Genomic DNA, 57671 nt, shown 5'->3' with positions numbered 1-57671 from the left:
GAGCATCTTCACGCGTACGCCGGCCCGCTTGCCGAGGCCCACCATGTCGAGGGCTTCCGCGACGGGGCGCGCGCCGCTGGTGCACGCCGCCCACATCCGTACGGTCTCGGCGACCGTCAGCTCGGAGGGGAAGCCGCCTTCCTGGAGCATCACACCGATCCGGTGGCGTACGGCGCCCCGCTCGGCGTACGGATCGTGCCCGAGCACCCGCACCCGCCCCCCGGCGGGTGGGGCGAGCCCTTCGAGGAGTTCGACGGTGGAGGTCTTGCCGGCGCCGTTGGTCCCGAGCAGCGCGAACAGCTCGCCGCGGCCGACGGAGAACGAGACCCCCCGGACCGCCTCGAAACCGCCCCCGTACACGCGCCGCAGATCGGCCACGTCGATCACTTGGTCAGTCACTTGGTCAGTCATGAGAAGAGCGTCCCCCGGCCCCGGGCGCCGGAGCAGTGCGCGCTGTCACCGGCTCGCATGACAAATGTCAGAAGTCGATCAGCTGAAGGAGCCACAAGGAGCCACAAGGAGAGACAAGGAGACCCGGGGAGCCACAAGGAGAGACAAGGAGACCCGGGGAGACACACGAAGAAGGCCCCGGTCGCGATGACCGGGGCCTTCTTCTCTGGAGCGAACGACGAGGTTCGAACTCGCGACCTCAACCTTGGCAAGGTTGCGCTCTACCAACTGAGCTACGTTCGCATTGCCTCCGACCAGCTCTCACTGATCGGCGCGAGCACCAGCCTACCGCACTCGAAAGAGTGCTCGGTGAGCGATGCAGAGCGGGTGACAGGAATTGCACACTGCGCCTTCCCCCTGGAAGGGGGATGTTCTACTACTGAACTACACCCGCAAGACTCCGTGAGGTTCGGGCCTTTCGGCCTTGCCCCTCGGCGTGCTCCAGACTTTAGCCGACCGGCGGGGGTGCAGGTCAAGTCGGTTGCCGAGGGGCCCTCCTGGCAGGCCATCGGCCGAGGTCGGCCGGGGTGGGCCGGAACGTCAGTTGGCCGCCTCGAAGGCCTCGTAGACCTTCTTCGGGATGCGGCCGCGCGGCGGGACGTCCATCTGGTGCGAGCGGGCCCAGGCGCGGACGGCGGCGGGGTTCGCCGCCACTGTCGTGTGCCGGTAGGCCTTGCCGGACTTCGACTGCTTGCGGGCCGCGTCCAGGTACGGGGCAAGTACCTTGCGCAGTTTCTTGGCATTGGTTTGATTGAGGTCGATCTCATACGACTTGCCGTCAAGACCGAAGGCGATCGTCTCCGCCGCTTCCCCGCCGTCGATGTCGTCAAAGAGAGTGACTACGACACGCTGCGCCACGAATATCGGTCCCTTCGTGCGGCTCCACCGACGTTGACGTGCGGTGATGCCGACTGTCCGGCTGTTATGGGCACTGTTATGTGCAAAGGATCGGCCAATGCCTTTTCCTTTGTACAGTGCTCGGCATTGCATTGTGAAGCCCGACTAAATCCGCCCGCGTGTCCGGGTGCAATGGCGATGCGTGATCTTTTCCAGGATTTTTCGCGAAGGTGCCCCGTTCGATACCCGAGTATGAGCGGGAACGTGACCGTCCTCACGTAGGTTTCTACGAATCTACGCGAGTAGAATTTTTGTGCGGGTAGTCTGAAGGGACCGCTCAGCCAGCACCACACACCGGGAGTGCCAGTGGCACGCGTCGTAGTCGACGTCATGCTCAAGCCGGAGATCCTCGACCCCCAGGGCCAGGCGGTGCAGCGTGCACTGCCGCGCCTCGGATTCAAGGGGATCGCCGACGTACGTCAGGGAAAGCGCTTCGAACTCGAGGTGGACGGGCCCGTCGATGACGCGGCCCTCGCCCGTATCCACGAGATGGCGGAAACCTTCCTCGCCAACACCGTGATCGAAGACTTCTTCGTAAAGGTGGAGGAAGAGAAGTGACTGCTCGAATCGGAGTCGTCACTTTCCCCGGAACGCTCGACGACCGCGACACCCAGCGCGCCGTCCGCGTCGCCGGCGCCGAAGCAGTGCCGCTCTGGCACCGGGACAAGGACCTGAAGCAGGTCGACGCCGTGGTGCTTCCCGGCGGTTTCTCGTACGGCGACTATCTGCGGGCCGGGGCCATTTCACGGTTTTCGCCCGTCATGGAGTCGGTCATCGCGCAGGCGAAGGCGGGGATGCCGGTTCTCGGTATCTGTAACGGCTTCCAGGTGCTCACCGAGTCGCACCTGCTGCCGGGCGCGATGCTGAGGAACAACCACCTGCACTTCATCTGCCGCGAGCAGAAGCTGCGCGTGGAGACGGACCGGACCGCATGGACCGCCGACTACACGGCCGGCCAGGAGATCCGGATCCCGCTCAAGAACATCGACGGCCAGTACACGGCCGACGAGCGGACCCTGGACATGCTGGAGGCCGAGGGCCGCGTCGCCTTCCGGTATCTGGACGGCAACCCCAACGGCTCGCTCCGTGACATCGCCGGCATCACCAACGAGGCGGGCAATGTCGTCGGCCTCATGCCGCACCCCGAGCACGCCGTGGAGCCGCTGGTCGGGACCGGCCGCACCGACGGCCTCGGATTCTTCACCTCGATCCTGAAGAAGCTGGTCAACGCATGACTCTGGACACCGTCAAGCACGCAGCCGAGACTCCCGACGTCAAGCTGCCTTGGGCCGAACTGGGCCTGAAGGAAGACGAGTACGCGCGCGTACGCGAGATCCTGGGCCGCCGTCCCACCGGCGCCGAGCTCGCCATGTACTCCGTCATGTGGTCCGAGCACTGCTCGTACAAGAGCAGCAAGGTCCACCTGCGCCAGTTCGGCGAGAAGGCCCCCGAGGCTGATACACCGGGTGGGGGCGCGATGCTCGTCGGGATCGGTGAGAACGCGGGCGTCGTCGACGTCGGCAACGGCTACGCGGTCACCTTCAAGGTCGAGTCGCACAACCACCCCTCGTACGTCGAGCCCTACCAGGGCGCGGCCACCGGTGTCGGCGGCATCGTCCGCGACATCATCGCGATGGGCGCCCGCCCGGTCGCGGTCGTGGACCCGCTGCGGATGGGCGCCGCCGACCACCCCGACACGAAGCGTGTCCTGCCGGGTGTCGTCGCGGGTATCGGCGGCTACGGCAACTGCCTGGGCCTGCCGAACATCGGCGGCGAGCTCGTCTTCGACGCCTGCTACCAGGGAAACCCGCTGGTCAACGCCGGTGCCATCGGCGTCATGCGGCACGAGGACATCCACCTGGCGAAGGCCAGCGGTCCCGGCAACAAGGTCATTCTCTACGGGGCTCGCACCGGTGGCGACGGCATCGGCGGCGCCTCGATCCTGGCCTCCGAGACCTTCGACGACACCAAGCCGTCGAAGCGTCCCGCCGTGCAGGTCGGTGACCCCTTCCAGGAGAAGCTCCTCATCGAGTGCACCCTGGAGGCCTTCGCCGAGAAGCTCGTCGTCGGCATCCAGGACCTCGGTGCGGCCGGTCTCTCCTGCGCGACCTCCGAGCTCGCGTCCAACGGCTCCGGCGGCATGCGCGTCGAGCTGGATGACGTACCGCTGCGCGACTCCACGCTCACTCCCGAGGAGATCCTCATGAGTGAGTCGCAGGAGCGCATGTGCGCGGTCGTCGAGCCCGAGAAGGTCGAGCGCTTCCTCGCGATCTGCGAGAAGTGGGACGTCATCGCCACCGTCGTCGGTGAGGTGACCGACGGCGACCGGCTGGAGATCTTCTGGCACGGCGAGAAGATCGTCGACCTCGACCCGCGCACCGTCGCCCACGACGGCCCGGTCTACGAGCGCCCCTACGCGCGCCCGAAGTGGCAGGACGCCCTCCAGGCCGACGACGCCAACAAGCTTGTCCGGCCCGCGAGTTCGAAGGAACTGCGTGAGCAGGTCCTCGCGGTCATCGCGTCGCCGAACCAGGCCTCCAAGGCGTGGGTGACGGATCAGTACGACCGTTTCGTGCAGGGCAACACGGTGCTCGCGCAGCCCGAGGACTCCGGCATGGTCCGCATCGACGAGGAGACCGGCCTCGGTGTCGCCCTCGCCAACGACGGCAACGGCCGCTACTCGAAGCTCGACCCGTACGCCGGTGCGCAGCTCGCCCTGTCGGAGGCGTATCGCAACGTCGCCGCGACCGGCGCCAAGCCGCTCGCCGTCTCGGACTGCCTGAACTTCGGTTCGCCCGAGGACCCGGACGTCATGTGGCAGTTCGCCGAGACCACCCGTGGTCTCGCCGACGCCTGCCAGATCCTGGGCACCCCGGTGACCGGCGGCAACGTCTCGCTCTACAACCAGACGGGCGAGGCGGCGATCCACCCGACCCCGGTCGTCTCGGTGCTCGGCGTGATCGACGACGTCGCGCGGCGCACGCCGATCGGGTTCGCCGAAGAGGGCCAGCTGCTCTACCTGCTCGGTGACACCACCGAGGAGTTCGGCGGTTCGGCCTGGTCTCAGGTCGTCCACGACCACCTCGGCGGGCTTCCCCCGAAGGTCGACCTGGAGCGCGAGCGGCTGCTCGCCGAGATCCTCATCTCGGGCTCGCGCGACGGCATGATCGACGCGGCGCACGACCTCTCCGACGGTGGCCTCGCGCAGGCCGTCGCCGAGTCGTGCCTGCGCGGCGGGAAGGGCGCGCGCCTGGTCGTCCCGGACGGCCTGGACGCGTTCACCCTCCTGTTCAGCGAGTCGGCGGGCCGCGCGGTCGTGTCCGTCCCGCGCTCCGAGGAGCTGCGCTTCACCGACATGTGCGGGGCGCGGGGCCTGCCCGCGACGCGCATCGGTGTGGTCGACGGCGACGCGGTGGAGCTCCAGGGCGAGTTCACGCTCCCGCTGGCCGAGATCCGTGAGGCGCACGAGGGGACCCTGCCGGGGCTCTTCGCCTGATCCGCCTCCCGATCCAGCTTCGAAGCCCCCGTCCGGGCCTGCTGATCCGAGCGGGGGCTTCGTCACGCTCGCGGGTCGCGCGGAGGCCGCCCCGGTACCGTGACCTGCATGACTGAGGAGCTGGGGCTGCGCGCGCGCAAGAAGAAGCAGACCGCGTCGCGGATCTGGCGGGCCGCCGTGGACCTCTGCTCCGAGCGCGGCTTCGATCACGTCTCCGTGGCGGAGATCGCCGAGGCGGCCGACGTGTCGAAGATGACCGTCTTCAACTACTTCGGCACCAAGGAAGGCGCGATCGTCGGCCCGATGGAGGAGCACGTCGGAGATCCGGCCCGCGCGGTGCGCGAGCGGCAGCCCGGGGAGTCCGCGGTCGCCGCGATGCGCGGCCAGTTCCTGGGGCAGATCGCCGGACGCGACCCGTCGATCGGCCTCAGCGGTGACCCGCGCGCCCTCAAGGTGCGCCAGCTCATCAGTGAGACACCGACCCTCTCGCTGCGCATGGTCAGCTTCCACATGCGCAGCGTCCAGCTCCTCGCGGACGCCCTCGCCGAGGAGACGGACGACCTGCTCCTCGCGCGGGTGGCCGCCGCCCAGCTGATCGGCGCCCGGAACGCGCTCATCGTCGAGAACCACGAGCGCACCCTCGCCGGCGACCCCCTCGACAAGATCGCGAAGGACTGCGCCGAGTCCGCCGAGCGCGTCTTCGGCCAGGTGGAAAAGGGTCTTCGGGGCTACCCCGGGAAGAATTAGGCTCGCCCCATGCCACCGGCCAAGAAGCGCACGCGTTCGTACGACTCCGCCAAGATCCGCACCGCCGTCCTCGCCCAGTTCGGGAACGTACGGGAAGCGGTCGCCGCCCTGGAGCCCGAGCAGCTCGCCCTGCCGACCCGGCTCGGTGGCTGGACCGTCCGCGAGCTCGCCGCCCATCTCACGATGGCGCTCGGCGGCGCCACCCGCTTCCTCACCATGCCGGAGCCCCTGGCGCGCGAAGTGGCCCTGCTGGACTGGCCGTTCGCGACCGCCTCGGCCGCCGCTCAGGTCGACGAGGCCTCGCGGGCCTTCGCCGCGCAGGAGGATCTGACCGGTCTTTACGCGCGCACCCTCGCCGACTTCGAGGAGGCAATGCCCGAGGTCACGGCGGGCCGGCTCATGCCGACACGGTTCGGCGCGATGACCCTTGACGACTTCATGGTCACCCGTACCGTCGAGCTCATCGTCCACACCGACGACCTGAACGACGCGGTGCCGGGCCTGGACGTCCCGTACGACCGTCAGGCGCTTGCGGCCTGCACCCGGCTGCTCGCCGACGCCCTCGCCGTGAAGGCACCCGGCGGTGCCGTCGAGGTGAGGGTCCCGCCGTTCGCCGTGGTCCAGTGCGTCCAAGGGCCCCGGCACACCCGCGGAACCCCGCCGAACGTCGTCGAGACCGACCCGCTCACCTGGATTCGCCTCGCGACCGGGCGTACGGAGTGGAAGGCCGCCCTCGACGCGGCGAAGGTGGGGGCGAGCGGGGAGCGGGCGGATCTGGCGGGGCTGCTGCCGGTCATGAGCTAGCCGGGCGCTCCGGATGGCGCGAAGGGAACCGGATGGCGCGAAGGGAACCGGATCACCCACTTGTTCCGTCACACCGGCATGCAGAAGCAACGACTGACTCCGACCGTCATGGCCCTGGCCGCCGCGGGCATGCTCACCGCGTGCGGCACCGAGACCGGCTCAGGCAGCGGATCCGTCGGGTCTCAGCCGAGGCTGTCCGGCGTCCACTGGAGCGTCGAGAGCGTCACGGTGGACGGCAAGAAACAGCAGGCCCCGGGCGATGCGTACGTCAAGATCGGCGACAAGGGCAAGGCCGAGGGCAACTACGGCTGCAACGGCTTCACCGCGGACGTGAAGACGGACGGCGACACCGTCGGCTTCGCCAATGCCCTCTCCACGAAGCGGGGCTGCGAGAAGCAGGACTTCGAGAACGCCTTCAAGGCCGCCCTCGCCAAGGGGGAGCTGAAGGCCACCGTCGAGGGCGACAAGCTGACGCTCACCACCGACAAGGGAGACCGCGTGGCCCTCACCTCGAAGCCGGAGGCGGACGCCCCGCTCACGGGCACCAAGTGGAACGTGAACGCCATCGGCGACGGCAAGGTCGCGGCGTCCCTGCCGAAGGAAGTGGCCGGCAAGGCCCATCTGACCTTCGGCAAGGACGGCACGGTCCGCGGCAACCTCGGCTGCAACAGCGTGAGTGCCAAGGCCGAGGTGACGGACGGGCAGATCACGCTCGGCGCCCCCCGGACCACGCGGATGATGTGCCAGGGAGCCGCCGGGGACACCGAGAAGAAGCTCCTCAAGCTCTTCGACGGCAAGGTGAGTTACGAGCTGACCCACGATGGGCTCTCCCTCACCGCCGCCGACGGGACCGTCGTCAGCGCGAACGCCGTCGACCCGAAGGAGAAGTGACGGGGACGCGGCGTGCGCGGGACTTCAGCAGGAACGCGCCGCCGAGGGCGAGCATGAGGCCGCCGCCGACCGAGTAGGCGAGCGTGGTGTCCGCGTCGCCGCCGGTCTCCGCCAGTTCGGTGGAATCACCGGCGGGGCGGGCCGCGTTGTTGGTTTCCGCCGGGCTGTCCTCCACAGGCAGGGCGGTGGCGGTGGCCGCCTCCTTCGGCGCCGCCACGCCGTCCAGGCTCACCCGCACCGTCGCCGTCTCGGCCCCCGCCTTCACGACCTCGACCTCGACCTTCCGGGCCTCGTCCGTCAGCGTCGCGCCCGCCTTGAGCGCGTCCGCGTAGGCCGGGGCGCCGCTGTCGGAGCCGTCGACGTCCGGCGTCGGGTCGATGAGCGCCGACTTCGCGTAGTCCTCGGCCGGTACCCGGTAGGCGTGCACCCCCTGGATGCCGCCGTCGACGGTGCCGGACTCGTGCCGCAGCTCCACGACGAGACGGTCCTCGCCCAGCGGAATGTCGAGCGCGCGGACGCCGCCGCCCGCCCCGTACAGCGGACGCAGCGTGTACGTCGCCGACTTGCCGACCTTCGCGACCTCGCCGCCCGTCAGCCACTTGTTGTGCAGCAGCTCGGGCGAGGTGAGCCCGGCCTCCCAACCGCCGCCGCCCATCGGAGTCTTGTGGCTGGTGCCGTCCTCCTCGCAGCCCGCGCCGAGATCGCCGTCGGGGCAGCGAAGGCGCATGTGGTGGCTGTAGCCGAAGTTGTGGCCGAACTCGTGGACCAGGGCCGTCATCGACATCTTGCCGTCGGCGCCGACCGGCATCCAGGTGGTGCCGCCGCCTACGGTCCCGAGGGCGAGCCAGTCGCATCCGGCCTTCTCCGAGGGGAAGACGAGCGAGAGATGGTCATAGCTCTCCTCGGGAACTCCCTTCGCGGCCAGGGCCTTCCGCGTCAGGTCGTTGATCTTCCCGGTGTCGCACCCGGTGGCCGCGAGGTCGATGTCGACGGGCCCCGTGATGCCGTCCCCCTCGGCGGCCTTGAAGGTGGTCGCCCCTCCGGTGACCTCGTTGTAGTACGAGGTGAGGGAGCCTTCGGCGCCGAAGTAGTTGTTCTTCAGGGCGGTTTCCAGCGTGCCCGCGTCCGGTATCCGGCTGTCGGTGAAGTTCACCATGGCGACCTGGACGCGCCGCTCCGGCTCGTCGGCGGCGGGCGCGGGCGCCGCCGCGGCGGCGGTCAGGGCGGCGGCCACGGCGGCCGGTACGAGGCAGAGGCGCGGGGGCGGTTTCATGGGGACCTTCCGAGTGGGGGGACGCGCGGGCCGAAGATCAACTCGGGTGCGTGGCAGGCACGCTAGCGATCACTCGGGCCCCCGCGAACCCCCGGGAAGGCTTCTTGAGCCGCGCTTAAGGCTCAGTTCAGGCGGCGGCTCGTCCCGGACAGCGGTCTCAGGCGGCCGGGTAAGGCAGCAGCCCCTTGTCCGTCTTCTCCCAGGCCGCCTTCAGCTCGGCAAGGAGACGCGGCTCGCGCGCCGCCAGGTCGGCCTGCTCGCGCTGATCCGAAGCGAGGTCGAAGAGCTGGTCCTTGCCGCCCTTGCCCCGGTAGTACTTCCAGTCCCCGCGCCGCAGGGCCCGCTCCCCGCGCACGCGCCAGAACAGCTCCCGCTCCGCGAGCTCCTCGCCCTTCAGGAGGTAGGGCGCGAGGCTGGTCCCGTCCAGCGGGTACGCCCGGTCCGGCCTGGCCCCGCCGATCTCAAGGAGCGTGGCCGTCCAGTCCGGGGTGAAGACGGGCTCGTGGCTGACCTGCCCGCCGTCGAGCCGCGCGGGCCACCGCACGATGGTCGGCACCCGGATGCCGCCCTCCTGGAGCGAGGCCTTGTTGCCCGACAGGGGCCAGTTGTACGAGAAGCGCTCGCCGCCGTTGTCGGAGGCGAAGAAGACCAGGGTGTCCCGCTCCTGGCCGGACTTCTTCAGGGCTTTGAGGACCTCGCCGACCGACCGGTCCAGGTCCTGCACCATCTCCGTGTACTTCTCGACGGACCCGCCGTCCTGATGCCAGAGCGCGCCCTTCTCGCCCGCCTTGATCCTCCGTACGATCTCGGCGCTCTGTTCCTCGTCACCGTCGGCTATCCAGGGCCAGTGCGGCGTGGTGAAGTTCAGGTTGAGCAGCCAGGGCTTGTCCCCGTGGTCCCGCCGTACGTAGTCACTGGCCCGCTCGGTCAGGATGCGCGTGTAGTAGCGCAGGTCCTTGTACTCGGCGTCGCCCTCGTAGAGGTCGTACTCACCGCCGAGCCCCAGCTTCGAGTAGTACTCCAGGGCCCCGCCGAAGTTCCCGAAGAACTCGTCCCAGCCCGACCTGGTCGGCGAGTAGTCCGGCAGGTAGCCCGCGTGCCACTTGCCGATGAGCGCGGTCGCGTACCCGGCGTCCCGTAGCAGCGACGCCAGCGTGGGATGCGTCGGCTCCAGACCCACGGACTTGTCCGCGATCGGCTCCGCGAGCCCGCCCTCCGTACGGCCGGGAAAGCGCCCGGTGTAGAGGCTGAAGCGGGTCGGCGAGCAGGTCGCGGACCCGGCGTAGGCATCGGTGAACCGCACGCCCTGGCGTGCGAGGCGGTCCAGGTTCGGGGTCTTGATGTGCGGCGACCCGTAGGAGGACAGGTCGGCCCAGCCCAGGTCGTCGCCCAGGATGAACAGGATGTTCGGCCGCAGGCCGCTTGGGCGCGGGGCGGCACGGAAGGGCTGCTCGTCCGGCGTCCGGCCCTGGGCCTCGCCGGCTGACAGCCCGATAGCCGCCGCGGCGCCGGCTCCTACGGCGCCGCTGAAGGTACGCCGGGACAGTTTCTGCTCGTGCGAGGGCAATGTTTCTCCAGGGAAATAGGGGTAAATCCCCCGTTCCTGCCGCCGCGAAGGGGCGGTGCGACCGGGCAACGGAGATCAAGGAGAGGCCGGCGGGCCGCGACAGGAAAGGGGGTGCGCCCGGAACTCACCGGGGGCGAGGGGAAAGGCTGCCGAGTGACTCAGCGGAGCGGGTTCAGGCGCTGACGCAACAGATCGCGCTCGCGACACGGACCAGGTCGACGTGGCGGCGCTCCACAAGGGTGACCGACGGGTCACCGAGGGGCTGCGGGGGCATGGACCAGGAGCTTCACGGGCCCCGGACACTCCCGTCAACGCTCCGGCTCATCTGTTCACACGGGCTTCGTACTTCCCCTGCTGACAGGGAGCGCACCAGAGCCGCAATCACGCTCCGTACAGGCCCCGTATCCCCAATTCGGACCAGTGGTCGATCTCGCCTACACTCGATGTCGTGCCACGTGGTGACGGTCGACTCAATCATGATCTGCTCCCCGGCGAGAAAGGCCCCCAGGACGCTTGCGGCGTCTTCGGTGTCTGGGCTCCGGGTGAAGAGGTCGCCAAGCTCACTTACTTCGGGCTGTACGCCCTCCAGCATCGAGGCCAGGAATCCGCGGGAATCGCGGTCAGCAACGGCTCCCAGATCCTTGTCTTCAAGGACATGGGCCTTGTCTCCCAGGTCTTCGACGAAACGTCTCTCAGTTCGCTCCAGGGTCATATCGCGGTCGGTCACGCCCGCTACTCGACCACCGGAGCCTCCGTATGGGAGAACGCCCAGCCGACGTTCCGTGCCACCGCGCACGGCTCCATCGCGCTCGGGCACAACGGCAACCTCGTCAACACGGCCCAGCTCGCCGAGCTCGTGGCCGCCCTGCCCAAGGAGAACGGCCGCGCGACCCAGGTCGCGGCGACCAACGACACCGACCTGGTGACGGCTCTCCTCGCGGGCCAGGTGGACGACGACGGCAAGCCGCTGACCATCGAGGAAGCCGCCACCAAGGTCCTCCCGGACGTGCAGGGCGCCTTCTCCCTCGTCTTCATGAACGAGCACACGCTGTACGCGGCCCGTGACCCGCAGGGCATCCGCCCGCTGGTCCTCGGCCGCCTGGAGCGCGGCTGGGTCGTGGCGTCGGAGTCCGCTGCGCTCGACATCTGCGGCGCCAGCTTCGTCCGCGAGGTCGAGCCCGGCGAGTTCATCGCGATCGACGAGAACGGCCTGCGAACGTCCCGATTCGCGGAAGCGAAGCCCAAGGGCTGTGTCTTCGAGTACGTCTATCTGGCGCGCCCCGACACCGACATCGCCGGCCGGAACGTCTACCTCTCGCGTGTCGAGATGGGCCGGAAACTCGCCGAGGAAGCTCCCGTCGAGGCCGACCTCGTCATAGCGACCCCGGAGTCCGGAACGCCCGCCGCGATCGGTTACGCGGAAGCCTCCGGCATCCCCTTCGGCGCCGGACTGGTCAAGAACGCCTATGTGGGCCGGACCTTCATCCAGCCCTCGCAGACGATCCGCCAGCTCGGCATCCGTCTCAAGCTGAACCCCCTCAAGGAAGTCATCAAGGGCAAGCGTCTGGTCGTCGTCGACGACTCGATCGTGCGCGGCAACACCCAGCGCGCCCTGGTCAAGATGCTCCGCGAGGCCGGCGCCGCCGAGATCCACATCCGGATCTCCTCGCCGCCCGTGAAGTGGCCCTGCTTCTTCGGCATCGACTTCGCGACCCGCGCCGAGCTCATCGCCAACGGCATGACGATCGACGAGATCGCCACCTCCATGGGTGCCGACTCCCTCTCGTACATCTCCATCGACGGCATGATCGAGGCCACGACCATCGACAAGCCGAACCTGTGCCGCGCCTGCTTCGACGGCGTGTACCCGATGGACCTCCCCGACCCCGAGCTGCTCGGCAAGCAGCTCCTGGAGACGGAGCTGGCCGCCGGTCCGGCGTCCACGGCAGCGGCCGACGCGATCCGTCGCCCGTAAGCCCCGTAGTAACGACACGAAAGTTCTCACCCACATGTCTGCTGAGTCTTTTGAGCATGCTCCGCACGCGGGCACCGGTGCCAGCTACGCCTCCGCAGGCGTCGACATTGAAGCGGGCGACCGCGCCGTCGAGCTGATGAAGGAGTGGGTGAAGAAGACGAAGCGCCCCGAGGTCCTCGGCGGCATCGGCGGCTTCGCCGGACTCTTCGACGCCTCCGCCCTCAAGCGCTTCGAGCGCCCCCTGCTCGCCTCCGCCACCGACGGCGTCGGCACGAAGGTCGACCTGGCCCGCCAGCTCGGCGTGTACGACACCATCGGGCACGACCTGGTCGCCATGGTCATGGACGACATCGTGGTGTGCGGCGCCGAGCCGCTCTTCATGACCGACTACATCTGTGTCGGCAAGGTCCACCCCGAGCGTGTCGCGGCCATCGTGAAGGGCATCGCCGAGGGCTGTGTGCTCGCGGGCTGCGCCCTCATCGGCGGCGAGACCGCCGAGCACCCGGGCCTGCTCGGCCCCGACGACTTCGACGTCGCGGGCGCCGGCACGGGCGCGGTCGAGGCGGACCGCGTGCTCGGCCCCGATCGCATCCGTAAGGGTGACGCCGTCATCGCCATGGCGTCCTCCGGCCTTCACTCGAACGGGTACTCGCTCGTCCGGCATGTGGTCTTCGACCGCGCGGGCTGGACCCTGGACCGCCAGGTCGAGGAGTTCGGCCGCACGCTCGGCGAGGAGCTCCTGGAGCCCACCAAGATCTACTCCCTGGACTGCCTGGCGCTCACCCGCACCACGGACGTCCACGCCTTCAGCCACATCACGGGCGGCGGCCTCGCGGCGAACCTGGGCCGGGTCATCCCGGACGGTCTGCACGCGATCGTCGACCGCGAGACCTGGACGCCCGGCGCGGTCTTCGACCTCGTCGGCAAGGCCGGCCAGGTCGAGCGCCTGGAGCTGGAGAAGACGCTGAACATGGGCGTCGGCATGATGGCGATCGTCCCCGAGGAGTCCGCGGACGCGGCCCTCACCACCCTCGCGGACCGCGGCGTGGACGCCTGGATCGCCGGTGAGATCACCGAGCGCGGCGCGCACACCACGGGCGCCGAGTTCATCGGTGACTACGCGAAGTAGAAGCCCCCAAGGGCAGCACAAAACCCGGTCCGGTGTGGTGACCACCCCGGACCGGGTGAGGTGCAGTTGCTACGAGAACTGCGAATACTTCAGGTGCTGCGAATGCAACGAGGTCAAGCGCCGCGGCGCTGCGACGAAGGACCTGACTCGTCGGAAGAGTCCTCGTCCTCGTCGTCGTTATACAGATCCGCGTACTGGGCGTACGGGTCGTCTTCCTCGTCGTCGTCTTCGAACGGCTCGCCATTCGGCGGCTGTTGCGAAGTCGAAGCGCCCAGCTCATTGGCCAGACGCGAGAGGTCAGTCCCGCCGCTGCTGTACTTCAGCTGGCGGGCGACCTTCGTCTGCTTGGCCTTTGCCCGGCCGCGCCCCATGGCTCGACCCCCTCGGATATGGGGCTTGGTGACCCCAGAGTCTTGACACGCGTTCATGATCAGGAACGGGCTCTCCGTGGAGAGGCCGGTCCGTAGGGCTTCCACGGTACCTGCTCCTGCGGCCATACGGTACGTCGCCCGCAGGACGCGCCTCGGCGCACAACCCACGAGGAGCCCTGTCCTCGCTGGTCAACTGCGATTTTAACCTCTTCTTGCCGGGCGACCCGCCGACGGGGGTGAGTCTTGTCTCTCGCGCACGTCGGCGGGGCCCTTTCACGGCACCCGAAAGGTCAGCGGACGCGGGCCTCCGCCATCCGCTGCTCGGCGATCCTGTCGGCCGCCGCGGCCGGCGGAATGCCGTCTTCCTTCGCACGAGCGAATATGGCAAGAGTGGTGTCGAAGATCTTCGACGCCTTCGTCTTGCACCGGTCGAAGTCGAAGCCGTGCAGCTCGTCGGCGACCTGGATCACGCCGCCCGCGTTCACCACGTAGTCGGGCGCGTAGAGGATGCCGCGGTCGGCGAGGTCCTTCTCGACGCCGGGATGCGCGAGCTGGTTGTTGGCCGCGCCGCAGACCACCTTCGCGGTGAGCACCGGCACGGACTCGTCGTTCAGGGCGCCGCCGAGCGCGCAGGGGGCGTAGACGTCGAGGCCCTCGTACCGGATCAGCGCGTCGGTGTCGGCGACCGCGGTCACCGACGGGTGCTTGTGGGTGATCCGGTTCACGGACGCCTCGCGCACATCGGTGATCACGACCTCGGCGCCGTCCTCAAGGAGGTGCTCCACGAGGTGGTGGCCGACCTTGCCGACGCCCGCGACACCGACCGTGCGGCCGCGCAGCGACGGGTCGCCCCACAGGTGCTGGGCGCTCGCCCGCATGCCCTGGAAGACACCGAAGGCGGTGAGCACGGAGGAGTCGCCGGCGCCGCCGTTCTCGGGGGAGCGGCCGGTCGTCCAGCGGCACTCACGTGCGACGACGTCCATGTCCTTGACGTACGTGCCGACGTCGCAGGCCGTGACGTAGCGGCCGCCCAGGGAGGCCACGAAGCGGCCGTAGGCGAGGAGGAGCTCCTCGCTCTTGATCTGCTCCGGGTCGCCGATGATCACGGCCTTGCCGCCGCCGTGGTCGAGACCGGCCATGGCGTTCTTGTACGACATCCCGCGCGCGAGGTTCAGCGCGTCGGCGACGGCCGCTTCCTCGCTCGCGTACGGATAGAAGCGGGTGCCGCCGAGGGCCGGGCCCAGGGCGGTGGAGTGGATGGCGATGACGGCCTTGAGGCCGCTGGCACGGTCCTGGCAGAGCACTACTTGCTCATGGCCGCCCTGGTCCGAGTGGAACAGGGTGTGCAGGACGCCGTTGTCTGCTTCGGTCACTGTGGTGACTCCCGGTCAAGTGGCGGCGGTTGGGCGGGCGCCCGTGCGGGTGGCGGGGCCCGATGGGCATGAGACTAAAGCCTGGAAGAACCCGGTGGCCGCGCAGTGCCGAGGATCACCCTCTCCCGGCGCAGCGACCGGTACGGCGGAGTTCGGCCATGGCACGATTTGCAGTGTTTTCCAGCCGGTACGCGGGGGAGGGAGCAGCCGTGCCCAAGGTGTCTTCGTTGGTCGTCCCGTACGCGTCCTACTTGCGCGTCTATGAGCCCCTCGCCGCTTTCCCGGAGCCCGAGCGCGGCCACTGGTCCCGCTACGCGCGTCGCACCGACCGCCCCTCGTACCAGGACGAACTGAGGCGCTCCCTGGCCGACTTGCTGCCGACACCGCCGGTGCCCGTCCCGGTGCACGAGAGCAGCGACGCGTTCGTGGTCGAGTCCGACGGAGTGGTGTGCGTCTGCCCCTGGCGCACCCGGCTGCGCGGCTGGCAGGCACTGGGGGACCTGCCGGGCCAGTTGCCGGCCTCGGTGCTCGACGCGGTCCTGCCGCCGGTGGTGCGCCGCCAGACGGCCGCGGACTACGAGCGGTGGCTCGTCCGGAACCCTGACGCGCGCCCCTGGATCCGTACGTCGACGTGGCAGGTGCCGCTGAACTGGTTCGTGCTCGTCGCGGACGAGGAGCGGGAGTACGAGAAGGGGACGGCGGACTCGGCGCCCGTCCTGCGCTACCGCACGCCGATGGTGCAGGCCCGGCGCCGGGTGGCCCGCGGGCTCAGGACGCTGCGGGACACCCTCGACGACGGACCGCTCGTCGACGGACTCACGGACGTGGGCCGGTGGCTCGAGGAGTTCCATCCGCGCTCCCTGGTCGAGCTCGACTACGGCGGGCTCGTGCACGCCCTCACCGAGGAGCAGCTCGACGGGGACCACTCGGCGGCTGACGTGGCGGAGGGAATCGAGGCGCTGCGCAACGGCGACGGCGAGGGTGCCGGCGAGGCGTATGCGAGGCTCATGGAGCGATGGAGGGCGGTCCGGGACCGCCAGTTCTCGAACTGAACGTCGTCCGGGCGTCCGTGGGTGATCCCCGCGCGGCGTCTACATGGCGCTTACACGGGACGTAGGTCCCGATCCGGGCTTTTGTGTCAAGCGTGACGGACCGCACTTACGGGGCCCTTGCGCCCATCGCCCCCCCTCGTGCCAAAATAGGACAAGGAGTCCGGGGAGGGCTCCTTCCGTCCATGTGTGGGCGGAATGCTCAGCATTGCACGCTATGGGGGGTCTGTTGACTCCTGATCACTCTGTGACTGATCGTCACTGTGGCGTGACTGTCCGCTATGGCATGGTCCATCGGCTTCCGTCGCTGATAGACACCTGGGAGGGCAATTCCATCGGTTTGGCCGACGTGGCTGGACGGATGGTGTAGTTGTAGTGCCGAGGACAAGCCGTTCGTCCTATAACCGACTCGACTCGCGTCCGCCATTTCGGGCAACGCGGGTCAAGGTGCAGAATTTAGAGGAATGAACCGAGAAGGTTCGGTTCTCCGAGGAGGCCGCTCATGACCGCTCGCACCCCTGATGCCGAGCCGCTGCTGACCCCGGCTGAGGTTGCCACGATGTTCCGCGTCGACCCGAAGACGGTGACGCGCTGGGCCAAGGCTGGCAAGCTCACGTCGATTCGCACGCTCGGCGGGCATCGCCGTTACCGCGAGGCCGAGGTCCGCGCACTGCTCGCGGGTATCCCGCAGCAGCGCAGCGAGGCCTGATTTACCGCATTACCGCAGTACTAGGACGAAAAGTACGCCCGCTGCCGGGTCCCCCAACTCGGCCGCACCGTCCGACCCCTAGCTACACACGACGCGGGTCCCGCCCCAACGGGTCCCACGCCTGAGCCTCATGGGTGAGTCGTTTCGATCGCGCTGGACTCCGCCGGGTCCAGCGCGATCTTTTTTGTGCGCCCGGGAGGTGCTGGTGAGCGCCGCTGTGAGCGGGCTTGTTGGTCTCTGAGGGGTGCTGGGGCCGCGCTGTGGGAGACGCTTGGCGGAGGCTGTGCGGGTGGTGCAATTGCACATATTAAATTGACCGGTTGTAGGAGGGGTGTAAGTTCGGGGGTTTCAAAAACTACTTCGGTGACACCCGTCACATGCCGGGAACCTTGTTGCCCGCGACACCATTGGGCTAGAGGAGATCCCGGACGGTGCAGGGGAGTTGAGGGGTGCTGGTTCGAGCTGGTTCGGCACACCCGAGGGCCCTGCCCTCTCACCCTCCCACCACAGGGGTGGGTCGCGGGTCGGCTTTGGTCACGCGTTCGGGGGACTTTCGTCCTCGCCCGGCTCGCAGCCGCCCTCACAGCCGTTCTGGGCGGCGGAGGAGGTCTCCAGGGCCAGCCGTTCGAGGCGGTGGCAGATCGGGCAGTGCCGGGTCAGGTGGCGATAGCTCGTCGCCGCGGAGAGATGGGCCCGCAGGAGCGCGCGAGTCTCGTGCCGTGCGGACGCCGCTGAAGCCGTCATGCGCCACCTCCAGATGAGGAACCGGTCCCGCCCCTGTCCCCTGCTGCCTGGGTACCGGCGGAATGTGACGCAGTCAAGATGCCGGAACGCGAGAGGGGCCCCATCCGGCATCCGGATGGGGCCCCTCTTTTACTGCGGTCCTGACGGGATTTGAACCCGCGGCCTCCACCTTGACAGGGTGGCGAGCACTCCAAACTGCTCCACAGGACCTTGCTTTGCGGCGCTGATTGGTGCGTTGCGCTGCGAGACAGGACTCTACAGCAGCGCAGGCCCGGCGGTCGAACTCACCCAGGGTGCGCGGGCGGTCACGGTGCGGCCGCGTCGATCGCCTTCACGATCCGCTTGTCCGAGACGGGGTACGCCGTGCCGAGCGCGTGCGCGAAATAGCTGACCCGGAGCTCCTCCAGCATCCAGCGGATGTCCAGGACCTCCCGCGGTACGGGGCGGCCCTGCGGAAGTTGCTCAAGGAGCCAGGCGTACTCGTCCTGCATCTCGTGGACCTTCTCCATGCGCGAGGTGTCCCGCTGCACGTTCGTCGGCATCTGCTGGAGCCGGCGGTCGGCGGCCGTCATGTAGCGCATCAGGTCCGGCAGGCGGCGGATTCCCGTGGCCGTGACGAAGCCGGGGCCGATCAGCGCGTCCAACTGGCTGCGGACATCCGTGAGGTTGGGCAGCAGCGTCGGGCTCTTCGTCGACTTCAGGCGGCGCTCGCAGGCCTGCCAGGCGGCGAGGACCTGCTGGACCTGGGAGACCGTGCGGACCGTCGTGTCGACGATCTCCGCCCGCACCTTCTCGTACAGCTTGCGGTACGACTCCTCGTCCCAGGCGGGACCGCCGAAGTCGCCGATCAGCTTGTCCGCCGCCGCCATCGCGCAGTCGTCGAAGAGCGCCTGGATGGAGCCGTGCGGGTTCGCGGACAGGGCGATCTTCTGGGCGTTGGTCAGCTTGTCCGAGGCGAACTTGGCCGGATTCACCGGGATGTTGCGCAGGATGAGCCGACGCGTGCCCTTCCACATCGCCTGCTGCTGCTCGGCCTCGGTGTCGAAGAGGCGTACGGAGACGGTGTCGCCGTCGTCCACCAGGGCCGGGAAAGCCTTCACCGGCTGGCCGGCCCGTCGCGTCTCGAAGACGCGGCTGAGGGAGCCGATGGTCCAGTCCGTGAGGCCGGAGCGTTCGACGGCCGCTCCGCCGCTCCGCTCGGCCGTCGCGGCAGCCGCCTGGGAGAGCGCCTTGCGGGCCTTCGGGCGGAGCTGGAGCTTCAGCGCCTCCAGGTCCTTGTCCTCGGCGAGCTTCCTGCGCCGCTCGTCGGTGATCCGGAAGGTGATCTTCAGGTGGTCCGGCACGCGCGTGAGATCGAAGTCCTCCGGTGAGACGGGGACGCCGACCATCCGCTGGAGCTCGCGGGCGAGCGTCACGTGCAGCGGCTCCTGGAGGGGCACGGCCCGCTCCAGGAACGCCTTCGCGTAGTTGGGCGCGGGGACGTAGTGCCGGCGGACCGGCTTCGGCAGGGAGCGGATCAGCTCGATCACGACCTCCTCGCGCAGGCCCGGGATCTGCCAGTCGAAGCCGTCCGCCGTGACCTGGTTCAGGACCTGGAGCGGCACGTGCACCGTGACGCCGTCCGCGTCCGCGCCCGGCTCGAACTGGTACGTCACCTTGAACTTGAGCGGCCCCTGGCGCCACGAGTCGGGGTAGTCGTCCTTCGAGACGTCGCCCGCGCGCTCGTTGATGAGCATCGACCGCTCGAAGTCGAGCAGTTCGGGCTCTTCCCGCTGCTTCTTCTTCCACCAGGAGTCGAAGTGCGCGCCGGACACGACGTCCGCCGGCACCCGCTGGTCGTAGAAGTCGAAGAGCGTCTCGTCGTCCACGAGGATGTCGCGGCGACGGGCGCGGTGCTCCAGCTCCTCCACCTCGGTCAGGAGGCGGCGGTTGGCGGCGAAGAACTTGTGGTGGGTGCGCCAGTCGCCCTCGACGAGCGCGTTGCGGATGAACAGGTCGCGGGAGACCTCGGGGTCGATGCGGCCGTAGTTCACCTTGCGGTCGGTGACGAGCGGAACGCCGTACAGCGTCACCTTCTCGATCGCCATGACCGCGGCCTGGTCCTTCTCCCAGTGCGGCTCGCTGTACGTGCGCTTCAGGAGGTGCTGGGCGAGCGGCTCGACCCACTCGGGCTCGATCCGCGCGTTGACGCGGGCCCAGAGGCGGGAGGTCTCCACCAGCTCCGCGGACATGATGAAACGCGGGGGCTTCTTGAAGAGGGCGGACCCCGGGAAGACCGCGAACTTGGCGCCACGGGCGCCCAGATACTCGCCCCGGCCGCCGCCGCGCTGCTTGGGGTCCTTCTCCTTGCTCTCCTTCGACTCCTTCACGTCCTTCATCCCGATGTGGGAGAGCAGGCCGGCCAGGAGCGAGATGTGCACGTGCTGCTCGGGGGCGTCGTCCTCGTTCAGATGGATGCCCATCTGCTTGGCGACCGTACGCAGCTGCGTGTAGATGTCCTGCCACTCGCGGATGCGCAGGAAGTTGAGGTACTCCGCCTTGCACATCCGGCGGAAGGAGGACGAGCCGCGCTCCTTTTGCTGCTCGCGGACGTACCGCCACAGGTTGAGGAAGGCCAGGAAGTCGGACGTCTCGTCCTTGAAGCGGGCGTGCTGCTGGTCGGCCTGCGTCTGCTTCTCGGCGGGGCGTTCGCGCGGGTCCTGGATGGAGAGCGCGGCGGCGATCACCATGACCTCGCGTACGCAGCCGTTCTTGTCGGCCTCCAGGACCATGCGGGCCAGGCGCGGGTCGACGGGGAGCTGGCTGAGTTTGCGGCCCTGCTCGGTGAGGCGCTTCTTGGGGTCCTTCTGCGTCGGGTCAAGGGCGCCGAGTTCCTGGAGGAGCTGGACGCCGTCGCGGATGTTGCGGTGGTCCGGCGGGTCGATGAAGGGGAACTTCTCGATGTCGCCGAGACCGGCCGCCGTCATCTGCAGGATGACCGAGGCGAGGTTGGTGCGCAGGATCTCCGCGTCCGTGAACTCGGGGCGGGAGACGAAGTCGTCCTCCGAGTAGAGGCGGATGCAGATGCCGTCCGACGTACGCCCGCAGCGGCCCTTGCGCTGGTTGGCGCTGGCCTGGCTGATCGCCTCGATGGGCAGGCGCTGCACCTTCGTGCGGTGGCTGTAGCGGGAGATGCGGGCCGTGCCGGGGTCGATGACGTACTTGATGCCCGGAACGGTCAGGGAGGTCTCGGCGACGTTCGTCGCCAGAACGATCCTGCGCCCCGTGTGCTGCTGGAAGACGCGGTGCTGCTCGGCGTGCGAGAGGCGGGCGTAGAGGGGGAGGACCTCGGTGAACTTGTAGTTCTTCTTGTTGAGCGCGTCCGCGGTGTCCCGGATCTCGCGCTCCCCGGAGAGGAAGACGAGGATGTCGCCCTTGCCCTCGGCCTGGAGCTCCTCGACGGCGTCCGTGATCGCGGTGATCTGATCGCGGTCGCTGTCTTCCGCGTCCTCTTCCAGGAGCGGGCGATAGCGCACCTCGACGGGATACGTACGGCCGCTGACCTCGACGATCGGGGCGTCCCCGAAGTGTCTGGAGAACCGCTCCGGGTCGATCGTCGCCGAGGTGATGACGACCTTCAGGTCCGGGCGCTTGGGCAGCAGCTGGGCGAGATAGCCGAGCAGGAAGTCGATGTTCAGGGACCGCTCGTGGGCCTCGTCGATGATGATCGTGTCGTACGCGCGCAGCTCGCGGTCCGTCTGGATCTCGGCCAGCAGGATGCCGTCCGTCATCAGCTTCACGTACGTGTCCGCGCCCACCTGGTCGGTGAAGCGGACCTTCCAGCCGACGGCCTCGCCGAGCGGGGTGTTCAGCTCGTCGGCAACGCGCTCGGCGACCGTACGGGCGGCGATACGGCGGGGCTGCGTATGGCCGATCATGCCCCGGACACCACGCCCGAGTTCCATGCAGATCTTGGGGATCTGCGTGGTCTTGCCGGAGCCCGTCTCGCCCGCCACGATCACGACCTGGTGGTCGCGGATCGCCTCGGCGATGTCGTCCTTCTTCTGGCTGACCGGCAGCTCTTCGGGATACGTGATCTTGGGCAGGCGGCTGCCCCGCTCGGCCATCCGGGCCGCGGCCTTGTCGACGTCCGCCGCGATCTCGGCGAGGACGGCGGCTCGGGCCTCGGGCTTGCGGATCCGGCGCGCACCCTCGAGCCGGCGGCCGATCCGGTGCTCGTCGCGCAGCGACAGCTCGGACAGGCGCGGGGCGAGGGCGTCGAGGGTGAGGGCAGGCTGCGTAGACATAACGGCGTCCAGGATCTCACCCGCCGCTCGGACGTGGCGAACCGATTTCTCCGGCGGGGCGCGAGGGCACGTACGATTCCGGGCATGTCGTCCCGTACGCGTCTCTCGTGGTGCCCCTTGCTCGGGGTGCTGCTGGTCGTGCTCGGGGCGTTCTGCGGGCCCGCGGTGGCCGCGGAACCCGTGGCGAAGCCCACCGTGTCGGTGCAGGTCGAGGCGTCCGCGGGGGCGCCGGGCTGCGGCAAGGGCGGCCAGCATGACGCCGGTCAGGCCCCCGCCGCCCCGCCGCGCTCCAGTTCCGCGTACGAGCTGCTGCCCGCCCTACATCAGGCCCATGCCGCCTCCGGCGCGTGGGGCGTCGGGCAGACGGTGCCGGCCCTTGCGCCGGAGCGCGGGCCGCCGCCGCTCACGCCGCCCTCGCCCATAGATCTCTCGGTCCTGCGCGTTTAGAGGCCCCCGACTCGGGGCCCCACCAACCACGTACAGGAACAGAGAGAACTCCCTGATGCCCAAGAGCGACAACAGCAAAAAGAAGAAGAACATCGCCATCGGAGCCGGCGTGGCCCTCGCCGCCCTGCTCCTCGGCGCGGCCTCCTACAGCGCCACCAAGCCCGACGAGCCCTCCTCGGTCACCGCGAAGGAGGAGCCCGCCGCGGACGTCTCCGCCGACCCGCAGGCCGGGGTCTACCCGGAGCTGGCGAAGCTCGCCAGGCGCGACGGCAAGGACGCCCTCGCGCAGGGCCGCAAGGACGCGCCGGTCGTGCTCATCGAGTACGCCGACTTCAAGTGCGGCTACTGCGGCAAGTTCGCCCGCGACACCGAGCCGGGCCTGGTGAAGAAGTACGTCGAGGACGGCACCCTGCGCATCGAGTGGCGCAACTTCCCCATCTTCGGCGCGGACTCCGAGTCGGCCGCGCGGGGCGCGTGGGCCGCCGGACAGCAGGGCCGCTTCTGGCAGTTCCACGCGGCGGCCTACGCCGAGGACGCCAAGGACAAGGGCTTCGGGGACGAGCGCCTGAAGGAGCTGGCGAAGGAGGCCGGGGTCAAGGACATCGGCCGCTTCACGGACGACGCGGGCAGCGCCGCGGCCAAGGCGGCGGTGAAGAAGGACCAGGAGGAGGCGTACGGCCTGGGGGCCACCTCGACCCCGTCCTTCCTGGTCAACGGGCGGCCCATCTCGGGCGCCCAGCCGGACGAGGTCTTCGACCAGGCGATCGAGCAGGCGGCGAAGAGCGCGGGTGCCGGCTCCGGGTCGGCGGACAAGTGACCGCCGATGTCGGGTACTTCGCGGCGTTCCTCGGCGGCCTCCTCGCCCTGATCAGCCCCTGCAGCGCGCTGCTCCTGCCCGCCTTCTTCGCGTACTCGATCGACTCGGCCTCACGGCTGCTCGCGCGCACCGGCATCTTCTACGCCGGTCTCGCCACGACCCTCGTGCCGCTGGGCGCGGCGGGCTCGGTGGCCGGGCGGTTCTTCTTCGGACACCGGGACCAGCTCGTGCTCGTCGCCGGGTGGCTGATCATCGTGCTCGGCGTGCTCCAGGTCGTGGGCATGGGGTTCGCCTCGCGGAAGATGTCGGAGCTGTCGGGGCGCATCCGGCCGACGACCGCGGTCTCCGTGTACGCGCTGGGCGCGGTGTACGGGCTCGCGGGGTTCTGCGCGGGCCCGATCCTCGGCAGCGTCCTCACCGTGGCCGCGGTGAGCGGGAGCCCTGTCTACGGGGGACTGCTGCTCGCCGTGTACGCCCTGGGGATGGCGGTGCCGCTGTTCGTGCTCGCCCTGCTCTGGGAGCGGTTCGACCTCGGGCGGCGGCGGTGGCTGCGGGGGCGGACCTTCCGGATCGGCCGCTTCGAACTGCACACGACCTCGCTTCTGTCGGGGTTGTTCTTCGTGGCCCTCGGCGCCCTCTTCCTGGCGTACGACGGGACCACCGCGCTGCCGGGTCTCCTCGACGTGGACGACTCGTTCGCCGTGGAGCGGTGGGCCGGGGGCGTGGGGCGTGCCGTGCCGGACGCGGTGCTGCTCGTGGGTGTGGTGGCGCTGGTGGGCTTCTGGTTCGCGGTGCGGGCGTGGCGGAGGCGAGCGCCGGCGCGGACCCGGGCGCGGACTCCGGAGCGGACGAGTGGGCCGGTTGAGGCCGAGCAGGGGTGAGTCCGTTTCAGGTGTTTTAGCCTGATTCGTATGGCTGAACAGCTTGATCACGAAGAGCACCGGCACGGAGCCCATGGCGCGCACGGCGCCCACGGAAGGGCTCCCACCGGGCGTGAGCGGTGGTCGGCGTTCAAGGACTCGCCCTTCCTGCCCGCGGTCGTCCTCGTGTTCATCCTGGCGGCGGCCGCGGGGCTCTTCGCGGGCTCGTACACGTACTCCATGGCGAAGCCGACCCCGCACCACATCCCCACCGCGGTGGTCGGCGCCCAGGAGGCCACGCAGGGCAAGGCGTTCCTCGACGGCATGGAGAAGGCGCTGAACGCCTCCCTGGAGGTGCACGAGTACGACAGCGTCGCCGCGGCGCGCGACGCGGTGGCGGAGCAGAAAGTCTTCGCGATCCTCGCGGTGGCTCCGGGGGACAAGGTGACGTTCGACGTCTCGGGCGCTTCCGGCGCTTCGGTCGCCCAGGTGCTCGCGGAGGCCGCGCCGAAGGTGGGCAAGGAGGTGGGGGTGCCGGTGACGGTGAAGGACATCAGGCCCCTCCAGGAGGGCGACCCGCGAGGGCTCGCGATCTTCTACATCTCGCTCGCCGCGGTGATCATCGGCTTCGTCGGGGCGATCCAGCTGAGCGTGCACGCCCGGGGGCTGAATCCGGCCGAGCGGATCGCCTTCACCATCCTCTACTCGCTGCTCGGCGGGTTCGTGATCGCGGCGGTGGTGGACTGGTGGCTGGGGGCGGTGGATCTGCCGTTCGTCGAGTCGTGGCTGATCCTGGCGCTGACGATGTTCGCGTCGGGGATGGTCTTCACGATGTTCAACACGCTGTTCGGGCGCTGGGCGATGATCCCGACGTGGGGCCTGATGGTGCTCCTGGGCAACCCGTCGTCGGGCGGCGCGGTGTCCTGGCCCCTGCTCCCCTCGGTGCTCGGCCACATCGGGCGGTGGCTGCCGCCGGGGGCGTCGGTGAACGCGCAGCACACGGCGGTGTACTTCGGCAGCCACCAGCACGCGTTCCCGTTCCTGGTCCTCGCGGGATGGGCGGTCCTCGCGTCCGCGGTGTTCTGGGTCTGGCGGCACCGGCATCCGGGCGGACGGGAGAGGCCCGCGGCCCATGCGGCTGCTCCGGCGGGGTGAACGGGAGCGGGAGGGGCGAGGTACCAGGCGAGGGAACGCGAAAGGCCCCGTCCACTGGACGGGGCCTTCGAAGAGGTGGCTGGGGCCGGGATCGAACCGGCGACCTATCGCTTTTCAGGCGATCGCTCGTACCAACTGAGCTACCCAGCCACGCGATCCGCGTGGAATCGCAAGCGGTCCTGACGGGATTTGAACCCGCGGCCTCCACCTTGACAGGGTGGCGAGCACTCCAAACTGCTCCACAGGACCAAGCATTGTGCGAGCACTAGTCTCGCACAAGGTGTTGCGTGCCCCCAACGGGATTCGAACCCGTGCTACCGCCTTGAAAGGGCGGCGTCCTGGGCCACTAGACGATGAGGGCTAAGGGCCCACCTGGGCGCTTTGCAGCGCGTCGGGGACGTGAGAAGCATATGGGATGCGGGGAGCTATCGCCAAAACGGTTATCGGGGGGCCGGGGAACCGCTCCCCGGGGAGCGCCCCGGAGGGGCCGGCGAGGGGGTCGCGCCGGGCTGGTTCTCCTTCGGCAGATGGCGGCTGACCTCGGCCTTCGTCAGCCCGAGACCGCCCAGTTTGATCTCGTCCCAGGCCTGGAGCCGCCGGGTCTCCCGGTCCAGGTAGAGCACCGACGTCTCGACCGGGTCGGGGTACTTGCCCTCCACCGCGCGGAGTCCGCTGCCACCCGTGGACCCCTCGATGCGCAGCCGGGTCCCGCCGTCCATGACCTCCATCTCCGAGTGGTGGACGTGGCCCGCCAGGACGAGCGGAACCTCGCCGTCCGTCTCCCTCGCGGCATCGGGGTTGTGCGCGACGGCCACGTCCACGGGGGTGCCGGCCGCCTGCTGGTCGCGCAGGGCGGAGGCGAGGCGGATGCCCGCCATCTCCTCGGCGGGCTTGCCCTCCGCCGCCACCGAGCGGTCCGGGGTGTACTGCGGATCGCCCGTCCCGGCGAACCGCAGGCCCGCGACCGACACGGCCCTGCCCTCGTCGAGTACGTGGACGTTCTTCATGCGCTGGAGGTAGCGCTGGGTGGTGGCCGAGTCGTGGTTGCCGCGGACCCAGACGTACGGGGCGCCCAGGTCCTCGATCGGGTCCAGGAAGGCGTTCTCGGCGGCGCTCCCGTGGTCCATCGTGTCGCCGGAGTCGACGATGACGTTGATGTCGTACTGCTCCACCAGCGAGGAGATGATCTTCCAGCTCGCCGGGTTGAGGTGGATGTCCGAGACGTGCAGGACGCGGATCGTGGACGGGTCCGGCTGGTAGGCGGGGAGCGTCGACGTCACGTCGTACAGCTTCGTCACGTTGGTGACCAGACGCGCCAACTCCTGCTGGTAGACGTCGAACTCGCTCACGATGCTGCGTGCGTTGCCGACCACCGACGGCGCGCTGCTGAGGAGGCCGGAGAACTTCGGCTCCAGGACGGACTTCGGGTTCCACGTCGCGTACGCCGCCGCGCCCGACGCGGCGAGCAGGGCCAGCGCGAGACCGCCCGCCGCGAGGGCCCGGCGCGGGCGCCGGTAGACCGCGAGGCCCAGCGTCGTGGCGCCCGCGACGACGGCGGCGCAGGAGCGTGCGGCCAGGTCGAGCGTGCCGTGCCCGACGTCCTTGGCCACCTCGTCCTGGAGTCCCGCGATCCGCTCGGGGTGGTCGACCAGGGCCTGGGAGCGGACCGGGTCGAGCCGGTCCACGTCCACGTCCAGGCGGATGGGTGCGATGTGCGAGCGCAGTTCGAGGGCGCCCAGCGGAGAGACGTCGATCTTCGTGCCGCCGGTGAGCGAGGGGCGCAGCGTCATCCGCGTGTCCATGGGCCCCACGGGCGCGTGCACGCTGCCGACGATCAGCAGGCCCAGCCAGGCGCCGAACAGGACCACCGCGACCAGACCCAGGGCGCGGACGTAGGGATGCGGAGGGCTGATGAGCTCGCCCACCGGACGTGGGTGGCGGGATCGGTAGTGGCGTACGAGGGCGGCGGGCGCACGGAAGTCGCGAAGCCGGACCATTGGGGCCGTATGCCCATGGGGAGGGGCGGCCATGCGGGGCGGTGGCCGACAATGGGGGTGTGCTGGAGATGACGCGGGAAGAGTTCGAGGAACTGGTCGCCGAGGCGCTCGACCGGATTCCTCCCGAGTTGACGCGGTTGATGGACAACGTGGCGGTGTTCGTGGAGGACGAACCACCGGCCGAGGACCCCGAGCTGCTCGGGCTCTACGAGGGAACTCCCCTGACGGACCGGGGCGAGTGGTACGCGGGAGTGCTGCCGGACCGGATCACGATCTACCGGGGGCCGACGCTGCGCATGTGCGAGTCGCGCGAGGACGTGGTCGCGGAGACCGAGATCACCGTCGTGCACGAAGTCGCACATCACTTCGGGATCGACGACGAGCGCCTGCACGCCCTGGGCTACGGCTGACGGAAGGCGGCAGGTCCGTCCGCCGGTCCGTGTCCTCTTGCGGGGCAAGGGAGTTGGGTAGGGCGTCCCCGCTTCTCAGCGCCTCGGAGGTGCTAGGCCGTGCGCCAGTTGTACGTTCCTGTCCGGTTGGCCGCGGCGGCGGTGGCCGTCATGGCGACCGCGGGCTGCATGAGCATCGGTGACGACGACGGCGGCGGTGAGCCGGGGCCCGCGCGGTCCGTCGGCGAGCGCAGCGCGGCGGCCGCCCCGGACGGCGGAGGTGCCACGCCGGGCGCGGACTCCGCCGGTGGCGGCGGAAAGGGCCGCGACGACGCGAAGGGCGGCAAACGCGGCAAGGGCGGCAAGGGGAAGAGCAAGGGCGAGGGGGATTCGGGCGCGCCCGGCGGGTCCGGTTCCGACGCCGCCCGGGCCTCGGCCTCCGCGTCCGGCGGCGGCGACCCCGCCCCGCCGACGGGCGACGGGCGCCCCTCGCCCACCAGGACCAAGCCCGACGCGCCGCGCCCCACGCCGACGCCCGACCCCCCGAAGCCGACCCCGACGCCGACTCCCGAGCCCACCCCGGAGCCCTCGTCGTCGGCGCACGAGCCTCCGAAGCAGGACACTCAGCTCGGGGAGCGGTCGGAGGGGCTCAGTTCCCGCGAACCTTCCCCGGAGGCGGGGCCCGCCTAGGGTTCCGAAACCCGCTTCGTCGCAGGTGAGGCAGGCCGTAAGGGGTGGAATCCAAGGTGCCCCAGAGGGTGCGGTTTGCCTTCGAGGGGGTTGGGTGCGTATGGTGGTAGATCGTTTGATCCCATTTGCCCGGCGCCGAAAAAGAAGAGCGCCGCGTGGCGCGTACTCTCCCTTGCCGTGGCTGACCGCATCGAGGCGGTCCATTGCGAAATCACGGAGTTGACGGGCGCGTGCCGAGACTCCGGAAGGTTTCGCATTTCGCATGTCCATTTCTCACTCTGACCACGCCGTCCTGCCCGAGAACGAGACGACCGACGAGCTGACGGCTCAGGCCGTCACCGAGGCCGTCGAGACGGTCCAGGCCACCGACGTCGCCGACGTCGTGGAGGCCGCCGAGCAGGTCGTCGTGGAGACCGAGGTGGCCGCCGAGGCCGCCGCCGAGGTCGAAGAAGCCGCCGAAGAGGCGGAGACCGGTCCCACCTTCGGTGACCTCGGACTGCCCGAGGGCATCGTCCGCAAGCTCGCCCAGAACGGCGTGACCTCCCCCTTCCCGATCCAGGCCGCGACCATCCCGGACGCCCTGGCCGGCAAGGACATCCTCGGCCGTGGCCGCACCGGCTCCGGCAAGACCCTCTCCTTCGGCCTGCCGATGCTGGCGACGCTGGCCTCCGAGGGCCGCACCGAGAAGAAGAAGCCCCGCGGCGTCATCCTCACGCCGACGCGTGAGCTCGCGATGCAGGTCGCGGACGCGCTCCAGCCGTACGGCGACGTGCTCGGTCTGAAGATGAAGGTCGTCTGCGGCGGTACGTCGATGGGCAACCAGATCTACGCGCTCGAGCGCGGCGTCGACATCCTCGTCGCCACCCCGGGCCGTCTGCGCGACATCATCAGCCGTGGCGCCTGCTCCCTCGAGAACACCCAGATCGCGGTGCTCGACGAGGCCGACCAGATGTCCGACCTGGGCTTCCTGCCCGAGGTCACCGAGCTGCTCGACCAGGTTCCGTCCGGCGGCCAGCGCATGCTGTTCTCGGCCACGATGGAGAACGAGATCTCCACGCTGGTCAAGCGCTACCTGAACAACCCGGTCACGCACGAGGTCGACAGCGCCCAGGGCAACGTCACGACCATGACCCACCACATCCTGATCGTGAAGCCCCGCGACAAGGCGCCCGTCACGGCCGCCATCGCCTCGCGCAAGGGCCGCACGATCATCTTCGTCCGCACCCAGCTGGGCGCGGACCGCATCGCCGAGCAGCTCTGCGAGTCCGGCGTGAAGGCCGACGCGCTGCACGGCGGCATGACGCAGGGCGCTCGTACGCGCGTTCTTGAGGACTTCAAGAAGGGCTACGTCAACGCGCTCGTCGCCACCGACGTCGCCGCGCGCGGCATCCACGTCGACGGCATCGACCTGGTCCTGAACGTGGACCCGGCCGGCGACCACAAGGACTACCTGCACCGCTCGGGTCGTACGGCCCGCGCCGGCCGCAGCGGCACGGTCGTCTCCCTCTCGCTCCCGCACCAGCGCCGCCAGATCTTCCGCCTGATGGAGGACGCGGGCGTCGACGCCACGCGTCACATCATCAACGGCGGCGGCACCTTCGACCCGGAGGTCGCCGAGATCACCGGCGCCCGTTCGATGACCGAGGTGCAGGCCGACTCCGCGGGCAACGCGGCGACGCAGGCCGAGCGTGAGGTCAAGGACCTCACCAAGGAGCTGGAGCGCGCGACGCGACGCGCGACGGAGCTGCGCGAGGAGGCCTCGCGTCTCACCGCGCGTGCCGCCCGCGAGCGTGGCGACGACCCGGAGACCGCGGTCGCCGAGGCCACCGCCGCCGCCGAGGCCGAGGTCGAGGCCGCTGTCTCCGTGCCGGAGCAGCCCGCGGCCGCTCCTCGCGAGGAGCGTCGTCCGCAGCGTGACGAGCGCGGCAACTACGAGCGTGAGCGCCGCGACGACCGCGGTGGCCGTTCCTTCGAGCGCCGTGACGACCGTGCGTCGGGTGGCTTCCGTGGCGGCGACCGCCGTGAGGGCGGCTTCCGCGGTGGCGACCGTCGTGAGGGTGGCGGCTTCAACCGTGACCGCAACGACCGTCCCTCGGGCGGCTTCCGTGGCGGTGACCGTCGTGAGGGCGGCGGCGGTTTCAACCGTGACCGCAACGACCGTGGTGGCTCCGGCTTCCGCCGCGACGACCGTCCCTCCGGCGGCGACCGTGGTGGCTTCCGTGGCGGCGACCGTCGTGAGGGTGGCGGCTTCAACCGCGACCGCAACGACCGTCCCTCGGGCGGCTTCCGTGGCGGTGACCGTCGTGAGGGTGGCGGCGGTTTCAACCGTGACCGCAACGACCGTGGTGGCTCCGGCTTCCGCCGCGACGACCGCCCCTCCGGCGGCCACCGTGGCAGCGACCGTCCGTTCAACCGCGACCGCCGCGACGACCGCCCCGCGGGCGGCTCGGGCGGCTTCCGCTCCGGCGGCCACGACCGCCCGTCGTACAACCGCAACTCGGGCACGTCCGGCACCGGCACGGGCACCGGCTCCTTCGGCCGCCGCGACGACAAGCCGCGCTGGAAGCGCAACGGCTGACGCCTGCTGAACAGTTGAACCGAAGGGCCCGCACAGCTTTGCTGTGCGGGCCCTTCGGCGTGCGCGGGTTCCGCGGGCCGTATCGATGTCAGTACGTGCTGTTACCTTCGGGCTTGATCGAAGCGGTGGTCCGGTGGGGAGCCGGGCCCCAAGGGAGGGGACCCCGTGATTCGTCATGCCTTCGTACACAGCGCGGTGGCTGTCGCGCTCGCGTCATCGGCCGTCGTCGCCACGCCGTGGGCGGCCGCGGCGGCGGAGAACAGGCCACCGGACCAGCCGGTGCTGTCGCGGTTCGCAAATGACACCGAGGAGCCGGCGAAGCCGTCCGTGTCGTCACCGGAGTATCCCGACGACACGGAGTCCTGGCACGACGGAGTGGGCGCGTACGGCACGTTCACGGTCGACTCCTCGTCGGACGACACCGTGTCGTACGTCTACAACTTCACGGGCGAGAAGCGGCGGACGGCCGAGCCGAAGGAGCCGGGGGGCCCGGTCGAGCTGCGTTGGATGCCGAAGTCGTCCGGCGTGCACCAGCTTTCGGTCCAGGCGATCGACCGGGCGGGCAACGCGAGCGGACCGGTCAACTATGTGTTCCGGGTGGCCAGTGGCCGCACGCCCGTCGCGGGGTGGAAACTCGCCGACCCCTCGGGTTCGGATCGGGCCGACGCCACAGCGGGCGGCGGGCCCGCCGAAGCGGTCGGGTCCGTCACCTTCGGCGCCGAAGGGCCGTCCCGCACCGACGTGAAGTCCGCGGTGGAACTGGACGGTTCGGACGGCGGCCATCTCACGTCGGGTGCTCCGGCGGTGGACGCCAAAAAGGCGTTCGCGGTCAGCGCGTGGGTGCGTCCGGGGGAGGCGGGCCGGGACATGACGGCGGTGAGCCAGAGCGGTGACGGGGCGCCCGCGTTCGCTCTCGGGGCGGATGCAGAAGGGAACTGGTCCTTCTCGCTCGGTGGGGGCACGCCGGTCCGTGCGAAGGGCGGGCTCCCCGAGAGCGGGGAATGGGCGCACCTGACGGGTGTGTACGACCCGGTGGAGCGGACGGCGCGCCTCTATGTGAACGGCCGCCTCGTCGACACGGCGGAGGACGCCTCGTCACCCGGTGGTACCGGAGTCCTGCAGATCGGCCGGGGGCTCGGCGCCGATGGCCAGGGTGGGGCCTGGGACGGCCGGATCGCCGCCGTACAGGTGTGGGACCGGGTGGTCGTCCCGGCGGAGGCAGCGGCACTCGGGAAGCGCGCGACCGCTCGGGAGGGGCACTGGCAGTTCGACGAGTCGGCTGGGGGAGCCAGCCCGGAGCGCGACGGCCGGCAGCCGATGAAGCTGGGCGGGGACGCCCGGATTCACCGCGACGACAGCGACTGCGGCCTCGACCCGGAATGCGTTCCCGGCGAGATACCGATGGTGGGGGAGGGCCAGCTGAAGCTCGACGGTGAGGGTGATTACGCGGCGACGGCCGGCCCGGTGGTCGACACGGGTGACAGCTTCTCGCTGGCGGCGCATGTGCAGCTGGATCCCGCGGCCGAGGGCCGCACGATGACGGTTCTGTCGCTTCCGGGCGAGCAGACGGACCTCGCCGCGCTGCGCTACACGCCGGAGCAGCAGAGCTGGGAGCTGACGCTGGCCCATGAGGACCGGGCCGGAGCGGAGACGACGAAGCTGACGGCGGACAACGACTGGGCGTCGAGCGGTGAGCCCCATCACCTGGCGGTGGTGTACGACGACGGTGCCGACGAGATCCTGCTGTACGTGGACGGACATCTGTCGGCCAAGGCGCCGTTCCACCGCGGTCTTCGGGCCACGGGAGGGCTGCAGGTCGGTCGTGCCGGGCAGGCGGAAGGTGGGAGCGAGTATCTGCACGGCGCCGTCGACGACGTGCAGGCCTACGCGGGAGCGCTGAGTGAGCAGCAGGTGGCGGTGCTGCGCGCCGGAGGTACGGCGGCCTGACCGGCAGGCACGACAAGGAATCGCGTAAACCGGCTAACTCCCCACCGCCCGAAGCGCGTTCCCTGCGCGTGTGGCGGCTGTTCCGGGCCCGTCGTGGAGTGTGCGACGGGCCCGGGTGGTGATACCCGATCGGATGGACGGGCCTCTGCGGCTATGCTCGTGGGGTGCGTCCGCACGGACCGTTAGCTCAATTGGCAGAGCAGTGGACTTTTAATCCATTGGTTGTGGGTTCGAGTCCCACACGGTCTACCGAGAAGGCCCAGGTCGGGGAGTTCCCCGAGCTGGGCCTTCGGTGTGTTCTGGGGTGTTCAGGCGGGCAGTGCGGCGCGGGCGTGGTCGATGACGTTGCCGTTGGAGCAGTTGTTGGCGTGGTCGCCCACCCAGTCTCCGAGGACCGGCACCACCGCGACTTCCTGGAGGCACACGGCGGATGCCGTGAAGTTCCAGGCGTTGGCGGCGTCCACGCCGCCGCCGAAGTTGGAGTCGTTGTCGGCGTGGGCCGGTGCCGCCATGGCGAGAGAGCCGATGACCAGCATGCCTGCGGTGATGATCTTCTTCATGAGCTGGCCAACGACGCCCGGCCCGCAGCGTCACGCGCCTCGTTCCCATGGCTCCGTTTGCAGGCCGTTCGCAACCGGTTCGCTTTCACTCCCCCTGATGGCGTAGAGTTGCATTCAACGGCGCGGGGTGGAGCAGCTCGGTAGCTCGCTGGGCTCATAACCCAGAGGTCGCAGGTTCAAATCCTGTCCCCGCTACTAAAGACCGAAGGCCCGGATCCAGAAATGGATTCGGGCCTTCGGTGTTTCCGCCGCCATGAGTCCCCATGTGTCGCCATGTGTCGCCATGAGCCGAGATTGGAGTCGGTAGCCCGGTCGGCCCACACCGGTCGCCCCGCGCCGCCCCTCCGGGAACCCTGAGTGAGTGGGGCAGCGAGGTGGAATCGGCGGGGGCGGCGGCAAGCGGCCCGATGTGCGGCACGAGCGGGCGCTCGTGCGGGCTCTTCCCCTGCTGCTCATCGTCGTCGGGATCGTGTACGACGTGTCGACCCCGCCCAGGTTCACCGCCGTACCCCTGTTCACCGCGGCCCCCCTCATCGCGGCACCCTTCTACTCGCTGCTCAGCACCACCCTCATCGGCGCCGCCTCCTGCTCCGCCGTGCTCGCCCTGCACTTCAAGACCAGTACCACCACCGACGTCGAGGCCGTCACCGAACTGATCACGGTGGTGACCGTCGCCGTCCTGGCCGTCGTCATCAACCGCGTCGTACGCCGCAGCGACAAACAGCTCGCGTCCGCCCGCTCCATCTCCGAGGCCGCCCAGCGCGCGGTGCTGCCCCAGCCGGACCCCCGTATCGGCGGCCTCGACGTCGCGGCGCGGTACGAGGCCGCGGAGGCCGACGCGTTCATCGGGGGCGATCTGTACGCCGTGCAGGACACCCCGCACGGCGTCCGCGTCATCGTCGGCGACGTGCGGGGCAAGGGCATGGGCGCGGTGGCGGCCGTCGCCGTGGTGATCGGGGCGTTCCGGGAGGCCGCCGAGCAGGAGGCGACGCTGGAGGCCGTGGCGCAGCGCCTGGAGCGCGCCCTCGCGCGGGAGGGCACACGACGCGACGGGCTCGACGCCTTCGAGGGGTTCACCACCGCCGTCCTCGCGGAGATCCCGCACGGCGACGGTCTGGTGCGTCTCATCAACCGCGGGCACCCGGGCCCGCTGCTCCTGCGCGGCGACGGACGGCTGTGCGTCCTGACCGCCACCGAGCCCGCGCTGCCGCTGGGGATGGGCGAGCTGGGCGCCTGGCCGGACCGCGCGGACGAGACGGAGTTCCCGCCGGGGGCGATGCTGCTGCTCTACACCGACGGGCTCTCCGAGGCGCGTGACACCCGGGGCGAGTTCTACGACCCGGCGGCGCGGCTCGGCGGCCGGATCTTCCCGGGGCCGGGCGGCCCGGACGCGCTCCTGACGACGCTCGTCGAGGAGGTGCGGCGGCACACCGGCGGAGGGGGGACCGACGACATGGCGTTGCTGGCGGTGCGGCGGCCGCTGTCACCGGCCGTGACGGAAGGACACCACTCCGCATAACAACTGACGTACTGTCAAGGAGATGTGAAGCTCCGGTGTGTGAAGAAGTGGGGTCAACTCGCCCCGTTCCGGCCCCCGGTGTCCCGATAAGTACGGGCCATGAGCGTTAACGATCAGTCGGAACAGCTTGGAATACCGGCCTGCTGTCTATTAACGTTCGATAACGCAGCGCGGTCGTCCCAGCCGTCACTCGAGTCGGCTCCGCGCGCACGCGCCTAATCCCGAAAGGGAGCCGGGGAACCACTAATTGGGGTGAATCGGGCATCTGTGCCTCCGTGCCAGATGTTCGTAGGAGACCTTCCTGCTCCGAACCCGTCAGCTAACCCGGTAGGCGAGAAGGAAGGAAAGGAGTGCGCCCCAGTGGCGTCCAACCGCCCTGCCCCCCAAGGCGTTTACGTACCGAATGACGACGATTTCGGTGGGTACGACGACAATTCCTGGGAGGAATGGAACCCCACCGAGGAGTCCATCCGTCCCGTCCGCGGCAGGCACCGCGTGCACAAGCGGGGTGGTGGCGGGCTCGCCCGCAGCTCCACGGTTCTCGGCGTAGGCGTCATCGCCGCCGTCGGCGCGGGCGGCATCGCCACCGCGCAGGACGGCAAGCCCCCGGTCTCCATCGCCATGCCGGACCTCTCGGCCGTCACGGACTCGCTGCCGGAGGCCAAGTCGCTTCCGGGCGTGGGGTCCCTGATATCCGACGACGCGTCCGACTCGGGTTCCGCGGACAACGGCGTGGTGACCGCCGCCGCGCCCCTCAGTGCCGCCGGTCTCAGCGCCGCCGACACCGAGCAGGGCACCACGGACGCGGGCGAGGCACTGCGGGCCCGCATCATGGAGCAAGCCGAGAACCAGCAGGACCAGGCCGACGACGCGGTCCAGAAGGCCGCCGAGGAAGCCGCCGTGAAGCAGGCCGCCGAACAGGCCGCCGCCAAGCAGTCCGCGGCCGAGAAGAAGATCGCCGCCGAGAAGGCCGCCGCCAAGAAGAAGGCCGAGGCCGAGGCCAAGAAGAAGGCCGAGGCGGAGCGCCTGGCCAAGCTCGCGAAGAGCTACACCCTCCCCGTCGCCTCGTACACGCTCACCGGCACCTTCGGTCAGCCCGGCTCCATGTGGTCCTCCGGCTACCACACCGGCCTGGACTTCGCGGCTCCGACGGGCACGCCCATCAAGGCCGTCCACTCCGGCACCATCAAGGAGGCCGGCTGGGCGGGGGCGTACGGCTACCGCACGGTCCTCGAACTCGACGACGGCACCGAGGTGTGGTTCTGCCACCAGTCCTCGATGAACGTCAGCGCGGGCCAGAAGGTCACCACCGGCGAGACCATCGGCCGCGTCGGCGCCACCGGCAACGTCACCGGCGCGCACCTCCACATGGAGGTCCACCCGGGCGGCGACGCCACCGGGGTCGACCCGGCGGCGTGGCTGCGCGGCAAGGGCCAGTCGATCTGAGGTAACCCCAGAACCCCGGCGGTCCTGGCGACAACCCCCCGACGCCAGGGCTGCCGGTTCGGCGTGCGTGTCCCATCCGATGGAATCCGGATCCCGTTGTACGGAATGCCGAAGTCCGCAAGGGCGTTGATCCCCTCATGACTTCTCTCCGCAAGCTTGGCTCGTCCGACCTCGAGGTCTTCCCGCTCGCGCTGGGCGGCAACGTCTTCGGCTGGACGGCCGACCAGGCGCAGTCCTTCGACGTGCTCGACGCCTACACCGCCGCCGGCGGCAACTTCATCGACACCGCCGACGTCTACTCGGCCTGGGCACCGGGCAACAAGGGCGGCGAGTCCGAGACCGTCATCGGCAACTGGCTCGCCGCGCGCGGCAACCGCTCCGACGTCGTGCTCGCCACCAAGGTCGGCGCCCACCCCGACTTCAAGGGCCTGTCCGCGAACACCATCAAGGCCGGTGCCGAGGAGTCGCTGCGCCGTCTGCGCACCGATTACATCGACCTCTACTACACGCACTACGACGACCCGACCGTCTCGGTCGAGGAGGTCATCGGCGCGCTCGACGACCTGGTGACGTCCGGCAAGGTGCGCGCCGTCGCCGCGTCCAACGTGACCCCCGAGCGGCTCCAGGAGTTCCTCGACTTCTCCGACCGCGAGGGCCTCGCGCGCTACTCGGTCCTCCAGCCGCACTACAACCTCGTCTCGCGCGACACGTACGAGGGCCCGCTGGAGCAGGTCGCCTCCCGCTCGGGCCTGGCCGCCGTCCCGTACTACGCGCTCGCCTCCGGCTTCCTGACCGGCAAGTACCGCCCGGGTGCGCGGGTCGACAGCGCGCGGGCGCAGGGCGCGGGCAAGCACCTGGAGACCGAGCGCGGCCGACGGGTGCTCGCCGCGCTCGACGAGGTCGCCGAGGCCCGCGGCGCCGAGCTCGCGACGGTCGCCCTCGCGTGGCTCGCGGCCCAGCCGACGGTGGCGGCCCCGATCGCGTCGGCCCGTACGGTCGACCAACTGCCCGCGCTGCTCGCGGTGGGCGAGCTCGAACTGACGGACGCCGAGGTGTCGACGCTGACGGCGGCTTCGGCCTAACCCTGGTAGGGGTTGTACGCGGGGTAGGGCATCGCGGGCTGGGCGTACGGATATCCGTAGGGGTGCGGGGGCTGCGCGTAGGGCTGCTGCGGCGCATAGGGCTGCTGTGGCGCGTAGGGGTGCGCGTACGACTGTGGGTGCGGCTGCCGGTATCCGTACGGCGGCGGCAGCGGTACGAGCACGGGGGCCGTCGCGCGTGCCGCGTAGGCGAGGGCGGGGCGCGCGGCCTCGCGGCGCTCCCACAGCGCGTGCAGCAACTCCCGCTCCCTGACGACGAAGTCGGCGCCCGCCTTGCCCCGGCGTCCCCGGTGGCGCAGGAGCGCGAGGGACGTCGCGTACGTCTCGTACTGGGCGACCGCGCGGGCTGCTGCCTTGCCCTGGGTGTACGAGGCGTAGTCGCGGGCGAGGGTGCGGGCGCGCATCGTGCCGAGTGCGTACGGCTCGGGAGCGGTGAGCCAGCCCGCGATCGCGTACGCGGGCAGTTCCGCGCGCACGATGCGCAGGGCGCGCTGCCTGGTCCAGATCGCGAGCCAGGTGAGCAGGCCGAAGGCGGGCAGCATGCACGTGGCGTACACGGCGAAGAAGCCGTAGTCCCCGAAGCTGGCCGAGCCGTTCCACAGGGCGTGCAGGCCCATCGCGAGGAGCAGTCCCGCGAGCGGGAGCAGCACGCGCCGCCAGTTCTGCCGGTCGGTGCCGAGCGCGGCGATGCCGAAGCCGATGCCGGTGAGGACGGTGAACAGCGGGTGCGCGAAGGGCGACATCACGACGCGCACGAAGAAGGTCGCCGCCGTCAGGGACGAGATGCCGGTCTCGCCGTTGAGCTGGTCGGTGCCGAAGGCGTTGCCGAGGTAGAGGATGTTCTCGGTGAACGCGAAGCCGGTGGCGGTCACCCCGGCGATCACGATGCCGTCGATGATGCCGGTGAACTCGCGTCTGCGGAAGAGGAAGACGAGCAGGACGGCCGCGGCTTTCGCGCTCTCCTCGACGATCGGGGCTATGACCGTCGCGCCGAGGGTGTCCGCGCTGGTGGGGTCGGCCGTGGCGGTGGCTATCCAGCGGGTCGCGAAGCTGTTCGCGACGATGGCTATGAGGGCGGCGGCGCAGGCTCCCCAGGCGAAGGCGAAGATCAGATTCCGCCAGGGGCCCGGCTGGACCCGTTGCAGCCAGCGGAAGGCGGCCACCAGGAGCGGCACGGGCAGCGTCGCGAGACCGAGTCCGACCAGGAAGCCCTGGGTGCCGGTCTGCTCCCTGACCAGGGCCAGGATCACCAGGCCCGACAGGGCGAGCAGTGTGACCAGGGCGGCCGCGCGTATCGCCCGCCGCTGCCACCAGCGCGGGTGCCGCAGCCCGGCGGGCCCGGCGGGGGGCATCGGGTGAGGGTGCGCTGAACGGGTGGCCACCCGTTGACCCTAACGAGGGACGGGGGTGGGCCGCGACGGTGCCTCGGTCCGCGTGGCCGGAGTCTCAGCCCGCCTCGGCCCGTCCAGATCCGCCTCAGTCCGCCTGGGCGCCCGTCCTGCGGAACAGCAGGTCGTGCACGACGTGTCCCTTGTCCAGGCCCTGGCCCTCGAACCGGGTGAGGGGGCGGAAGGCGGGGCGGGGCGCGTACCCGCCGTCGGGCTCGGTGTTCTCGAATGCGGGGTGCGCGGTGAGCACTTCCAGCATCTGCTCGGCGTACGGCTCCCAGTCGGTAGCGCAGTGCAGCACGGCGCCGGGCTTGAGGCGGGGCGCGGCGAGGTCAAGGAAGTCGGGCTGGATGATGCGGCGCTTGTGGTGGCGGGCCTTGGGCCAGGGGTCGGGGAAGTAGACGCGCAGGCCGTCGAGGGAGGCGGGCGGGAGCATCTCGCGGAGCAGGATGACGGCGTCGCCGTTCGCGACGCGGACGTTGTCCAGGCCGTTCCGCTCGGCGAGGCCGAGGAGGTTTCCCTGTCCCGGGGTGTGTACGTCGACGGCGAGGATGCAGGTGTCCGGGTCGTCGGCGGCCATCTGGGCGGTGGCCTCGCCCATGCCGAAGCCGATCTCCAGTACGACGGGACGCTCGTCGCCGCCGCCGAAGAGCTCGGCGAGGTCGAGGACGCGCTGCCCGTCGATGTCCAGGCCCCATTTGGGCCACAGCCGCTGGAGGGCGTCCGCCTGGCCGGTGGTGACGCGGCTCCTGCGGGGCTGGAAGCTGCGGATGCGGCGCTCGAAGTGTGACCCTGCGGGGTCGGGCGAGGGCCCGTCCGGGAAGCGGGGTTCGCCCTTCGGGCGGGGGGCTTGGGGGCGCTCGGGGGTGGCGTTCGACTCAGGCACAGTGGGGGGATTTTAATCCCCAACCCCGCCCCTTCCCGAAAACTCGCTCGGCGCGAGGGCCCTCCTCAAACGCCGGAGGGGCTGAAAGATTCAGCCCGGCCGGCGTTTGAGGCCGTCTTGTACGGGGTTTGGGGCGGAGCCCCGGTTTCGGGAAGGGGTGGGATTGGGGAGAGCCCCGCAGGGACCGCCCTACAGAATCGCCAGCACCCGCCGGGCCACAGCCCGCCCGATAGGGAGCGAAGCCGTCGCCGCAGGTGAGGGCGCGTTCAGGACGTGCACGGCACGCGCACCCTCCCGGATGAGGAAGTCGTCCACCAGCGTCCCGTCACGCAAGACGGCCTGCGCCCGCACCCCCGCCGCCACCGGCACAAGATCATCCGACGACACCGCGGGCAGCAGCCTCCGCACGGCGGTGGTGAACGCCTCCTTGGAGAGGGAGCGCCGAAGCTCCCCGGCCCCGTACCGCCAGTGCCGCCCGGCAAGGCGCCAGGACCCCGGCCAGCTCAGCGTCCCCGCCAGCTCCCGTGGCCGCACCACACCCCATCCGTACCCCTCGCGGGCCAGCGCCGGCACCGCGTTGGGCCCCACGTGGACCCCGCCTCCGATGCCCCGCGTCAGATGCACCCCCAGGAAGGGGAAGGCCGGGTCCGGCACCGGATACACCAGGCCCCGCACGAGATCGGGCCGCGCCAGGTCGAAGTACTCTCCGCGGAAGGGAACGATCCGCATCCCGGGGTCGTCGCCGGCCAGCATCGCCACCTGGTCGCACTGCAGTCCCGCGCAGTTGACCAGGACCTTTCCCCGCACCACCGAGCCGTCGGCCGTGCGGACGGCCACTCCGAGCGACGCGCGGCGGTCGATGCGGACGACCTCCGCGCCGTACCGCACATCCGCCCCGGAGGCGTCCGCGAGGTGTTCCGCCACCGAGCCGTAGTCACAGATCCCCGTGGTGCCGACCTGGATCGCGGCGAGGCCCCGCACCTCCGGTTCGTACTCCGAGATCTGGGCGGGGCCCAGCTCCCGCACCGGAATGCCGTTCTCCCGGCCGCGCTGGACGAGGGCGTGCAGGCGGGGCAGCTCGGAGCGCTCCGTGGCGACGATGAGCTTGCCGGTGACCTCGTGCGCGATGCCGTACTCCGCGCAGAACTTGACCATCTCGGCGGCGCCCCGCACCGCGTACCGCGCCTTCAGGGAGCCGGGGCGGTAGTAGATCCCGCTGTGGATCACCCCGCTGTTGCGGCCCGTCTGGTGCCTGGCGGGGCCGGGTTCCTTCTCCAGGACGGTGACGCGCGTCCCCGGCGCGGCACGCGTGAGGGCATACGCCGTCGACAGACCGACGATCCCGCCGCCGATCACCAGCACATCGCAGTCGTACGCCACGGCCCGGGCCATCCCGCATCACCTCCCACCCCGATAGTGCACTGCGCCACTGACAACGCCCTCAAACCCGGCGAGGTCCGCGGGGTTACAGGGTGCGTAAATGCTGTTGCCGTTTGGGCGGCGCGCGGATTCCGGGGGTGCACGGGCACGGCGGACTACGCGGGGGCCACGAGCAGCGGCCTGGCGCGCTCCCGCAGCTCCACCACCCGCGGCTCGTCCCCGTACGGCTCCAGGCGGTGCAGGAGGTCCTTGACGTACTCCGTGGTCCGCGCGGACGAGATGCGCCCGGCGACCTCCAGGGCGCGTGTGCCCTGCTCGCAGGCCGCGTCGAGGTTCCCCGACTCCAGCTCGGCGACCGCCGACACCACGAGCCGCAGGCCGTGCGAGCGCACGAACTCCTCCGTCGGCCGCGAGAGTGCCTGCTCCGTGAAGCGGCGCACCTGGCGGGGCGCCTTCAGATCGCGGTAGCACTCGGCGGCGTCCGCGGCGAAGCGGTCGTATCCGTAGAAACCGAGCCATGACGGGTCGTTGTCGCCGTCCCGGGCCCGCTCCAGCCATCCCTCGGCGGCGCGGAGGGCGGCGCCCGCCGCCTGCGCGTCGTTGGCGCGCGCGTGTGCGCGTGCCTCGACGAGGCGGAAGAAGCTCATCGTGCGTGCGGTGGCCAGACCGCGGTTGCGCTCCAGGGCCGCCTGCGCGAGGTCGACGCCCTCGTCGCCGAAGCCGCGGTAGGTCGCCTGGAGGGACATGGAGGCCAGGACGTACCCCCCTAAGGGGACGTCGGCCGCCGCGCGGGCCAGGCGCAGGGCCTGGATGTAGTAGCGCTGGGCGGCCTCCTGCTGGCCGGTGTCGAAGGCCATCCACCCGGCGAGCCGGGTCAGCTCGGCCGACGCCCCGAAGAGCGAGCGGCCCACCTCGTCCGAGTACGAGCCGAGCAGCAGGGGCGCCGCCTCGACGCGCAGGCATTCCGGGACCATCGACGAACGCCAGTCCCCGCCGCCGTACTTGGAGTCCCAGCGCCGGGCGTCCTCGGCGGCCTCGCGCAGTTTCACCACGTCACTGTGGCCGACCTTCATCGGATGCCCGCTGTTCGTGCCGCCGCCGTCATCGGTGAGGCCCACTTCGCGGGGCTCGTCCAGGGCGACGTCGCGGGCTACCGAGCTGTCGGCCGGGGTTATCAGCCAGCGGGATGCCGGTGTCGCGTACGCGCTCACCGCGAAGGAGCCGGCGAGCGACTGCCAGATGCCGCCGCTGCCCGCGCGCCTGCCCGCCAGGTCGAGTCGGTAGAGCTCGGTCGCCGACTTCACGGCGGCGCCCACGTCACGCGGGAAGGCCAGGCCCACCTCGGGCGCCGGATCGGCGTCCGCGAGCCCGATCTCGTGCAGCGGGACGGGGCGGCCGAGCTTCTGCCCGATGGCCGCGGCGATGAGGTGCGGCGCGGCGCCCTGCGGCACCATGCCCTTGGACACCCACCGGGCCACCGACGTCTTGTCGTATCGAAGCGTCAACCCGCGTTGGGCGCCGAGGTCGTTGACCCTGCGCGCGAGTCCCGCATTGCTGATTCCCGCGAGGGCGAGAACGGTGCCGAGTTTTTCGTTCGGCCCGCGTTGCTCCCTGGACATGCGCCACCCCTCGACACAGACGGCTGCCGTGCGGTGGCTTGACCGCGACGGCATTCGTGCTGCGTTCCCCCAGGGGCAGCGGCGTCCGCGACTACGACCGCCGTGGCCCGGAACCTCGGCCGCAAGAGCATTTGGCCGAGCCCCCAGGTATATGCCTCCGCGAAAACATCAGCACACACAGCGTAGTTCGCCGAATCCCAAGCGTTAAGAGGCGCAGTTCCGTATGGCGAGATTGTTGCCGGTAGGGGAGCGGGGGAGTGCCGGGGTGTGCTCCGGGTGTGTGGCCGTGCGCCTGCGTGTGCGCTCTTCACCGGCCATAAGGGGAGCGCTTCCATTGTCGGTGCGTGGGTCGGCCCGCTGCGCTGGAGTCAGTGGGCTGGGGGACGCCGCCGCCTCCATCCCCGCGGGCGGCGGACCGGTCCGGGGGGCGAACGCCGCCTCCCGGACTGTGTGTTGCCGATTACGGTTCCGCCGCGCGCGTGCCATCCCCTGATTTGGCCGAAAATCGCCTCTTCGGACGCCGGGGTCGTGCGCCCCAGCGCAAAGAATGCGCCGTGGTCGCGCCTTTCAAGTACCGCTCCCTCGCGGCAGATCAACGGGAGCGTGAGCAACCCCGTAGCCGCTCCCGCGCGCCTTCTTCGTGGCAGCATGGGACCCCAGTTCTTCGATGCACTGGTTGTCCACAGCCTGTGGAGGCAACGATGCGGTGGTTGGTGGGGTGGAGCAGCACTGCCGTGAAGCCTGCGGTGGTGGGCTCGGCCGGGGCCACCGGTGAGAACGGCGAGACCCTTCACCCCGTGGGCTCCCAACTCCTGTGGGGTGACCCGGATCCGCTGTGGGCGGTGGGTGACTGGCGCGCCGACGAGGTGCGCACGGTGCAGGCGGACGAACAGACCCGCATCGCGGTCCTCGGCACCTGCGGGGCGAGCGACGAGGAACTGCGGGTCGGCCTCTTCGCCGCCCGCGGCGGCGCCCTGCGGCACCTGACCGCGTGGTCGGGGAGCTACACCGCGGTCGTGCAGGTCGGCAGGCGCGTCATGATCGCCGGCGACCTCGCGGGCGCGCGCCCCGTCTTCTACACCCCCTGGGCCGAGGGCACGGCCTTCGCGACGGCCGCGCTGCCGCTGGCCGACCTCATCGAGGCCCACCTGGACATCGGGCACCTCGCGGCGCTTCTCGCGGCGCCCGACGTGCCGGAAGCACTGCACGACTCGACGCCCTACCAGGGCGTGCGCCGTGTGCCACCGGGGCACGCCCTGATCCTGCGCGCCGGCAGCCGGGAGATCGCCGGGTACGAACACGTGGCGTCCCTCGCCGTCGCAGCGCCTGCTGCCGACGCGACCGCCGCGGTGGACGGCGTCCGTGACGCGCTCGTGGAGGCGGTGCGCGCTCGCCTCGGCGCCCCGCGGCACGTCCCCGGAGCCTCGGAGGTCGACCCCGGCCCGGTGCCCGGCATGGGCCCCGCCGAGCGGCGCGCGGCGCGTGGGATGCCGGTGCCCGGCATCGGCGCCGACCTCTCCGGAGGGCCCGCTTCCGGCACGCTTGCCCTGCTCGCCGCGGGGCTCCCGGGGATGCCCGGCACGGTCCTCGGGCATGGCACGGGCGCGGGGGAGCGGCTCCTCGCGGTCACCTTCAACGACCTCGCGATCACCGGCCGCGAGGCCGAACTGGAGCGGGCGGGCGCCATCGCGGCCAACCCGCGCCTGCACCACGTGGTGGTGGCCGCGGGCGAAGAGGCCCTTCCGTACGCGGACTTGGACGGCCCTCTGACGGACGAGCCGAGCGCCACCCTCGTCACGGCACAGCGCCACCGCGCGCGGCTCTCCTCGGGCAGCGCGGACCACTTCACGGGGTACGGCGCACGGCAGGTGCTCGACGCGCATCCGGCCCGCCTCGCCGACCTCCTGATGGACCGCAGGCGGCGCCATCTGGTGCGCCCCGTGGCGGCGTTGGCGAAGGCGGACGGTTCGCCGGGCTCCGTGATGGTCCCCGCGCGCGTGTACGGCGCCGCGCGCAAGCTCGCCCGGATGTCCTACCGCGCGGGCGTCGACTCGCTCGCCGAGCGTCTCCTTCAGCGCCGGTTCGACGAGCCGGGCGGGGCGGTGGGGGCGTCCCTCGCCGCGCTCGCGTGGGCGAGACCAGGGCCCGCCGCGCGGTGGCTGACGGGCGAGGCCCTCGCTGAAGTATCGGTTCGCCTCCAGGACACGACCGGACGCCCCGGCGCCGGACCCGGCCAGCGGCCCGGGGAGTTCCGGGCCCGCGCGGCGCTCGCCCGGCACGCCGCCGACCTGCGCGTCCTCGAACAGGCCGCCGAGGTCCGCTTCCAGCGCCTGCACGCGCCCTTCCTGGACAACCAGGTGGTCCGGGCCTGCCGCGCGCTCCCGGTGGCCCTGCGCGTCCAGCCGGGGGCGCGGGCGGCGATCCTGCGCACGGTCCTCGAAGGCGCCGGGGTCGCCGACCTGCCGCCCGGCTGGGGCGCCCCATCCCACGCGTCGTCCACGGCGGCGGCGCGGACGGGCCTGCGGGTGGCGGTGGACGACCTCCTCGTCCTCTTCGACACGCCTCTGCTCGCCCAGGCGGGCCTGGTGGAGGCCCGAGTCGTCCGCAAGGCACTGCGCGCGGCGGCAGAGGGAGAACCCCTGCCGCTGGACGGCCTGGCGGACCTGGTCTCCACGGAGCTGTGGCTGCGCCGCCTGCTGTCCCGCAGGGGCACGTGCTGGACGGGTACACCCGCGCGGCAGCGGGCCGTCCCCACGGGGAGCGTCGTGCCGCAGCGAGGGGCCTTGGGGGCGGGGCGCTAGCCGGGGCATCCGGCACCGGACCGGCCGGAGCATCCGCCATCGGACCGGCCGGAGCTTCCGGCACCGGACCGTAGAGACGGCACAGGGAGCGGCTCGCCAAGGGAGGGAAAACCCTCGCGCCTCAACCCGCGCGACCGGCGAGAATGACCCCGTGCGGTACAGAATCCTGGGCGCCACCGAGGCGTACGACGAACAAGGAGCGCCCCTGCCCGTGGGCGGCCGAAGGCTGCGCGCCCTCCTCGCCGTCCTCGCCCTGCGCACCGACCGCACGGTCCCCGTAGAAGCCCTCATCGCCGAGGTATGGGCCGAGGACGAGCCCCCCACGGACGCCCCCGCCGCCCTCCAGGCACTCGTCGGCCGCCTCCGCCGCGCGCTGGGCAGGACCGCCATCGCATCGGACCCCGGCGGCTACCGCCTCACCGCCGCCCCCGAAGACGTCGACCTGCACCGCTTCGAACGCCTCGTGAGCGAGGGACGCGCGGCCCTCGGCCGGCACGACCCGGCGTCAGCCGCCGACCTCCTCGGCCAGGCGCTCACCCTGTGGCGCGGCCCCGCCCTCGCCGACCTGCCCGACCGCAGCGCGGCCACCCGCCCCGAAGCGCTGCTCGCCGAAGCGACCCGCGCACGCATAGAGGCGCGGCTTCTCCTGGGGCACGCCTCCGACGTCGTACCGGAGCTGAGGGAGCTCACCGCCGCCCAGCCGTACGACGAGACGCTGCACGCCCTCCTCATCCGCGCCCTGCGCGCCGCGGGCCGGGGCGCCGACGCCCTGGCCGCGTACGAGAACGCGCGCCGCACGCTCGCCGACGCCCTCGGGGCCGACCCGGGCCCGGAACTGCGGGCTCTGCACGCGGAGTTGCTCGAACCGGCGGGGGGTGTGGCGGACGGTGCGGCTCCTGGCGGGCGTCCGGGGAGCGCGGAAGGCCCGAAGAGCGCTGCCGGTCTGCGGAACCCGGACCGTCAGGAGCACCCCGAGCACCCCGAGCACCCCGAGCACCCCGAGCACCCCGAGCACCCCGAACACCCCGAGCGCCCCGACCGCCCCCGGCGACAAGGCAACCTCCGACCCCGTCTGACCTCTTTCGTCGGCCGGGAACCCGAACTCGCCGCCATCCGTTCTGACATGCGACGAGCACGCCTGGTCACCCTCACCGGACCGGGCGGCTCCGGCAAGACCCGCCTCGCCGAGGAAGCCGCCGCCGGGCATCCGCGGGCATGGCTGGCCGAGCTCGCCCCGCTCGACCATCCGGAGGCGGTGCCCGGCGCCGTCGTCAGCGCGCTCGGTCTGCGCGAGACCGTGCTGATGACCAGCGAGCTCTCCGCGCTGCCGCAGGGCGACCCGACCGCCCTGCTCATCGAGTACTGCGCCCCGCGCAGCCTGCTCCTGCTCCTTGACAACTGCGAGCACGTCATCGGCGCCGCCGCCGACCTCGCCCAGACCCTCCTCACGCACTGCCCGGACCTCACCGTCGTCGCCACCAGCCGTGAACCCCTGGGCGTGCCCGGCGAGTTCGTCCGCCCGGTCGAGCCCCTGCCGCCCGACCCGGCGTACCGCCTCTTCACCGAGCGCGCCATGGCCGTGCGCCCCGACTTCGCCCCGGAGAAGGACACCGAGGCCGTCGCCGAGATCTGCCGCCGCCTCGACGGCCTGCCGCTGGCCATCGAGCTGGCCGCGGCCCGTCTGCGCCTGCTCACCCCACGGCAGATCGCCGACCGGCTCGACGACCGCTTCCGTCTCCTCACCAGCGGCAGCCGCACGGTCCTGCCGCGCCAGCAGACCCTGCGGGCCGTCGTCGACTGGTCCTGGGACCTCCTCGAGGAGTCCGAGCGGACGGTCCTGCGCGAGGTGTCCGTCTTCGCGGGCGGCTGGGACCTCGCGGCGGCCGAGGCGGTCTGCACCGGGCCCGCCGCCGACCTCATCGGCGCCCTGGTGGACAAGTCGCTGCTCATCGCCGAGCCCACGGCCAAGGGCGACATGCGGTATCGCATGCTGGAGACCATCCACGAGTACGCGACCGAGCGGGCCGCCGAGCGGCCGGAACTCCGCACGGCCGCGGCCCGTCGGCACACCGCGTACTTCCGTGCGCTGGTCGAACAGGCGGAGCCGCTGCTCCGTTCGGCCGAGCAACTCCCGTGGATCCAGCGCCTGGAGACGGAGCTGGACAATCTGCGCGCGGCCCTGCAGCGCACCATCGAGTCACGCGACGAGGACGACGCCCTGGCGATCGTCCTGGGCATCGGCTGGTTCTGGTGGCTGCGCAACTACCGCAGGGAGGCCATGGACTGGGTGACCCGCCTCCTGGACCTCGCACCGCCACTGCCGTCCGAAAGACCTGACGGCGGTGCGGACGGCACGCGGGACGGCAGGGTGAACGGGCCGCAGGGCGGGCCGCAGGACGAGCCCCGTCACTGGTCCTGGATGAGTCTGCGCCTGCTGCACATCTTCCTGGAGGTGGACTCCAGCCCGTCGGACGCGATGGCCGAGGAGAGCTATCGCGCGTACGTCGCGCAGGTGCGGGACGCCTTCGCGCGGGCGGTGCCCGCGGCGGCCCGCTTCCCCGGCCTCATCTGGCCCTTCACCACCTTCTTCCTCGACGGCGCCGATGCCGCGCGGCCCGCCATGGACTCCGTGGTCGCCAACTGCCGCAGATACGGCGGCGACTGGGAGATCGGCGTCAGCCTGATGTTCCGTACGCACCTGGCCGTCGACGCCCCCGGCAATCTCTTCGGAGTGGACGAGGACCTCGTCGAGCTGCGCGAGCTGGCAGGGCGCACGGGCGACCGCTGGATGCGTGCCCAGGTGTCCAGTGCGGCGGGCGAGGCCGCGATGGTGCGCAGCCTGCACGACGAGGCGCGCGTCGAGTACGACGAAGCGCTGCGGCTCGCCTACGAGGTGGGGGCCTACGCCGAGACGCCCTTCCTGCTCGTCCGGCTCGCCGAGATCGCGTACCGCGAGGGCGATCGCGCGGTGGCGGTGAAGATCCTGCACGAGGCGGGGATCGAGGCCGACCGCTACGGGGTGGCGGATTCCCGGGCCTTCATGCGTCTCCTCCAGGCGCTCATGGCGCTGGACGACGGTGACGTGCCCCAGGCCCGCGCCCGGTTCGAGGCGTCCCGCGACGAGGCGGCGCGTGGCACACCGCCGCCGCAGTTCAACGCGGCTTTGAAGGGCGTGGAAGCCAGGATCGTGGCCGCCGAGTCCGGCCCGGAGCAGGCGTTGCCGGTGCTCGCGGAGGGCCTGCGGGCGGCCCTCGACCACCGCTGCGCGGAGGCGGTCGTCGCCGGCCTGGTGGACGGCGGCGCCACGCTGGTCAGCAGGCTCGGCGATCACCCGCGCGCGGCCCGCCTGCTCGCGTTCGGCACCCGGCTGCGGGGCGGCCACCCGCGCCCGATGCCGGAGCGGGCCGAGGCCGACGAGACCAGGGCAGCGGCCCTTTCGGCGATCGGCCCCGAGCGGTACGAGGCGGAGTCCGCCGCGGGCACGCGGCTCACCGCGGATCAGGCGCTCGCGGAACTGACCCGCTCGGCACCGGCCTGAGCCACCCGCAGGCGGCTACGTACAGCGCGGCCCGCGGTCCACGTACAGCGCCGTCCGCCGTCTACGTACAGCGGAAGCGCGACTGTGCCCAGTCCGCGAGCGCCGCCGAGTAGAACGGCGAGTGCGGCTCGACGACCAGGCGGATCGTCTTGCGGCCGGTCAGGTTCACCTGCACCGGCACCGCCGGGTCCCCACCCTTGATCAGCGGTGACTGCCACAGCCGTGTGCCGTCGCCGAACACCGAGAACCGCACCTTGCCGAGGCCCATCGTCATGTCGTCGACGCCGACGACCGCCTCGTACGAGGAGCAGGTGCGGTTCAGGTCGATGGTGACGGAGGACTGGCCGTGGACGGTCACGCCGTGGCCGTACTGCTTGTCGGCGATGGACATGCCCGAGCGCTGCCAGACCCAGCTGCTCTCGCCGAGCCGCATCTCGGGCTTGGTGCCGTCGCCGACGATGCCGTACCGCAGCTCGCTCCACTGGTAGACCGCGGGGGCGGGCGGCGGCGGAGGCGGCGGCTCGGGCTTCGGCTCCGACGGCGTGGGGGTCGGCGTCGGCTTCGGTTTCGGCTCCGGAGCCGGGGGCTCGGGCTTCTCGGTGGGCGTCGGGGCCGGCTTCGGCTCGGGAGCGGACTTCGCCGGAGGCTTCGGCTTCGGCTTCGCCTCGGCGACCGGCTGCTCGGGCCTCGGCTTCGGTTTCGGGGGCGGCGGCTCGCTCGGCGCGACGGGTTCGACGGCCTGCGGCTTGTCGGCGCTCGGCAGGTCCTTGGGCTTGTCCCCGCCCGCGGTGAGGGCCAGCGCCACGGCCGCCGCCGCGACGACCACACCCGCGGCGATACCGGCCTTCGCGGGCGCGCCGAGCCCCTCGGCCGCGGCACCACCGCCCGCCGCGCCACCGGACGCGCCTCCGCCCGCCGCTGCCGCGCCCGCCGCACCGGCGCCCGCGGCACCCGCGGCGCCACCACCGACGAGGGCGGCCACCTTCGCGTACCCGGCGGCACCGAACCAGCCGATGACCGCGATCGGCACGACCCCGGGAATTCCGCTGGCGACTTCCTTGATCTGCCCCGCGGCCAGGCGGCACTTGGCGCACTCCTCCAAGTGCTTGCGCAGGCCGCGCTCGGCCCGGGTGCGCAGACTGCCGCGCGCGTAGGCGCCGAGCCGGTCGGCATACCGGGCGCACTCCTCGTCGGCGGTGAGCGTGGTGCTCACATGGGCCTGGAGATACGCCTCCTTCAGGCCTTCGCGGGCCCGCTTGGCGAGCACCCGGGTGCCGTTGGCGTCGAGCCCGAAGAGCGTGGCGACGTCGCTCGGGGACTCGTCCTCGACCTCCGTGTGCCACAGCACGGCCTGCCAGCGTTCCGGAAGGCTGCGGAAGGCCTGCATGGCCATGGACTGCTCGGCCTCGTGCATCGCGCGCACGTCCGCGCCCAGGTCCAGGGTGTCGTCGTCGGACACCTCGGAGCTGCGCTGGGCCTGCGCGGCGAACACCGCGAAGTCCTCGACCAGTTGCTCCCGTTTCGCGGACTTCGTCCACCCGGCGGCGACACGGCGCACCGTGGTGAGCAGATAGGCGCGCACCGCGTGCTCGGGGCCGCTGCCGCCGCGGACCGCCTGCAGCATCCGCGCGAAGACCTCGGCCGTGAGGTCGTCGGCGGTGTGCGCGTCACGGCAGCAGGTGCGGGCGTACCGGCGGACGGCTTCGGCGTGCCTTCGGTACAGCTCCTCGTACGCGGTGTCGTCGCCCGCCCGCATCCGGGTGATCAGGTCGCTGTCGGCCGGTGGACCTTCGCCCCGGAGGCCTTCGCGCTGCGGTGGAACGCTCGGATCGGTGTCGCCCGGGCCACCGGGGCCCCCGGCGGCCGCGGGCCCGCCTTGGTTCGGCACCTGTCGGGGATGCAGCCCTGCGGCTTCCCCGTCCAAGGCGGAGGACGACTCGTCCCGCCCGTCACCACTCATCGCGGAAGCCCCCGCTTGCACACTCAGACCCGGCCATCCGGGAAAGAGTGCCACAACGTTCCGCTACGACGGACGGCGATGACGGTCAACCACCCTTCCGGGGCGACTTCCCGTAATCGAGCACTACCGTTCACTCATTCGGGGAAGGCTCAACCGCCTTGTGCAGACCGGCAGTTGAGCCTCCCACGTGACGAACTTGTGCAGACCCTGTGGTGCAGTGGCGCCGTACTGTCGTGCTGCCGTGCCGCGTCAGGCCGTGGGGCGTGAGCGCAGCCCTTCCAGCAGGATGTCGAGCAGCCGCGAGGACGCCGCCGCCTGCTGCGCCGCGTCCGGCAGCGAGGGCGCCGCCGTCGCTATCACCAGGAGCACGTCCGACACGGTCACGTCCGCGCGCAGCTCGCCCGCCGCACGTGCCCGCTCCACGAGACGCCCGACGACGTCCAGGAGCGCGATCGCCCCGGGGTCGTCGGCCGCCGACTCCTCGGCCGGGGCCGAGCGCTGCTCGACGAGCCGCAGCTCGGGACCGGCCGGAGCCGCCTGCCGCTGCTGCGGCACGCGCGCCTCGTCGTCCCGTACCCCCGCGATCTCGTCCGCGACGCCCACCCGCAGCACCTGCGGCGGCAGGAGACGCCCCGCGCCCGAGGCGACGGACGTCCGCAGGAAGCGCGAGAGCGCCGACCACGGTTCGTCCTCCTGCCCGAGCGCCGAACGCGCCTGGTCGGTCAGCCGGGAGGTCTCCTCCTCGGCTATGCGCCGCACCAGCACGTCCTTGCTGGGGAAGCGGCGGTAGACCGTGCCGACGCCGACCCGTGCGCGCCGGGCCACGTCCTCCATCGGCGCGCCGTAACCCAGCTCGCCGAAGACCTCGCGCGCCGCGCGAAGCACGTGCTCGAGATTGCGCTGTGCGTCCACCCGAAGCGGCGTCGAACGCGGTCCGTCCCCCATGTCGCGTCCGTTCCCGCTGGTGGCGACGGCTGATGCCGACGCCGTGCTCGAAGTCCAGTGAGATTCCTGAATATGCATACGCGTTCCCCCGGTAATGACGTCTCCCCCCGGAGACACTCCCCGCCATTGACTAACCGGAGTGTGAGGAGCATGCCCGGCTCCGGGCCCCGTAGCCCGACCCGACGAGCGCATCCCCCGACACCCCGACGACACACGAACATAGTTGAGCCAGAGTCAATTCAGAAGAGGCGGGTTCCGCACGGACCGCCCCCCGATCGGAGTACGCACCGATTCCGACCCGATTGCACCCTCTTGCCTTTCCCCTCTTCTCCACGCTGACCTGCGCATTTTTCCCGCGCGGCGCCGACGCACCGATGGCGCGTCGCGCACCATGACCGGTCACACAAATTGTCGAGCCTGTGGACAAACTCAAGAGCTGGGTGCGTCATGGGATGGTGAAGGAACCTGTGCGCATTCTCGTTGTGGGCGGCGGATACGTCGGCATGTACACCGCGCTGCGCCTCCAGCGGAAGCTGAAGCCGGAGCTGAAGCGGGGCGAAGCGGAGATCGTGGTGGTGACGCCCGATCCCTATATGACCTATCAGCCGTTCCTGCCCGAAGCCGCGGCCGGCTCCATCTCGCCGCGCCACGTCGTGGTCCCGCTCCGCCGCGTCCTCGACAGATGCCGCATCGTCATCGGCCAGGTCGAGTCGGTCGACCACGCCAAGCGCACGGCCTCCTTCACCACGCTCGCCACCGCGGACGAGGGGGCGGGCGCCGTCGAGATCACGTACGACGAGATCGTGCTGGCCCCCGGCTCCATCTCGCGCACCCTGCCCGTGCCCGGCCTCGCCGAGCACGGCGTCGGCTTCAAGACCGTCGAAGAGGCCATCGGCCTGCGCAACCACGTCATCGAACAGATGGACATCGCGTCGTCGACGCGCGACCCCGCGGTCCGCGACGCAGCCCTCACCTTCGTCTTCGTGGGCGGCGGTTACGCGGGCGTCGAGGCGCTTGGCGAGCTGGAGGACATGGCCCGCTACGCCACGCGGTACTACCACAACGTCAAGGCCGAGGACATGAAGTGGATCCTCGTCGAGGCCTCCGGGCGGATCCTGCCCGAGGTCGGCGAGGAGATGGGCAAGTACACGGTCCGTGAGCTGCGCCGCCGCAACATCGACGTACGCCTGGAGACCCGCCTCGACTCCTGCGAGGACCGGGTCGCCGTCCTGAGCGACGGATCGCGCTTCCCCACCCGCACGGTGGTGTGGACCGCGGGCGTCAAACCGCACCCGGTGCTCGCCGCGACCGACCTGCCGCTGAACGAACGCGGGCGCCTCGACTGCACCGCGAAGCTGACGGTGAACGGCGCCACGCACGCGTGGGGCGCGGGAGACGCGGCAGCCGTCCCCGATGTCACCGCGAAAGAGCCCGGCAAGGAGTGCGCCCCCAACGCCCAGCACGCGGTGCGCCAGGCCAGGACACTCGGCGACAACATCGCCGCCTCCCTGCGCGAACAGCCCCTCAAGGAGTACACGCACAAGTACGTGGGCTCGGTCGCGTCCCTGGGGCTGCACAAAGGCGTCGCACATGTCTACGGACGGAAGTTGAAGGGCTACCCTGCCTGGTTCATGCACCGCGTCTACCACCTCAGCCGCGTGCCCACCGTCAACCGCAAGTCCCGGGTGCTCGCCGAATGGACCCTGTCCGGCCTGTTCAAACGCGAGATCGTCTCCCTGGGGTCGCTCGAGCACCCGCGTGCGGAATTCGAACTCGCGGCCGGGGGCAGAAGCCCGAAGGAGTCCTCCTGACCGGAGGCAGGAACTCCCCGCACGACGCCGGCGTCTGACGGATGTCAGTCCGGTCGGCCAGACTGTTCGTGTGACCATGGGCGGGCCAGGACCGCCGGAAATCCCCGCCCGATCCAGAAGCGACATCACGAGGCCTACCGCAGTGAACTTCACGCGCTGGAGCGCCCGGCTCCCCGGAACGCAGCGCCGCGCCGCGGCGCGCACCGACCTGGGGATCTCCCCGCCACAGCGAGCAGAGAGCTCCGTGCCCGCGGCCCGCGCGGAGGGAGGCCCGGAAGGCGCCGTCCTCACCCCGGCCGCCGCGGGCGTCGACGAACTGCCGACCCGTGAGGTGCTCGACCGCATTCCGGCCCTCGTCGCCCTGGTGCACGGCCCCGACCACCGCATCGCGTACGTCAACGGCGCGTACGCCGGAGCATTCGGCGAGCGCCCCGTGGGCGAACCCGCCCGCGAGGCGCTGCCCGAACTGGACGAACTCGGCCTGTTGCCGCTCCTCGACCAGGTCCTGCGCAGCTCCAAGCCGCGCACGGTCAAGTCCCGCAAGGCGGCGAGCGGCCGGTCGTACACCTTCACCTGCACCCCGGTGACGCTCTCCGTGAGCGGCTCCGACACGGGGCTCAAGGACGACGGCGTCCTGGTCTTCGCCGCCGACGTCACCGACCACGCGGAGGCCGCCGAGCGGCTGCGGGCCAGCGAACGCTCCCAGCGCGAGACCGCCGTCACCCTGCAACGCTCGCTCCTGCCCCAGGAGTTGGAGCAGCCGGACGACCTGCGCATCGCCGCCACGTACCAACCGGGCGGCACGGAGGCAGCGGTCGGCGGCGACTGGTACGACGTGATCACCCTCGGCGGCGGCCGCACCGCTCTGGTCATCGGCGACGTCATGGGCCGTGGCGTCCGCGCGGCGGCCGTCATGGGCCAGCTCCGCACGGCCGTGCGCGCGTACGCCCGCCTCGACCTGCCCCCGCACGAGGTCCTCCAGCTCCTGGACGGTCTCGCCGCGGAGATCGACGCCAGCCAGATCGCCACCATGGTCTACGCGGTGCACGACCCGAACGAAGGCAGCCTCGTGTACGCCTCCGCGGGGCACCTGCCGATCCTCGTACGGGACGAGGGCGGCACGATCCACCGCGCGGAGGAACCCACGGGCCCACCCCTCGGTACGGGCGGCTGGCTGCACACCTCGGGCTCGGTCCCACTGGGCCCCGGCTCGACCGCCGTCCTCTACACGGACGGCCTGGTCGAGCGGCGCAGCGAGGACATCGACGAAGGTGTCGCCTCCCTGGAGCGCGCACTCGCGGGCGCCACCGGCACACCCCAGGTGGTGTGCGACCGGCTGATCCGCGCCCTGGGCGTGACCGCCGACCACGACGACGACGTGGCGGTCCTCGTCCTCCAGCACCCGGCCCGCACCGGCCTGAACGCCGAGCTGTTCCGCAACGCGGCCCTGGAACTGCTCGGTGGCGTGGAAGCGGCGCCACGCGCGCGTGCCTTCGCCACCGGCGTCCTCGCCAGCTGGCGCTTCCCGCCCGAACTGCACGACCTGGGAGTACTCGCGGCCAGCGAACTGGTCGCCAACTCCCTCCAGCACGGCACGCCCCCGATGCGCCTGCGCCTGCGCCGCACAGACCGCCGTTTGATCATCGAGGTGACGGACGGCGACGACCACCTGCCGCGCCGCCGCCGCGCGGAGCCCGCGGACGAGGCGGGACGCGGCATCGCCATCGTCGCCACGATCGCCTCGAACTGGGGCTCACGGCGCACACCGGGCGGCGGCAAGGCGGTCTGGTGCGAATTCGCCCTGCCGCGCCCGTAGTACCTAGGAGTTCGCCGGTACGGGCTCGGGGGCGCTCTGCGCGACTACCCGGCTCTTCGCCACGTACGGCTGGTTCTGCAGCGGGGTGAGCTGCTTGCCCAGCCGTACGGCCAGCACCGTGATGCCCAGCGAGAACAGCAGGAACGTCACGATGTACGGCCCGTGCAGCGCGGCCCCCATCGGACCGCCGACCGCGGGACCGACAGCCAGCGCCAACTGCTTCACCAGGGCGAACGCCGAGTTGTACTGACCGACCATCCCGGCCGGCGCCAGGTCGGCGACCAGCGGCGCGACGGTCGGCGACAGCATCGCCTCACCGAGCCCGAAGAGCGCGTACGTGGAGATGAACGCGGCGGTCGCCATGGCCTGGCTGCCGTGCCCGAGCCCCGCGTACCCGGCCGCGATCCACGCGACGGCCCAGATCAGACCGACGGCGGCGATCACCCGCGACCGCTTGCGCCGCTCGACGAACTTCAGGACGGCGAACTGCGCGATGACGATCACGGCCGTGTTGGCGGCGAGCGCGATGCCGAGCGTCGACGGCGAGATCCCGGCCGCCTCCACGCCGTACGCGGAGAGACCCGACTCGAACTGCCCGTAGCAGGCGAAGAACAGCACGAAGCCCAGCACGCACAGCTGCACCATCGCCTTGTGCCGCAGCAGCGCCCGCAGACCGCTCTGCGGCGCGGACCCGTCCTTCGGCACGGCGTCCTGGATGGACGGAGCGTGCGGAAGCCGCACGGTGACGACGATCGCGGCGAGCACCAGGAACATCACGGCCTCGATGGAGAACAACGTGATGAAGCTGCCCGGGTCGTGCTCGTCGACGATCTGACCGCCGATGAGGCCACCGATACCGAGCCCCAGGTTCTGCAGGAAGAACTGCATCGCGAAGGCACGCGTGCGCGTGGTGGGCGTCGAGCACCAGACGATCATCGTGGCGAGCGCCGGCTGCATCACCGCGGTACCGGCGCCGAGAAGGGCCGCCGAGACGATCGCAGCCGGCTCACTGCTCGCGAAGCCCAGGGCGAGGGCACCCACCGAGGCGGTCAGGGCCGCTCCCATGAGTACGGGGAGCGGGCCGCGACGGTCGATGACGCGCCCGGTGACGGGCAGGACGATCAGCGCGGCCATGGCAAAGGCGGCGAGCACGATGCCCGCCGTACTGGCCCCAAGATCCCGCACCTGCGCCACGTAGACGTAGAGGAACGGAACCGTGAACCCGACACCAAACGCGCTCAGCGCGCTGCCTACCTGAATACGACGCATCGCTGCGCCCATCGCCCTGGTCACTTTCACCTGCCTTAGGAGTTAGACGTGAAGACTTCGAAGCTAAAGTTAGGATCTAAACAATACACACCGAAGAACTTCAACGCCAAGTAGGGGCGTGCCATACTGCGGCCATGGGTGACACGCCCGGCCCCAGTGAGCCGACACTCGAAGAGCAGATCGCCGCCTACCAGCGGGAGTTCCAGGACCTCGACCCCCAGGTCGAGGAGATCGTCTCGGCCCTCGGCCGCCTCAACCGGCGGATGAGCGTCGCCTACGGACGGCAGACCGCGACCCTCGGCATCAGCAACGCCGAGTGGGAGGTCCTCAAGGCCCTCGTCCTCTCCGGTGCCCCGTACCAAATGGGACCCGGCGAGCTCGCGAAGCGCCTGGGCCTCACGCCGGCCGCCATGACCCACCGCATCGACCGCATGGTGGCGGAGGGTCTGGTGACACGGGACCGCGACGAGTCCAACCGCGTACGAGTGATCGTCGAGCTCACCGCGGAAGGACGCGAGAAGTGGCTGGAGGCGATGCGCCTCGCGACGGTGTTCGAGGAGGACCTCCTCCAGGACCTGTCCCAGGAGGAGCGCGGCGCCCTCGGTGAAGTACTGACCCGTCTCCTGCGCAGGGTGGAGGACGCCCAGCCGGACGCGGGCGGACGCCTCACCGACCTGGACTGAGCGCCCCACCACGGCGTTTGACAGTCACCCGCCCGATCCGTAAGGTTCTTCGGGTTGCCACGGAGCCGTAACGGTTCTGCGACAGCACCTCCCGCCGCTGAGACGCGGCAAAACAAACTCTGCACGACATCCCCCCGGGAACGATTTCGGCATGCCCGAATTCAATTCCAGGACTCGATTATGAGTAACCGGGAAGAGCCGCTAGAGTTTGAGACGTCGGAACGGCCCAACAGCCGGGAAGTCAAAGCCCGCTGACTGGGAATCAGGCCCGAAAGGATCTGGTAGAGTCGGACTCGCCGGAAAGGGAAA

Annotated in this window: 44 protein-coding genes, 8 tRNA genes and 1 riboswitch (1 of these 53 running past the window's edge); of the genes, 28 read left to right on the top strand and 24 right to left on the bottom strand. The window is 70.8% G+C overall.

Annotated features, from left to right (window positions below; genetic code table 11):
- The 4 genes from ACWFRU_RS32380 to ACWFRU_RS32365 all read right to left on the bottom strand — a co-directional run.
- On the bottom strand, positions 1–411 hold the beginning of the coding sequence (locus ACWFRU_RS32380) for an ABC transporter ATP-binding protein (RefSeq protein WP_453691678.1). Its footprint begins 555 nt before the window's first position; 411 of the gene's 966 nt are visible here — the first part of the coding sequence; it begins with the start codon at positions 409–411; the stop codon falls past the left edge of the window.
- 206 nt (positions 412–617) lie between these two features.
- Positions 618–693: transfer RNA gene (locus ACWFRU_RS32375), tRNA-Gly, on the bottom strand.
- A gap of 79 nt (positions 694–772) precedes the next feature.
- Positions 773–844, bottom strand: a tRNA-Gly gene (locus tag ACWFRU_RS32370).
- Positions 845–990: 146 nt separating this feature from the next.
- Positions 991–1308: a histone-like nucleoid-structuring protein Lsr2 gene (locus ACWFRU_RS32365; protein WP_363210158.1), complete on the bottom strand. Its 318-nt coding sequence runs from the start codon at positions 1306–1308 to the stop codon at positions 991–993.
- Between the two features lie 345 nt (positions 1309–1653).
- Here ACWFRU_RS32365 and purS point away from each other — a divergent pair, with 345 nt between their 5' ends.
- The 6 genes from purS to ACWFRU_RS32335 all read left to right on the top strand — a co-directional run bounded on the left by purS (position 1654) and on the right by ACWFRU_RS32335 (position 7285).
- Positions 1654–1905 (top strand): phosphoribosylformylglycinamidine synthase subunit PurS, encoded by a 252-nt coding sequence (gene purS / locus ACWFRU_RS32360; RefSeq protein WP_135332092.1) that lies wholly within the window; start codon positions 1654–1656, stop codon positions 1903–1905.
- Positions 1902–2582: a phosphoribosylformylglycinamidine synthase subunit PurQ gene (gene purQ, locus ACWFRU_RS32355; RefSeq protein WP_160505951.1), complete on the top strand. Its 681-nt coding sequence runs from the start codon at positions 1902–1904 to the stop codon at positions 2580–2582. Before purS ends, purQ begins: the two co-directional genes overlap by 4 nt.
- Positions 2579–4843 (top strand): phosphoribosylformylglycinamidine synthase subunit PurL, encoded by a 2265-nt coding sequence (gene purL / locus ACWFRU_RS32350; RefSeq protein WP_453691677.1) that lies wholly within the window; start codon positions 2579–2581, stop codon positions 4841–4843. Before purQ ends, purL begins: the two co-directional genes overlap by 4 nt.
- A gap of 108 nt (positions 4844–4951) precedes the next feature.
- A complete protein-coding gene (locus ACWFRU_RS32345) occupies positions 4952–5590 on the top strand; it encodes a TetR/AcrR family transcriptional regulator (RefSeq protein ID WP_453691676.1) in 639 nt (212 codons plus the stop codon).
- A 9-nt stretch (positions 5591–5599) separates the two neighbouring features.
- Complete coding sequence (locus ACWFRU_RS32340; protein ID WP_453691675.1) at positions 5600–6394, top strand: sterol carrier family protein; 795 nt, start codon at positions 5600–5602, stop codon at positions 6392–6394.
- A 78-nt stretch (positions 6395–6472) separates the two neighbouring features.
- Positions 6473–7285 (top strand): META domain-containing protein, encoded by an 813-nt coding sequence (locus ACWFRU_RS32335; protein WP_453691674.1) that lies wholly within the window; start codon positions 6473–6475, stop codon positions 7283–7285.
- On the opposite strand, the gene ACWFRU_RS32330 is transcribed toward ACWFRU_RS32335, so the two are convergent.
- From ACWFRU_RS32330 to ACWFRU_RS32320, 3 genes are all read right to left on the bottom strand, one after another.
- Positions 7251–8558: a hypothetical protein gene (locus ACWFRU_RS32330; protein WP_453691672.1), complete on the bottom strand. Its 1308-nt coding sequence runs from the start codon at positions 8556–8558 to the stop codon at positions 7251–7253. The two genes, ACWFRU_RS32335 and ACWFRU_RS32330, sit on opposite strands and share 35 nt — an antisense overlap.
- Before the next feature lie 157 nt (positions 8559–8715).
- A complete protein-coding gene (locus ACWFRU_RS32325; protein WP_453691848.1) occupies positions 8716–10152 on the bottom strand; it encodes a sulfatase family protein in 1437 nt (478 codons plus the stop codon).
- Positions 10153–10297: 145 nt separating this feature from the next.
- Complete coding sequence (locus ACWFRU_RS32320) at positions 10298–10399, bottom strand: putative leader peptide (protein ID WP_453691670.1); 102 nt, start codon at positions 10397–10399, stop codon at positions 10298–10300.
- 174 nt (positions 10400–10573) lie between these two features.
- On the opposite strand from ACWFRU_RS32320, the gene purF reads away from it, so the two are divergent.
- Positions 10574–12100, top strand: a complete 1527-nt coding sequence (purF, locus tag ACWFRU_RS32315; RefSeq protein WP_385932979.1) for an amidophosphoribosyltransferase — start codon at positions 10574–10576, stop codon at positions 12098–12100.
- A 34-nt stretch (positions 12101–12134) separates the two neighbouring features.
- Positions 12135–13229, top strand: coding sequence for a phosphoribosylformylglycinamidine cyclo-ligase (gene purM, locus ACWFRU_RS32310; protein ID WP_453691668.1), 1095 nt, complete (start codon positions 12135–12137; stop codon positions 13227–13229).
- Between the two features lie 113 nt (positions 13230–13342).
- Here the strand turns inward: purM and ACWFRU_RS32305 are convergent, their stop codons facing one another.
- Positions 13343–13600, bottom strand: coding sequence for a DUF3073 domain-containing protein (locus ACWFRU_RS32305; protein WP_363210148.1), 258 nt, complete (start codon positions 13598–13600; stop codon positions 13343–13345).
- Between the two features lie 290 nt (positions 13601–13890).
- Positions 13891–14973: a Leu/Phe/Val dehydrogenase gene (locus ACWFRU_RS32300; protein WP_453691666.1), complete on the bottom strand. Its 1083-nt coding sequence runs from the start codon at positions 14971–14973 to the stop codon at positions 13891–13893.
- A gap of 209 nt (positions 14974–15182) precedes the next feature.
- On the opposite strand from ACWFRU_RS32300, the gene ACWFRU_RS32295 reads away from it, so the two are divergent.
- Both ACWFRU_RS32295 and bldC read left to right on the top strand, forming a co-directional pair.
- A complete protein-coding gene (locus tag ACWFRU_RS32295) occupies positions 15183–16025 on the top strand; it encodes a hypothetical protein (protein ID WP_453691665.1) in 843 nt (280 codons plus the stop codon).
- Positions 16026–16524: 499 nt separating this feature from the next.
- Positions 16525–16731, top strand: coding sequence for a developmental transcriptional regulator BldC (bldC, locus tag ACWFRU_RS32290; protein ID WP_003949541.1), 207 nt, complete (start codon positions 16525–16527; stop codon positions 16729–16731).
- Positions 16732–17265: 534 nt separating this feature from the next.
- Here the strand turns inward: bldC and ACWFRU_RS32285 are convergent.
- From ACWFRU_RS32285 to hrpA, 3 genes are all read right to left on the bottom strand, one after another.
- Complete coding sequence (locus ACWFRU_RS32285) at positions 17266–17475, bottom strand: DUF6274 family protein (RefSeq protein WP_453691663.1); 210 nt, start codon at positions 17473–17475, stop codon at positions 17266–17268.
- 135 nt (positions 17476–17610) lie between these two features.
- Positions 17611–17685: transfer RNA gene (locus tag ACWFRU_RS32280), tRNA-Asp, on the bottom strand.
- Between the two features lie 95 nt (positions 17686–17780).
- The gene (gene hrpA / locus ACWFRU_RS32275) at positions 17781–21761 is read right to left on the bottom strand and encodes an ATP-dependent RNA helicase HrpA (RefSeq protein WP_453691661.1); all 3981 of its coding nucleotides are present in this window, start codon (positions 21759–21761) and stop codon (positions 17781–17783) included.
- Between the two features lie 84 nt (positions 21762–21845).
- Between hrpA and ACWFRU_RS32270 the strand changes: the two genes are divergently transcribed.
- The 4 genes from ACWFRU_RS32270 to ACWFRU_RS32255 are packed head-to-tail and all read left to right on the top strand — an operon-like array spanning position 21846 to position 25040.
- Positions 21846–22208: a hypothetical protein gene (locus tag ACWFRU_RS32270; RefSeq protein WP_453691660.1), complete on the top strand. Its 363-nt coding sequence runs from the start codon at positions 21846–21848 to the stop codon at positions 22206–22208.
- A 55-nt stretch (positions 22209–22263) separates the two neighbouring features.
- A complete protein-coding gene (locus ACWFRU_RS32265; protein WP_453691658.1) occupies positions 22264–23025 on the top strand; it encodes a DsbA family protein in 762 nt (253 codons plus the stop codon).
- Entirely contained in the window at positions 23022–23906 is an 885-nt protein-coding gene (locus tag ACWFRU_RS32260) for a cytochrome c biogenesis CcdA family protein (protein ID WP_453691657.1), read from the top strand. The genes ACWFRU_RS32265 and ACWFRU_RS32260 overlap by 4 nt, the downstream gene beginning before the upstream one ends.
- Positions 23907–23936: 30 nt before the next feature.
- Entirely contained in the window at positions 23937–25040 is a 1104-nt protein-coding gene (locus ACWFRU_RS32255; protein WP_453691656.1) for an ABC transporter permease, read from the top strand.
- 76 nt (positions 25041–25116) lie between these two features.
- Here the strand turns inward: ACWFRU_RS32255 and ACWFRU_RS32250 are convergent.
- The 4 genes from ACWFRU_RS32250 to ACWFRU_RS32235 form a co-directional block, all read right to left on the bottom strand.
- Positions 25117–25190: transfer RNA gene (locus ACWFRU_RS32250), tRNA-Phe, on the bottom strand.
- 24 nt (positions 25191–25214) lie between these two features.
- Positions 25215–25289, bottom strand: a tRNA-Asp gene (locus ACWFRU_RS32245).
- A 39-nt stretch (positions 25290–25328) separates the two neighbouring features.
- Positions 25329–25401 (bottom strand) — tRNA-Glu (locus ACWFRU_RS32240).
- A gap of 79 nt (positions 25402–25480) precedes the next feature.
- On the bottom strand, positions 25481–27037 hold the full coding sequence (locus ACWFRU_RS32235) for a metallophosphoesterase family protein (RefSeq protein WP_453691655.1): 1557 nt from the start codon (positions 27035–27037) through the stop codon (positions 25481–25483).
- A gap of 59 nt (positions 27038–27096) precedes the next feature.
- Here ACWFRU_RS32235 and ACWFRU_RS32230 point away from each other — a divergent pair, with 59 nt between their 5' ends.
- The 5 genes from ACWFRU_RS32230 to ACWFRU_RS32210 all read left to right on the top strand — a co-directional run bounded on the left by ACWFRU_RS32230 (position 27097) and on the right by ACWFRU_RS32210 (position 32890).
- Positions 27097–27447 (top strand): metallopeptidase family protein, encoded by a 351-nt coding sequence (locus ACWFRU_RS32230; RefSeq protein WP_190082831.1) that lies wholly within the window; start codon positions 27097–27099, stop codon positions 27445–27447.
- Between the two features lie 99 nt (positions 27448–27546).
- Entirely contained in the window at positions 27547–28116 is a 570-nt protein-coding gene (locus ACWFRU_RS32225) for a hypothetical protein (protein WP_453691653.1), read from the top strand.
- Between the two features lie 262 nt (positions 28117–28378).
- A complete protein-coding gene (locus tag ACWFRU_RS32220; protein WP_453691651.1) occupies positions 28379–30694 on the top strand; it encodes a DEAD/DEAH box helicase in 2316 nt (771 codons plus the stop codon).
- Positions 30695–30859: 165 nt separating this feature from the next.
- Positions 30860–32641 (top strand): LamG-like jellyroll fold domain-containing protein, encoded by a 1782-nt coding sequence (locus ACWFRU_RS32215; RefSeq protein ID WP_453691650.1) that lies wholly within the window; start codon positions 30860–30862, stop codon positions 32639–32641.
- A 176-nt stretch (positions 32642–32817) separates the two neighbouring features.
- A tRNA-Lys gene (locus ACWFRU_RS32210) sits at positions 32818–32890 on the top strand.
- Between the two features lie 59 nt (positions 32891–32949).
- Here ACWFRU_RS32210 and ACWFRU_RS32205 read toward each other — a convergent pair.
- Positions 32950–33201 (bottom strand): hypothetical protein, encoded by a 252-nt coding sequence (locus tag ACWFRU_RS32205; RefSeq protein WP_453691649.1) that lies wholly within the window; start codon positions 33199–33201, stop codon positions 32950–32952.
- Between the two features lie 121 nt (positions 33202–33322).
- Here ACWFRU_RS32205 and ACWFRU_RS32200 point away from each other — a divergent pair.
- The 4 genes from ACWFRU_RS32200 (at position 33323) to ACWFRU_RS32185 (ending at position 37248) form a co-directional block, all read left to right on the top strand.
- A tRNA-Met gene (locus tag ACWFRU_RS32200) sits at positions 33323–33396 on the top strand.
- A 166-nt stretch (positions 33397–33562) separates the two neighbouring features.
- Positions 33563–34720: a PP2C family protein-serine/threonine phosphatase gene (locus tag ACWFRU_RS32195; RefSeq protein WP_453691648.1), complete on the top strand. Its 1158-nt coding sequence runs from the start codon at positions 33563–33565 to the stop codon at positions 34718–34720.
- Between the two features lie 202 nt (positions 34721–34922).
- A riboswitch (cyclic di-AMP (ydaO/yuaA leader) is annotated at positions 34923–35069 on the top strand.
- 11 nt (positions 35070–35080) lie between these two features.
- Complete coding sequence (locus ACWFRU_RS32190; protein ID WP_453691646.1) at positions 35081–36166, top strand: M23 family metallopeptidase; 1086 nt, start codon at positions 35081–35083, stop codon at positions 36164–36166.
- A 137-nt stretch (positions 36167–36303) separates the two neighbouring features.
- On the top strand, positions 36304–37248 hold the full coding sequence (locus ACWFRU_RS32185; RefSeq protein ID WP_453691644.1) for an aldo/keto reductase: 945 nt from the start codon (positions 36304–36306) through the stop codon (positions 37246–37248).
- On the opposite strand, the gene ACWFRU_RS32180 is transcribed toward ACWFRU_RS32185, so the two are convergent.
- The 4 genes from ACWFRU_RS32180 to ACWFRU_RS32165 form a co-directional block, all read right to left on the bottom strand.
- A complete protein-coding gene (locus ACWFRU_RS32180) occupies positions 37245–38618 on the bottom strand; it encodes a PrsW family intramembrane metalloprotease (protein ID WP_453691643.1) in 1374 nt (457 codons plus the stop codon). The two genes, ACWFRU_RS32185 and ACWFRU_RS32180, sit on opposite strands and share 4 nt — an antisense overlap.
- Positions 38619–38742: 124 nt before the next feature.
- On the bottom strand, positions 38743–39540 hold the full coding sequence (gene trmB, locus ACWFRU_RS32175; protein WP_453691642.1) for a tRNA (guanosine(46)-N7)-methyltransferase TrmB: 798 nt from the start codon (positions 39538–39540) through the stop codon (positions 38743–38745).
- Positions 39541–39729: 189 nt separating this feature from the next.
- Entirely contained in the window at positions 39730–40932 is a 1203-nt protein-coding gene (gene lhgO / locus ACWFRU_RS32170) for an L-2-hydroxyglutarate oxidase (RefSeq protein WP_453691641.1), read from the bottom strand.
- Positions 40933–41075: 143 nt separating this feature from the next.
- The gene (locus tag ACWFRU_RS32165; RefSeq protein ID WP_453691640.1) at positions 41076–42539 is read right to left on the bottom strand and encodes an MFS transporter; all 1464 of its coding nucleotides are present in this window, start codon (positions 42537–42539) and stop codon (positions 41076–41078) included.
- A 701-nt stretch (positions 42540–43240) separates the two neighbouring features.
- On the opposite strand from ACWFRU_RS32165, the gene ACWFRU_RS32160 reads away from it, so the two are divergent.
- Together ACWFRU_RS32160 and ACWFRU_RS32155 are read left to right on the top strand one after the other, a co-directional pair.
- Positions 43241–45340 (top strand): asparagine synthase-related protein, encoded by a 2100-nt coding sequence (locus ACWFRU_RS32160; protein ID WP_453691638.1) that lies wholly within the window; start codon positions 43241–43243, stop codon positions 45338–45340.
- Between the two features lie 151 nt (positions 45341–45491).
- Positions 45492–48878: an AfsR/SARP family transcriptional regulator gene (locus ACWFRU_RS32155; RefSeq protein ID WP_453691637.1), complete on the top strand. Its 3387-nt coding sequence runs from the start codon at positions 45492–45494 to the stop codon at positions 48876–48878.
- A gap of 61 nt (positions 48879–48939) precedes the next feature.
- Here the strand turns inward: ACWFRU_RS32155 and ACWFRU_RS32150 are convergent, their stop codons facing one another.
- Complete coding sequence (locus ACWFRU_RS32150) at positions 48940–50838, bottom strand: sigma-70 family RNA polymerase sigma factor (RefSeq protein ID WP_453691635.1); 1899 nt, start codon at positions 50836–50838, stop codon at positions 48940–48942.
- A 249-nt stretch (positions 50839–51087) separates the two neighbouring features.
- Positions 51088–51861: a TetR/AcrR family transcriptional regulator gene (locus ACWFRU_RS32145; RefSeq protein WP_453691633.1), complete on the bottom strand. Its 774-nt coding sequence runs from the start codon at positions 51859–51861 to the stop codon at positions 51088–51090.
- 374 nt (positions 51862–52235) lie between these two features.
- Between ACWFRU_RS32145 and ACWFRU_RS32140 the strand changes: the two genes are divergently transcribed.
- Together ACWFRU_RS32140 and ACWFRU_RS32135 are read left to right on the top strand one after the other, a co-directional pair.
- Positions 52236–53594 carry an NAD(P)/FAD-dependent oxidoreductase gene (locus tag ACWFRU_RS32140; RefSeq protein WP_453691632.1) on the top strand — a complete coding sequence of 453 codons (1359 nt, stop codon included), beginning with the start codon at positions 52236–52238 and terminating at the stop codon, positions 53592–53594.
- A 142-nt stretch (positions 53595–53736) separates the two neighbouring features.
- Complete coding sequence (locus ACWFRU_RS32135) at positions 53737–55410, top strand: ATP-binding SpoIIE family protein phosphatase (protein WP_453691631.1); 1674 nt, start codon at positions 53737–53739, stop codon at positions 55408–55410.
- A 3-nt stretch (positions 55411–55413) separates the two neighbouring features.
- Here the strand turns inward: ACWFRU_RS32135 and ACWFRU_RS32130 are convergent, their stop codons facing one another.
- Entirely contained in the window at positions 55414–56691 is a 1278-nt protein-coding gene (locus ACWFRU_RS32130) for an MFS transporter (protein ID WP_453691629.1), read from the bottom strand.
- Between the two features lie 122 nt (positions 56692–56813).
- Here ACWFRU_RS32130 and ACWFRU_RS32125 point away from each other — a divergent pair, with 122 nt between their 5' ends.
- Positions 56814–57362 carry a MarR family winged helix-turn-helix transcriptional regulator gene (locus ACWFRU_RS32125; protein WP_453691628.1) on the top strand — a complete coding sequence of 183 codons (549 nt, stop codon included), beginning with the start codon at positions 56814–56816 and terminating at the stop codon, positions 57360–57362.
- Positions 57363–57671: the final 309 nt, after the last annotated feature.

It is taken from the genome of Streptomyces sp. NPDC055099, assembly GCF_053607685.1.
This window is presented reverse-complemented; position numbering and strand designations above follow the sequence as displayed.

What these genes read in the sequence shown, in the direction of transcription:
- ACWFRU_RS32305 (WP_363210148.1), bottom strand. Translation starts at nt 13,600, where the DNA reads ATGGGGCGCGGCCGGGCAAAGGCCAAGCAGACGAAGGTCGCCCGCCAG.
- ACWFRU_RS32345 (WP_453691676.1), top strand. Translation starts at nt 4,952, where the DNA reads ATGACTGAGGAGCTGGGGCTGCGCGCGCGCAAGAAGAAGCAGACCGCG.
- ACWFRU_RS32235 (WP_453691655.1), bottom strand. Translation starts at nt 27,037, where the DNA reads ATGGTCCGGCTTCGCGACTTCCGTGCGCCCGCCGCCCTCGTACGCCAC.
- bldC (WP_003949541.1), top strand. Translation starts at nt 16,525, where the DNA reads ATGACCGCTCGCACCCCTGATGCCGAGCCGCTGCTGACCCCGGCTGAG.
- ACWFRU_RS32125 (WP_453691628.1), top strand. Translation starts at nt 56,814, where the DNA reads ATGGGTGACACGCCCGGCCCCAGTGAGCCGACACTCGAAGAGCAGATC.
- ACWFRU_RS32150 (WP_453691635.1), bottom strand. Translation starts at nt 50,838, where the DNA reads ATGAGTGGTGACGGGCGGGACGAGTCGTCCTCCGCCTTGGACGGGGAA.
- ACWFRU_RS32335 (WP_453691674.1), top strand. Translation starts at nt 6,473, where the DNA reads ATGCAGAAGCAACGACTGACTCCGACCGTCATGGCCCTGGCCGCCGCG.
- ACWFRU_RS32265 (WP_453691658.1), top strand. Translation starts at nt 22,264, where the DNA reads ATGCCCAAGAGCGACAACAGCAAAAAGAAGAAGAACATCGCCATCGGA.
- ACWFRU_RS32285 (WP_453691663.1), bottom strand. Translation starts at nt 17,475, where the DNA reads ATGACGGCTTCAGCGGCGTCCGCACGGCACGAGACTCGCGCGCTCCTG.
- purL (WP_453691677.1), top strand. Translation starts at nt 2,579, where the DNA reads ATGACTCTGGACACCGTCAAGCACGCAGCCGAGACTCCCGACGTCAAG.
- ACWFRU_RS32145 (WP_453691633.1), bottom strand. Translation starts at nt 51,861, where the DNA reads ATGCATATTCAGGAATCTCACTGGACTTCGAGCACGGCGTCGGCATCA.
- ACWFRU_RS32160 (WP_453691638.1), top strand. Translation starts at nt 43,241, where the DNA reads ATGCGGTGGTTGGTGGGGTGGAGCAGCACTGCCGTGAAGCCTGCGGTG.
- ACWFRU_RS32185 (WP_453691644.1), top strand. Translation starts at nt 36,304, where the DNA reads ATGACTTCTCTCCGCAAGCTTGGCTCGTCCGACCTCGAGGTCTTCCCG.
- ACWFRU_RS32180 (WP_453691643.1), bottom strand. Translation starts at nt 38,618, where the DNA reads ATGCCCCCCGCCGGGCCCGCCGGGCTGCGGCACCCGCGCTGGTGGCAG.
- ACWFRU_RS32140 (WP_453691632.1), top strand. Translation starts at nt 52,236, where the DNA reads ATGGTGAAGGAACCTGTGCGCATTCTCGTTGTGGGCGGCGGATACGTC.
- ACWFRU_RS32205 (WP_453691649.1), bottom strand. Translation starts at nt 33,201, where the DNA reads ATGAAGAAGATCATCACCGCAGGCATGCTGGTCATCGGCTCTCTCGCC.
- hrpA (WP_453691661.1), bottom strand. Translation starts at nt 21,761, where the DNA reads ATGTCTACGCAGCCTGCCCTCACCCTCGACGCCCTCGCCCCGCGCCTG.
- ACWFRU_RS32340 (WP_453691675.1), top strand. Translation starts at nt 5,600, where the DNA reads ATGCCACCGGCCAAGAAGCGCACGCGTTCGTACGACTCCGCCAAGATC.
- ACWFRU_RS32330 (WP_453691672.1), bottom strand. Translation starts at nt 8,558, where the DNA reads ATGAAACCGCCCCCGCGCCTCTGCCTCGTACCGGCCGCCGTGGCCGCC.
- ACWFRU_RS32320 (WP_453691670.1), bottom strand. Translation starts at nt 10,399, where the DNA reads ATGCCCCCGCAGCCCCTCGGTGACCCGTCGGTCACCCTTGTGGAGCGC.
- lhgO (WP_453691641.1), bottom strand. Translation starts at nt 40,932, where the DNA reads ATGGCCCGGGCCGTGGCGTACGACTGCGATGTGCTGGTGATCGGCGGC.
- ACWFRU_RS32270 (WP_453691660.1), top strand. Translation starts at nt 21,846, where the DNA reads ATGTCGTCCCGTACGCGTCTCTCGTGGTGCCCCTTGCTCGGGGTGCTG.
- purM (WP_453691668.1), top strand. Translation starts at nt 12,135, where the DNA reads ATGTCTGCTGAGTCTTTTGAGCATGCTCCGCACGCGGGCACCGGTGCC.
- ACWFRU_RS32130 (WP_453691629.1), bottom strand. Translation starts at nt 56,691, where the DNA reads ATGGGCGCAGCGATGCGTCGTATTCAGGTAGGCAGCGCGCTGAGCGCG.
- ACWFRU_RS32220 (WP_453691651.1), top strand. Translation starts at nt 28,379, where the DNA reads ATGTCCATTTCTCACTCTGACCACGCCGTCCTGCCCGAGAACGAGACG.
- ACWFRU_RS32255 (WP_453691656.1), top strand. Translation starts at nt 23,937, where the DNA reads ATGGCTGAACAGCTTGATCACGAAGAGCACCGGCACGGAGCCCATGGC.
- ACWFRU_RS32165 (WP_453691640.1), bottom strand. Translation starts at nt 42,539, where the DNA reads ATGTCCAGGGAGCAACGCGGGCCGAACGAAAAACTCGGCACCGTTCTC.